Origin of the sequence: Pseudomonas aphyarum, from assembly GCF_028657055.1 — a bacterium.
Classification (GTDB): Bacteria; Pseudomonadota; Gammaproteobacteria; order Pseudomonadales; family Pseudomonadaceae; genus Aquipseudomonas; species Aquipseudomonas aphyarum.
In genome coordinates, this window is the sequence record NZ_JAMDGS010000019.1 from 1 (window position 1) to 57,342 (window position 57,342).

Below are 57,342 nucleotides of genomic sequence, written 5' to 3' on the forward strand. Positions count from 1 at the left end.
CAATTTGCTGAAGCGAGGCCCTCAGGCCACGACTCAGTACCCGAATTTCTTGACGACCATAGAGCGTTGGAACCACCTGATCCCATCCCGAACTCAGAAGTGAAACGATGCATCGCCGATGGTAGTGTGGGGTTTCCCCATGTGAGAGTAGGTCATCGTCAAGATTAAATTCCGAAACCCCAATTGCGAAAGCAGTTGGGGTTTTGTTTTGCCCGCAGGAAAGTGCCTGGAGAAATCTCCAGCCGTCGCGATCGCAACCATTGGGGAAATCCCTCTGAAATGACCGCTCCGTTTTTGGTATGGTGCAGCTCGTTTTTTAACGGACTGATGTCACGCCCAAGGATCGGCGCTCATTTTTTGTCAAAGAGTGGCTGCAGAAATGCCCGAACCCATCCCTATCAAAGATCACGAAAAAGAGACGCGACTGGTCAACAAACGCTTGATCGCCTGTGCCTTGTTCGTCTTCGCCGTCAGTTGCGCCTTGGTTGTGCGCCTGTACATCCTGCAAGTCGTCGAGTTCGACTACCACTCGACTATCTCCGAAAACAATCGTGTCCATGTCCTGCCGATCCCGCCGACTCGCGGCCTGATCTACGATCGCAACGGCGTATTGCTGGCCGACAACCGTCCCAGTTATAACCTGACGATCACAAGAGAACGCGCGACTGACGTCAACCAGGAGCTGGACGAAGTCATCAGTCTCCTGCATCTGCCCGCCGAAGACCGAACGGTCTTCGACAAGGCCATGAAGCAGTCGCGCCACCCGTTTACACCCGTAACGCTGTTCTATGAGCTGACCGAAGAACAGATCGCCGTGCTGGCAGTTAACGAATTCCGCCTGCCGGGCCTGGATGTCGAGCCGCAATTCGTTCGTAACTATCCACTGGGCGCACACTTCGCACACTCGATCGGCTACGTCGGCCGTATCAACGAGAAAGAATCCAAGACCCTCGACTCCGTCGAATACCGCGGCACCCAATCCATCGGCAAGACCGGTATCGAACGCTTTTACGAGCCACAACTGCACGGCCACGTCGGTTACGAGGAAGTAGAGACCAACGCTCAGGGCCGCGTACTGCGCGTGCTGAAACACACCGATCCGATACCCGGCAAAAACATCGTCCTCAGCCTCGATATCAAGCTCCAGGAAGCCGCCGAAGCCGCACTGGGCGACCGTCGCGGCTCGGTCGTTGCGCTGGACCCCTCGACCGGCGAAGTGCTGGCCATGGTCAGCAACCCGAGCTTCGACCCCAATCTGTTCGTGACCGGTATCAGCTCCAAGGAGTATTCCGCGCTACGTGATTCCATCGACCGTCCACTGTTCAACCGCGTGCTGCGCGGTCTGTATGCACCCGGCTCGACGATCAAACCGGAAGTGGCGATTGCCGGACTCGACGCCGGCGTGGTCACGCCTCAGACCCGCGTCTTCGATCCGGGCTATTACCAACTGCCGGACTTCGACCACAAGTACCGCAACTGGAACCACAGCGGCGACGGCTGGGTGGACATGGATGCAGCAATCATGCGTTCCAACGACACCTACTTCTACGACCTGGCGCACAAGCTCGGCATCGATCGCCTGCACGATTACATGGCGATGTTCGGCCTAGGCGAGAAAGTCTCGCTCGACATGTTCGAGGAGTCGCCAGGTCTGATGCCGTCCCAGGCCTGGAAGCGCGCTACGCGCCGGCAAGCCTGGTTCCCCGGTGAAACCGTGATCCTCGGCATCGGTCAGGGCTACATGCAGGTCACGCCGCTGCAACTGGCTCAAGCCACTGCACTGATTGCCAACAAGGGCATCTGGAATCGTCCGCACCTGGCCAAGACCGTCGACGGTGTGGCGCCGGTGGACGAACACCCGATGCCGAACATCCTGCTCAAGGATCCGCGTGACTGGGAGCAGGTCAACCACGGCATGCAGATGGTGATGCACGATGCCCGAGGCATTGCTCGTGCGGCGGCGGCCGGTGCGCAATACCGCATCGCCGGCAAGAGCGGTACGGCGCAAGTGGTGGCGATCAAGCAGGGTGAGCGCTACAACCGCGAGAAAACCCTCGAGCGCCATCGTGACAACGCCTTGTTCGTCGGTTTCGCCCCGGCCGAGCATCCGAAGATCGCGATCTCGGTGATGATCGAAAACGGCGAGGCCGGTGGCCGAGTCGCAGGTCCCGTGGTGCGGCAGATCATGGATGCCTGGCTACTCGACCAGGATGGTCACCTCAAGCCGCAATACGCGGCGCCGACCAAGGCGCCGGGCGACCCTCACGTGTAACCCGTTGCAGCTTCACAGCACAGGCTCACGCAAGCTGAGCATGTGCTGGAAGCTGTCGAGGAACACTGTTTCTGCCTGAGTCATTTTCTGCTCGCGATTCCACAGCAGCTGGATATCGAAATCCACCACCCCATCCTCCGGCGGCAAGCGCCACAACAAACCCTGTTCAACATCCCGTCGCACCAGGTGAATGGGCAGACAGCCAATCCCGAACCCTGCGCAGATCAGGCGGTAAATTTCTTCGAAACTGGTAGAGGAAGCGACGATCTTGCCGGTAAACCCCTGCTGGTCGCGAAACAGCGTCAACGGCGAAAGATTGCCGCCGAGCTGATCACTGGTAAAGCTGACAAAGTTCTCCGCCGCCAGTTGCTCCAGCGTCAGATTCTGCTGTCCGAACAGTCGATGCCGCTGCCCGCAAAAATACGCGTAGCGCTCACGAAACAGCACCCGTTGCTCCAATCGAGGCTGTGGCAAGCGACATAAACCGACGCCGACCGTAGCAGTCTTTTGCAGCAATGAACTGATGATGTTCGAGCTGCCCATCACCTCGACTTCCAGCTCGATTTTCGGGTGAGTTTCGTGGAAGTCCGCAAGAAACTCGTCGTAATGCCGCGCCTGCACGCCACTGACGGTCAGGATGCGGATCTTGCCCACGACATCGTCATGACGGTTTTCGACCACGGTGCCCAAACGTGAAATGTCGCCGTAGATATCCGCCGCAATCCGCAGAACTTCCTCCCCGGTTTCCGTCAGATCAAAACGCCGCCCGCTGCGCGCAATCAACACACAATCCAGTTGTTCCTCGAGACGTTTCAGCGCCTGACTGACCGCCGATTGGGTGATGTGCAATCGCGCAGCGGCGCGACTCATGCTGCCTTCTTGACCGATCACCAGATAGGTGCGCAGGAGGTTCCAGTCCAGCCGGTCATTGAGAAAACGCCGGCCCACCCAAGGATTAGCGGAAGAAGTCATGTAGTAGCCACGCTAATAGTAAAGATAAGTTTTTGAAAATTGACTAATCCTGTCACGGAAGCGATAAAGCCCACAAGCGCCACAGAGCGCGACCGTCAGCCGCCTCGACACCTGCCCAAAACTATAAATACACAGGGTTCTTGCATGCACACCACCGCTCAGCCGCGTCGCGCCGCGGCCGCTGCCTTCATTGGCACGACCATCGAGTTCTACGATTTCTACATCTACGCCACCGCCGCCGCACTGGTGCTCGGGCAGGTGTTCTTTCCCAGCAGCGACCCAGTGACCAGCACGCTCGCCGCGTTCGGCAGTTTCGCCGTCGGCTTCATCGCCCGCCCGATGGCGGGCATGGTGTTCGGTCATTTGGGCGATCGCCTTGGTCGCAAGAAAATGCTGCTGGTGACCATGGCGTTGATGGGCCTGGCCACGGCGGGTATCGGTTTGTTGCCGAGCTACGCCAGCGTCGGCATCTGGGCGCCGATCGGGTTGATCGTATTGCGCCTGATCCAGGGCATCTCCGTCGGCGGCGAGTGGGGCGGGGCAGTGTTGATGGCCAGCGAACATGCACCAGCCAAGCGCAAGACTTTCTATGCCTCGTTCGCCCAGCTCGGCAGTCCGGCGGGCTTACTGCTGGCGTTGATCGCGTTCCGTCTTGTGACGTCGCTGTCCCCGGAAGACTTCCTTGCCTGGGGTTGGCGTCTGCCGTTTCTCGCCAGCGGCGTGCTCATGATGGTCGGTCTGATGATCCGCTCCGGGGTGCATGAATCGCCGGAATTCGCCAAGGCCAAAGACAACAACGAGACCGCCAAATACCCGGTGAAAGACGTGATCCGTCAGTGCTGGCGACAGATCCTTTTCGCGGCCGCCGCCGTCACCATCGGCTCGGCCGGCTTCTTCTTCACCAACACCTTCATGATTACCTACGTCACCCAGTATCAGGGCATCCCGCGGGCGACCATTCTCGACTGCCTGTTTCTGGTGACGGTCATTCAATTGCTGTCGCAACCGGTGTCTGCGCTGCTCGCCGAACGCATCGGCGAAGGGCGGTTCCTGATGCTGGTCGCATTGCTGTGCATGGTCACGCCGTATCCGATGTTCCTGTTGGTCGGCACTCAAAACATTCTGTTGATGACCCTCGGCATCGCCGTCGCGGTGGTGATTCTCTCGGCCCTGTACGCGGTGATTGCCGGGTACATGACCCAGGCCTTCCCGGTGCACCTGCGTTACTCGGGCATTTCCATCGCCTACCAGTTGAGCTGCGCGTTGGCCGGCGGCACCACGCCGCTGATCGGCACGCTGCTGGCCAGCAAGTTTTCCGGGCAGTGGCTGCCATTGGCGGTGTTCTTCACGCTGCTGTCGGCCCTGTCTCTGATCGGTGTCTGTGGCCTCGCGCGTCTGCGGGCCAACCCGGTCGTCCTTCACACAAGCAAAGAGGTGTATTCGTGAGTAAACCCGCCCACATTGACCCGATCGAATGGCAAGCCCGTTGCGAGCTCGCCGCGTTGTACCGATTGATCGCGCACTTTCGCATGACCGACCTGATCGACACCCACATCACCCTGCGAATTCCGGGGCCTGAGCATCATTTCCTGATCAACCGCTACGGGGTGATTTTCGACCGCATGCGCGCCTCGGATCTGGTGCGCATCGATCAGGACGGACGCATCGTCGATCCTGAGTACGCCGGACATCGGGTCAACGCCGCCGGCTTCGTGATCCACTCCGCGATCCACATGGCACGGCCGGATCTGAACTGTGTGATCCATACTCACACCGCCGCCGGCATGGCCGTCGCCGCGCAGAAACAAGGCCTGCTGCCGATCAGTCAACACGCGCTGAAGTTCTACGGAAAACTGGCGTATCACACCTACGAAGGCATCGCGTTGTCGCTGGATGAGCGCGAGCGCTTGATCGCCGACCTTGGCCCGCACCGGGCGATGATCCTGCGCAATCACGGCTTGCTGGTCGGCGGTTCCGGCGTCGCCCAAGCGTTTCAGGAAATCCACTTTCTGGAGCGTGCCTGCCAGGCGCAAGTGCAGGCGCTGGCCGGCGGTTGCGAGCTGCATTACCCGTCGCCGGAAGTCTGCGCCCACACCGCCGAGCAGTTTGACCGCGACGAGCAGGACAACATCATCGATCTGGCCTGGGAGGCCGCCTTGACCCTGATCGAATCCCAGCGCGAGTCCTATCTGTCATGAACACCGTTGCACTGATGTCCCGCGACACGCTGTTGCTCAAACAATTGCAGGAAGCCTTTGCCCGCCGTGCGCCGCAGCTTTCGGCGGTGCTGGCCGACGATCCCCGGGCGGTGAATGCGCAGATCGCGGCGTGCTGGTTTCCGCTGCCGGACAGCCTCGCCGCGTTGCCCAATCTGCAAGTGGTTCACTCGGTCGCCGCCGGTATCGATCACCTGGAGCACGATCCCTCATGCCCGGATCTGCCAGTGTGCCGGGTGGTCGATCCGGGCCATCGCCAAGGCATGACTGAATACGTGCGCTGGGCGGTGATTCACTATCACCGCGGCTTCGATCAAGTGCTGGAACAACAGCGCCAACAGCATTGGGAGCGACCGCTGCAACGCCCGGCCCATGAGTTTCGGATCGGTGTAATGGGCCTCGGCTCGCTCGGCAGCGCGATTGCCCAAGACCTGGCCAGCGCCGGTTATGACGTGCGTGGCTGGGCGCGCAGCAAAAAGGATTTGCCGGGCGTGCAGACCTTCGCCGGTTGCGAAGCTTTCAACCCGTTTCTCGACGGCGTGGAGTTGCTGATCAACCTGTTGCCGCTCACTCACGAGACTCGCGGCATCCTCAATCGCCAGACTTTCGAGCACTTGGCCAATGGCGCGGCACTGGTCAACGTCGGGCGCGGTGGGCACCTGAACATCGAGGATCTGCAACAGGCACTGGCCCGTGGAAAACTGCGCGGGGCACTGCTCGATGTCTTCGAACAGGAACCGCTGCCTGCCAATCATCCGTTGTGGAAAACTCCAGGCGTGACCATCACCCCGCACATGGCCTCGGCGGCATCTCACGACTGCATCGCCGAGCAGATCGCCGAGAACTTCCGCCGTCTGAATGCCGGTGAGCCGTTGCTCAACAGCGCGGATCGACTGCTCGGTTACTGATCTGCCAGGCAGGCCTGCAAACGCTCGATGAACAGCGTCTCGGCGCGGCTCATGCGCTGGTCGCGGTTCCACAACAGATGAATGTCGACATCGGCAATCCCCTCGTGGGGCGGCAGGCGCCAGAGCAATCCGGCCTCGACGTCCGTCGCCACCACGTGCTCCGGTAAGCAGCCGATGCCGAACCCGGCGATCACCAGTCACCGCACTTCTTCCAGGCTCGGCGATGAGGCGACGATGCGTCCGCTGAAGCCCTGTTGATCGCGAAAAATCGTCAGCGGCGAGAGCATCCCGCCAATCTGGTCGCTGGTGAAACTGACGAAATTCTCCCGCTGCAAATCGCCTTCGCCGATGTCCTGTCGGCCAAACAGCGCGTGGTGCTTGCCACAGAAAAACGCATAGCGCTGACGCAAGAACAGGCGCTGTTCCAGACGCGGTTGCGGGCGGCGATTGAGGCTCAGGCCGAGCGTCGCGGTTTTCTCCTGAAGAGCGCTGACGATGTCCGAACTGCGCATCACATCCACCTCCAGATCCACCCGTGGATACTGCCGATGAAAGTCAGCGAGGAACTCATCGAAGCGCTCGGAAAAGATCCGGCTGATGATCAGCAGCCGCACCTTGCCGATCACTTCGTCGGCCGGTTGCTCCAACAGACTGCTGACTTGGGACATCTGCCCGTAGATCTCGCCGGCCAGTTCGAAGATCTGCGCGCCGACTTCGGTGAGGGCAAAGCGCGGGCCACGCCGGGCAATCAACTGGCGACCCAATTGCTCCTCCAGACGCTTGAGTGCCTGGTTCACCGCCGGTTGGGTCAGGTGCAGACGCGCGGCAGCACGGCTGATGCTCAGCTCCTGGCCGATCACCCGAAAGGTGCGCAGCAGGTTCCAGTCGAGGCGGTCGTTGAGCAGGCGTTGCACATCGCGTTCGGCCATGTCGGCTCTCGATTATAAGTTGAGGTAATACTCGGAATAATAAATAGAAAATTGACTAATCATAGCCCCGGGACGATAAATCACCCCACGACAGGCGCCGCCAGAGCGCCTCGGATTTACGTTTTCCTCCTGCCAAAAAAACAATCAAAGGAGCCCGACCCCATGAAGCCCCACGCTTCGAACCAGCCGCGCCGTGCGGCGGCCGCAGCCTTCATCGGCACCATGATCGAGTGGTACGACTTTTACATTTACGCCACCGCCGCCGCGCTGGTGTTCGGCGCGCTGTTCTTTCCCTCCGACGATCCGCTGTTCAGCACCATGGCCGCATTCGGCACCTTCGCCGTGGGCTTTTTCGCCCGGCCGTTGGGCGGGATCATTTTCGGTCATATCGGCGACCGAATCGGCCGCAAGAAATCGCTGATCATCACGCTGTTGATGATGGGCGTGGTCACGGTGTGCATCGGTCTGCTGCCGACCTATGCGCAGATCGGCGCAACAGCACCGGTGCTGCTGATTCTGCTGCGTATCGTCCAGGGCATCGCCGTCGGTGGCGAGTGGGGCGGGGCGGTGTTGATGGCCGGCGAGCATGCGCCGAAGGGCCGGCGCAATTTCTTCGCATCGTTCGCGCAACTGGGCAGCCCGGCGGGTTTGATCCTGTCGCTGCTGGCCTTCAGTGCCGTGACCCGTTTGCCGGAAGAAGACCTGATGAGCTGGGGCTGGCGCCTGCCGTTCCTCGCCAGTGCGCTGTTGCTGCTGGTGGGCCTGGCGATTCGCCTGGGCGTGAACGAGTCACCGGAATTCCTCGCCAGCCGCGAGCAGGCCAGCAAGCAAATCAAGAAAGAACAGGCGCCGGTCATGGAAGTCCTGCGCACCGCGTGGCGTCCGCTGTTGCTGTGCATCGGCGCCAACACGCTGGGCATCGCCGGGGTGTATTTCACCAACACCTTTATGATCGCCTACACCACTCAGCAACTGGCGCTGCCGCGTTCGCTGATTCTGGAATGCCTGTTCTTCGTTGCGCTTATCCAGTTCTGCATTCAGCCGCTGGCCGCGTGGACGGCGGAGAAGATCGGTGCGACGCGTTTCCTGTGTCTGGTGTCGCTGCTGGCGATGGCCTCGCCCTATCCGATGTTCGTGCTGGTCAGCTCGGCCCAGGCGCCGCTGATCATCCTCGGCATTGCGCTAGCGGTGGTGTGCATGGCGTCGTTCTATGCGGTGATCGCCGGGTACGTCAGCGGCATGTTCGAGACCCGCGTGCGCTACACCGCGATCTCGCTGGCCTATCAGATTTGCGGCGCGGTGGCCGGTGGGCTGACGCCGCTGATCGGCACGATGCTCGCTCACAAGTTCACCGGGCAGTGGTGGCCGATGGCGGTGTTCTACAGCCTGATCGCCGGCATTTCGCTGGTCTGCGTGCTGTCCCTTGCCCGTCGTCACGCCAGCGCCCATCGCGCGGAAATGGCCCGTGCCTAACCCGGAATTTCAGGAGAACCTCATGTTGAAAATCAATGGCGAACGCCTGTGGGCGAGCCTGATGGCCATGGCCGAAATCGGTGCGACAGCCCGAGGCGGCAGCTGCCGACTGGCATTGAGCGACGAAGACAAGGCCGGACGCGAACTGTTCGCCCACTGGTGCCGCGAAGCCGGCATGACCCTGAGTGTGGACGCCATCGGCAACCTGTTCGCCCGCCGCGCCGGCACCGATCCGGACGCCGCACCGGTGATGATGGGCAGCCACCTCGACACCCAGCCCGAAGGCGGGCGTTTCGACGGCGTCTACGGCGTGCTCGCCGGGCTGGAAGTGGTGCGTTGCCTCAACGACCTGAACATCCAGACTCGCAAACCGCTGGAAGTGGCGGTGTGGACCAACGAAGAAGGTGCGCGCTTCACCCCGGCCATGTTCGGCTCGGCGGTGTTCACCGGGATCATGGATCTGAACGCCGCGCTGGCGGTGCGCGATATCGATGGCATCAGCGTTGCCGAGGCCTTGCAGCGTACCGGTTACGCCGGTGAGCGTCCGTTGGGCGGCGCGGTGGATGCGTATTTTGAAGCGCACATCGAGCAAGGCCCGATCCTTGAAGACAACGCCAAAAGCATAGGCGTGGTCACGGGCGGTCAGGCGATCCGCTGGCTCGACGTGCGCGTGGAAGGCATGGCCGCCCACGCCGGCACCACGCCGATGCCGCTGCGCAAAGATGCGCTGTACGGCGTGGCGCGGATGATTCAGGCGATTGAAGGCCTGGCCGCGGATTTTGCCCCCGAAGGCCTGACCACGGTCGGCGAGTTGAGCGTCAACAAGTCCTCGCGCAACACCATTCCGGGGCTGGTGAATTTCACCGTCGATCTGCGTCATCACCGCGACGACGCCATTGCCGCCATGGAACAACAGGTCCGCGCCCGGTTGCAGGCCATCGCCGATGGCCGAGGCCTGAACCTGACGATCACCCCGCACTGGATCAGCCCGGCCACGCCGTTCGACGCCGAATGTGTGGCAGCCGTGCAAGAGTCCGTGGATGCGCTGGGCTACGCTCAGCAGTCGATTGTCAGCGGCGCCGGGCATGACGCGATTCATCTCGCGCGTTACTGCCCGACGGCGATGGTGTTCATCCCGTGCGTTGGCGGCCTGAGCCACAACGAAGCCGAAGATGTGTTGCCCGAAGACGTGAAGCAGGGCACCGATGTATTGCTCAACGCCGTGCTGGCCCGCGCCGGTCGAATCGAACAGGGAGTCTGAACCATGCGCAGTTTTTTCCACCCCGAACAATTGCTCCACCATCCACGCAGCTATTACTCCCGTGGGCAGATGCGTACGCCGCAGGAAGTCCCCGAACGCGCGCAACGTCTGGTGCAGGCCGCTCACGGTTTGGGTTTCAGCGTCGAGCAGCCGATCGATGCCGGCCTCGCGCCGTTGCTGGCGGTGCATGGCGCACCGTATCTGACGTTCCTTCAGGAAGCCCATGCACGCTGGAAGGAAATCCCGGAAGACTGGGGCGACGAGGTGATGTCGAACATCTTCGTCCGCGAGCCCAACGCCTTGCGCGGCATCCTCGCCCAGGCGGCGCGCTATCTGGCGGACGGCAGTTGCCCGGTCGGCGAGCAGACCTGGCGCTCGGCTTATTGGTCAGCGCAAAGCGCAGTGGCCGGGGCTCAGGCGTTGATCGATGGCGAGCCGGCGGCCTACGCGCTGTGCCGTCCGCCGGGGCATCACGCTCGGGCCGAAGCGGCGGGCGGTTTCTGCTACGTGAACAACGCGGCGGTGGCGGCGCAGGTGTTGCGCGACAAGTTTGAGAAAGTCGCGGTGCTCGACACTGACATGCACCATGGTCAGGGCATTCAGGAGATTTTCTACGACCGCGATGACGTGCTCTATGTCTCGGTGCATGGCGATCCGACCAACTTCTATCCGGGCGTCGCCGGGTTCGCCGACGAACGTGGCAGCGGCGCAGGGGAGGGCTTCAACCTCAACTTGCCGATGGCCCACGGTTCAAGCGAAGCGGACTTCCTCGGGCAACTGGACGTCGCATTGAACGCGGTGCGCGAGTTCGGCGCCGAGGTGCTGGTGCTGTCGTTGGGCTTCGATATCTATGAGCTGGACCCGCAAAGCAAAGTCGCCGTGACCCGTGAAGGTTTTGCAGCACTGGGCGAGCGGATTCGCAGCCTGGGCCTGCCATGCCTGATCGTGCAGGAGGGCGGTTATCACCTGGAAAGTCTCGAAGACAACGCCCGGGCGTTTTTCGTGAATGCCGAGGTGTGGCAACGCTGAGGCAATCCACCTGCTGGAACACAAGCGCCCTACGGTGCTTGCCATCGCCCTGACGTTAACGTAAACATTGGCGTCAGGGCGCTGATGTAAAAAAGCGCAAAGCGGACCGCTCCGGAGCGCTTGATGACTCTTATAAAAACAACCGATCCCAAGTCTCACCACGAAGCCCGGCTGGCCCGGGAAAAACTCCATCTCGAAGGGCAAGTCCCGGATGGCGTGTTGCGTGCGGAGATCGATGCTTCGTGGCGGCGCAGCCTGAGCCACGGCGTGCATTTCAATGGCAAACATGAGCTGGCACTGGAGTCGAGCGCCAGTCTCGATGTCTTGCTGGCGAGCAATCGCCTGCTGATCGATGCGGCGATACCGGCCATCGATTACCTCGCCGAGCGCCAAGGCAAGGAAGGCCTGATCATCCTCGCCAATTCCGACGCCACCATCCTTGCGGTCGAGGGACGTGCCGACCGGCTCAAGGGCAGCGGCCTGCAGGACATCACCCTCGGCGCCTGCTGGAGCGAAGCCGCCCGTGGCACCAACGCCCTCGGTACGGCGCTGGTCGAAGCGCGGCCCACCCTGATCGATTGCGGCGAACATTACCTCGACCGCCTCACCGATTTTTCCTGTACCTCGGTGCCGATCCATTGCCCACAAGGCGAAATCCTCGGCGTCCTCGACCTGACCCGCGAAGGCCCTCTCGGCCGCGTTCACGACAGCACCGCGCTGCTGAGCATGGCGGTCAGCCAGATCGAGAGTCGGGTGTTCAACAACAGTTTTCCCGATCAGATCGTCCTAGCCTTCCACAGCCGCCGGCAGTATCTGGAATCGCCGTGGCAAGGGCTGCTGGCGGTGAGTCTTGGCGGGCAGATTCTGGCGGTCAGCGCCCAGGCCTGTCAGTTGCTGCGGGCCGAGCGTTCGGCGTTGGTCGGGCGGCGTTGCGAAGAATTCCTCGGCGTCGATGGCGTGCAGTTGCTGACCCGTCTGCAACAGGGCGGTGTCGGCAGTGTGCAAACCGCGAAGGGCGAATTTTTCTACAAAAACCTGCGAGCCCCGGCGCGCTCGGTCAACCTCGGCGGGCCGCCGCGCAGCGTGGCGAAAACCGCCAAGGCGCAACCGGATCTGGAAGCACTGGCCGGCAACAACGCTCGCTATGCCCGCGCCTTGCGCATGGCCCGCCAAGGTCTGGCCAATGAACTCCCGGTGCTGTTGCTCGGTGAAACCGGCACCGGTAAAGAAGTGATCGCCCGCGCCCTGCACCTGGCCGGCAGCCGCAGCGACAAACCTTTTGTGGCTGTGAACTGCGCGGCGATTCCCGAAGGCCTGATTGAGTCGGAACTGTTCGGCTACCGCGAAGGCGCCTTCACCGGATCGCGCCGGGGCGGGATGATCGGGCGTCTGCAACAAGCCCACGGCGGCACGTTGTTTCTCGATGAAATCGGCGACATGCCGCTGGCCTTGCAGGCGCGTTTACTGCGGGTTTTGCAGGACCGCAAAGTCGCGCCGCTGGGTGCCGGGGAAGAACAGGACATCGACGTCGCACTGATCTGCGCCACCCACCGCGACCTCAAGCGTCAGGTCGAGGACAAGCAATTTCGCGAGGATCTGTTTTACCGGGTCAATGGCATCAGCGTGATGCTCCCGGCCCTGCGCGAGCGTGATGATTTCAGCGCGCTGGTCACTCGGCTGTTGGGCAAGCTAGATGCACCGAACGCCGTGCTGCACGACGACCTCAATCGCCTGCTCGGTGCTTATCACTGGCCGGGCAACATCCGCCAACTGGAAATGGTGCTGCGTACCGCGCTGGCGATGCGCGAGCCCGGTGAAACGGTGCTGACCCTCGATCACCTGCCCGACAGCATGCTCGACGAACTCTCCGCCACCGAGAAACCCCAGACCGGCAGCATTCGCGAGAACGAACTGGAGATGATCCGCCAGTCCCTCGACACCCATCAGGGCAATGTCTCGGCTGCGGCCGACGCCCTCGGCATCAGCCGCGCGACCCTGTACCGCAAACTCAAACAGTTGCGCTCATGATGCAGCGCCTGTTCGTGCGGCTGATCGACAGCCAGAATCCCGCCGCACTGCAAGCGGCGTTGCGCTGGCTGTACGGTTTCGTGCGGCCGCAGCGGCTGGCGATTGCCGGCCTGCTTGGTCTGTCGGTGTGCGCATCGTCGCTGGTGCTGGTGCAGCCGTGGCTGGTCAAGCTGCTGATCGACGATGGCTTGCTGGCGCGCAACTTCCCGATGCTGGTAATGATCGCGGTGCTGATGATCATCGCCGGGTTGCTCGGCACGGCGTTGTCGGGGATCAACCGCTATCTGCATACGCGCCTGTCCGGGCGGATTCTGTTTGCCCTGCGCGATGACCTTTACCGGCATTTGCAGAAGCTCTCGCCAAGCTTCTACGGGCAGCGGCGGATCGGCGATCTGATGTCGCGGCTCGACGGCGATGTGGCGGAGATCCAACGCTTCGCCGTGGACTCGTTGTTCTCGGCGGTGTCGAGTGTGATCGGTCTGGTGGTGGCGATCGCGATGCTGTTCACGCTGTCTTGGAAACTGTCGCTGCTGGCGCTGGTGCTGATCCCGCTCGACGTGCTGTGGCTGCGCTGGATGCGGCGCAAGGTCGAGCGCGATGTGCGGCAGTTGCGCGAGCGTTCGGCGGACATGTCGTCGTTCATGGTCGAGACGCTGCCAGTGATGAAATTCATTCAGTCCGCCGGCCAGCAGCAGCGTGAAGCACGGCGACTGGAAAGCCTCGGGCAGGGCTACATGAACCAGTTGCTGCGCCTGCAAGTCACCGAGTTTTTCACTCAGGCCGTGCCCGGCACATTGACGTCGCTGTCCCGCGCCTGTGCGTTTTTGATTGGCGGTTATTGGGTGGTGCAGGGCACCTGGCAACTCGGTGCGCTGATTGCGTTTTCCACTTATCTGGGGATGGCGGTCGGGCCGGTGCAAAGTTTGTTGGGATTGTACGTGGCGATCCAGCGCATGACCGTCAGCCTCGGCCGGGTCATGGAATTGCGCGGCGAAGAACCCACGGTGTTTTCACCGGTCACGCCGAAACCGTTTCCGTCTTCGGGCGAACTGCGTTTCGACGCGGTGCACTTCAGCCATCCGGGCCGCCCAAGCACGTTGAGCGGTATCGAGGCGACGATTCCCTACGGTTTGAAAGTCGCTTTGAGCGGCGGCTCCGGCGTTGGCAAATCGACGCTGATCGATCTGCTGCAACGGCATCACGATCCGCAGTCCGGGCGAGTGCTGCTCGGCGAAGTGGATCTGCGTGAACTGGAGCTGTTCGAGCTGCGTCGACGCATCGCCGTGGTCAGCCAGGACATCGTGCTGTTTCGCGGCAGTCTCGCCGACAACCTGGCTTACGCGGTGCCGGACGCCAGCCGCGAAGCCATCGCCGAAGTCGCACGGCTGGCGCAACTCGACAGCCTGATTGCGTCGTTGCCCGAAGGCCTCGACAGCCCGTTGGGCGAGCGCGGTCAGCAATTGTCCGGCGGGCAGAAACAGCGGATCGCGATCGCCCGGGCGCTGTTGCAGGATCCGTTGATTCTGGTGCTCGACGAAGCTACGTCGGCCGTCGACGAAGCCACCGAGCGCGAGGTGATCGAAGCCATCGACCGCTTGTTTGCCGGGCGCACGCGGATTTTGATCAGCCATCGTCCGTCGACTCTGGCCGATGCCGATCTGCGTTTCGAGTTGCTCGACGGTGTGCTCATTTCGAAAACGGTGCTGCATGAAGCCTGAGTTGCGAATCGGTGTGGTCGACAGCGGACACTCGGCGGCTCAACGGGTGCAGGTGATGGCCGGGCGGCGATTCTCGTTGCTGGAGGATGGTCTGGCCGAATCGGATTTGCGCGACGATCCTCTCGGGCACGGCAGCGCGGTGATCGAGGCGATCAGTCGTCGGGCACCGGCCGCACAAATCTGCGTGGCTCAGGTGTTCGATCAGCGTGGCGTCACCAGTGCCTTGCAGATCGCCTCGGCCATCGACTGGCTGGTGGCGCAGGACGTGCGGCTGATCAATCTGAGCCTCGGCCTGCGCCAGGATCGCAGCCTGTTGCGCGAAGCCTGCGCGGCGGCGGTGGCCCGTGGAGTGTTGCTGTGTGCGTCGAGCCCGGCGCAGGGCGCGGCGGTGTTTCCGGCGAGTTATTCGCAGGTGTTGCGGGTGACCGGCGATGCCCGTTGTACCGATGAGCAATGGTCGTGGCTCGACAGTGCGCAGGCGGATTTTGCCGCGTGTGTTCGCGGCACTTATCCGGGTCAGTCCGGGGCCAGTCTGGGGTGTGCCGCGTTGAGCGGGCATATTGCCGGTTATCTGCTTGAGCATCCCCAGGCGAGCAACGCTGAAGTGATCGATTGGCTAAAACAGCACGCTCGTTATCGCGGCCCTGAACGGCGTTTCGGTCCATGACTTCAATCCTGATTCTCGGTGCCGGGCCGGCCGGTGCGGCAGTCGCATTGGGGCTGCGACGCCTGGGTTACGCCGTGACGCTGGTCAGCGAATGGCGGCGGTTTGCGGCGCTCGAAGGCGTGTCGCAACGGGTGCTGGAGGCGTTGCGTGGGGCCGGGTTGAATCACGCTTTGGCGAATGCCACGTTGCCGTCCCAAAGGCAGGTTTCGTGGAACGGTCAGCAGCATGCGCAGAACATCGAGTTTCTGCTGGATCGCCCGACCTTTGATCGCGGCTTGCGTGAAGACTTGCGGGTGGCCGGGGCCGAGGTGATTGAAGGGCGAGTCCTGAATGTTCAGTCCTCGGCCGACGGCCATCAGGTAGAACTTGATGGCGGACAGAGGCTGACGGCGGATTTTCTGGTGGAAGCTCGGGGGCGACAGGCGCCAGCGTCCGGTAAAGGTCTGCGTGGGCCGGAGACGGTCAGCCTGCTCAATCGCTGGCAAGGCGCGCCGGGTGTGACTGCCAGTGCCGTGGAAAGCCTCAAGGACGGTTGGGCGTGGATGGCCCGACGGGACGATGGCCAATGTTATTGGCAATGGACGGTGGATGTGGCGAGTGCCGGGTTGCCGGGCAAGGCGCAGTTGCTCGATTACTGTCGCGCGCGGCGTCAGGCTTCGGGTTTTGCTCAAGCGTTCTTTGCCGGCGGGCAGGAATTGGAGTTGCAACTGCACGCTCGCAGCAGCACCGCGATTCTTGCGCCACAGGTCTGTGGTGATAACTGGATTCGCGTGGGCGATGCGGCGATGGCGGTGGACCCGCTTTCGGGCAACGGGGTTTTTCAGTCGCTGTCCTCGGCGTTGCAGGCACCGGTGGTGATCAACACGCTGTTGCGCAAACCCGAGCGGGCGGCGCTGGCGCAACGTTTTCACCGGCAGCGGGTCGAGCAGTTGTTCCTGCGTTTTGCGCGGATCGGCCGGGACTTTTATGCCGATGAACAGCGCTGGCTCGATCGGCCGTTCTGGCAGGTGCGGCGGCAGTGGCCCGATGCTGAAGTGGCTCATGCGCAAGCGGATTTTGCCGCGTTGCGGATCGAGCGGATGCCGGTGCTGCGTGACGGGTTTGTCGATGAGGCCGAGGTGGTGATTACGGCGGATCAGCCGTTGGGGATCTGGCATGTGCAAGGGGTGGAGCTGGCTCCGCTGGTGCGGCGGCTGCGCGATGAGCCGGCAGATCAGGTGTTGGCGGGATTGAGTGAAGAGCAGGGACGTGTGATCAGGGGATGGTTGTTGAGTCAGGGATATAGGCCCTCACCCTAACCCTCTCCCGGAGGGAGAGGGGACTGATCGGGGGATATTGAAGAATGACGCCGACTTGAACTTGCAGCATTGAATCCAAAATCAACTCGGTTTTTCAGGTCGATGTATAGCGAAAGACTCCTCGGTCGGCTCCCTCTCCCTCCGGGAGAGGGCTGGGGTGAGGGTGGGCTTTTGATTTTGATCTTCTATAGCTTGATCAACACCGACTTCAACTCGGTGTAATGCTCAATCGCCGCATACCCCATCTCGCGCCCGACGCCGGACATCTTGTAGCCGCCAAACGGCAGCGCCGGATCCAGTGCGCTGTGGCAGTTGACCCACACCGAACCGCACTTCATTCGCGGAATCATCCGGTGCACCGCCGCCAGATCATTCGACCAGATGCTCGCGCCCAATCCGTAAGGGCTGTCATTGGCCATGCGCAGCGCATCGGCCTCGTCATCGAACGGAATCGCCACCAGCACCGGCCCGAAGATCTCTTCCTGAACCAGTGAATGCCGCTGATCGACATCAACAATCACCGTCGGCTTGACGAAGAATCCCGGCCCGAACTGCTCACCGCCGCAGGCGATGGTCGCGCCGCTTTCGCGGCCCATTTCGATGTAGTTGAAGACCCGCTCTTGCTGGCGCGCGGAAATCAGCGGGCCCATATCGATGCTCGGGTCGAGGCCGTTGCCGAGTTTCATCGCGTTGGCGATGTCGCTGATATCGGCCACCACATTGTCGAAATGCTTGCGCTGCACATACAGCCTGGAGCCTGCGCAGCAGACCTGGCCCTGGTTGAAGAAAATCGCACTGGCAGCGCCCGCCGCCGCAGTTTTCAGGTCGGCGTCGGCCATGACGATGGTCGGTGATTTGCCGCCCAGTTCCAGGGTGACCCGGGTCATGGAGTCCATGGCGATCTTGCCGATCTGCTTGCCGACGGCAGTGGAGCCGGTGAAGGTCAGCTTATCGACCAGCGGATTGTGGGTCAGGGCGGAACCGGCCGTGATGCCGGTGCCGGTGACCACGTTGAACACACCTTCCGGATAACCCGCTTCCAGCACCAGCTCCGCCAGTTTCAGCGCGGTCAGCGGGGTTTCGTCGGCCGGTTTGAGCACCACGGTGCAACCGGTGGCCAGCGCCGGGCCGAGTTTCCAGCAGGCCAGTAACAGCGGGAAGTTCCAGGCGACGATGGCGCCGACCACGCCCACCGCCTCGCGACGGATGAAACTGTGGAACTGATCGCCGGGCATCAGCGGCAACGAAACGTCGACGCTGGAACCTTCGATCTTGGTCGCCCAGCCGGCCATGTAACGCAGGAAGTCGATGGCCAGTTGCACGTCCATTACCTGCGCCACCGCCGCGCTCTTGCCGTTGTTCAGGCATTCCAGTTGCGCCAGCAGTTCGGCGTCGCGCTGCATCAGGTCAGCGAGTTTCCACAACAGGTTCTGCCGCTCGCGCGGACGGGTGCGGCTCCAGGCCGAATCATCGAAGGCTTGCCGGGCGGCGAGCACCGCGCGATCGACATCTTCCGGGGTGGCGCGGGGTACCACGCACAGCACTTCACCGTTGGCCGGGTTGTGCAGCGGCATGGTCTGGCCGTCGGTGGCTTCGACCCAGTCGCCGCCGATCAGCATGCGTGGCGGGCGCTGGATGAAGGCCGAAGTGGCAGGGAGCAGATAGGGCAGGGGCATGGCGAAACCTCTTGTTGTTCGATGGGATCGAGAGGGGCTTTCGCAATGCTTGTGCCAAATGCTCGAAGGAGGCGCACAGCCCGGTTGCACGGGCGGAAGGAGGAAGAGTTTGAGTGGCAATGAGGGTGAATTTGTCTCAAAACGCGACACCCGTTGAGATGCAGGATACGCGTCCTACAAAGCAAACGCCGCTGTGACGGGGCTTGAGCAAAATCGGGCCGTTTCAGGTGTAGGAAAAGCCGCGCGTCTGACAGTTTTTACCGACTGGTGGAGGCACGAAGTACGAGCTAAGTTGCTTGGTGTATAGGGTTTTCCTGCCATGGATTTGGCGGGTCAGTGTCTTCACAGGGATGTCGATGAACAACTTAACCATTCGATGGCTAACCAATTTTACGATGGGCGTGGGGACCGGATTTCTGGTGACGGGGATTGCGGCGCTGTTGATCGGCGACCTGACCGATGTCGATACGATTCAGGCAGGTGCCTGGATGGCTTCAATCAGTTTTTTCGTAATCGTTACCTCATTCGGTGTTGCCATGATGGAGGGGAAATAATGGCGGCTTTAATTGTGGGGCTGTGGTGTATGGGTGTCAGTTTGCTGCTCGCGTATGGGTATCACCGGGATCGTCGAATTCAAGCGGCCCAGCGTGATTCCGCGGCATTGGCAGCCAAGGCCGGCGCCCACTGTGAATGCTCGATGGTTTGCAACCATTGTGGGCGTTACAAGGTTCACCCGGACAACTCCGTTCGCTAGGCGCAGGTCAACAACCAATACAAGAGCCTCGTCATTGGCGGGGCTTGTTTTCGTGTGGGTTCGGCCCCTCTCCTGGGAGTTTTTCATGGGGATGCTGCCAGCTCCGGGTCATCTGTCGCGCGACGCAATGTCGCTGACGCCGCAACAACTATGCTTGTCTCAGACTGCAACAGCTGTCGCGAAATTGGACGCTGGCGAACGCCGCCAGCACCGCCACTTCGCCTTGATCTTCACGTAACTGCTTGATTGAAAAGCTTATCGGCAAGCTGGCACGCTCCGTGTATTGCTCACGGCAGACGTTTCGCTTGCCTCCGTTCGTGCATCGCCCCGAACGGCAGAAACCATAAAAACGATAAGCCACAACAATAAGAAAGCACCGTGCGAGGTTCGACGTTGATGAAGAGAAAACTCCGATCAGGCATGAGCGCCAGCCTGCTGGCCGTGGCCGCTTGCGTGGCCCTGCATTCGCCGTACAGCCTGGCAGCCCGCGATGCCCAGACCATCCTCAAGGAAACCTGCCAGGGCTGTCACACCCCTGAAGCCGGCGACCAGTTGAGCCGCATCAGCCACCAGCGCAAGACCCCGGAAGGCTGGCTGATGAGCATCGCCCGGATGCAGACCATGCACGGTTTGCAGATCAGCGATGACGACCGTCGCACGCTGGTCAAATACCTCGCCGACACCCAGGGCCTGGCGCCCAGCGAAACCGATGGCGTGCGTTACGCGCTGGAGCGGCGGTTGAACACTGTCGAGCAGTTCGACGAGAAAACCGCGCAGATGTGCGGCCGCTGCCACTCCGGTGCGCGGATCGCCCTGCAACGGCGTCCGGCTCAGGAATGGGAACGTCTGGTGAATTTCCACCTCGGTCAATGGCCGTCGCTGGAATATCAAGCCATGTCCCGTGATCGTGACTGGTTCGATATCGCCCGCAAGGAAATGGTCCCGCTGCTGGCCAAGCGTTATCCGCTGGATAACCCGGCGTGGCAGGCCTGGGTCAAAACAGCACCGAAAGCCGAGGCGCTGGTGGGCGAGTGGAGCTTCATTGGCCACTTGCCGGGCAAGGGTGAACTGGCCGGCACCATGAGCGTCACCGCCGATGGCAGCGACACCTTCAAGGTCGCCGTCAAAGGTCAGTACGCCGACGGCAGCCCGTTCAACGGCGACGGCAGCGCAATTCTCTACAGCGGCTACGAATGGCGCGGCAACGTGACTGTCGATGGCGTGACCATGCGTCAGGTGTTCGCCGCACAAGGCAACGCCATGCAGGGCCGGATGTTCGAGGCCGAGCACGATGAGCGTGGTCTGGATTTTGTCGCTGCCAAACAGGGTTCGCAGCGCTTGCTGGCGGTGCAGCCGGGTTATGTGAAGGCCGGCAGCGAAACCGAAGTGACCCTGATCGGCAGCGGTTTGAGCGGCAAACCGAACTTCGGCAAAGGCGTGGACGTGGTCGAAGTGGTCGAGCAGAACGCCGACCGGATCAAGGTCAAAATCAAAGCGGCAGTCAATGCCCAGCCGGGCCTGCGCGCGGTCAGCGTCGGCAGCCTGAAAGGCCCGAACCTGTCGGTGTACAGCAAGATTGCCTCGGTCAAAGTGGTGCCGGAATTCTCGGTGGCACGGATCGGCGAGGGCGGCGGTTCGACGCCGAAAGTCCAGGGCCGCTTCGACGCCGAAGCCTGGGGCAAGGGCGCCGACGGCAAGCCGTATCGCATCGGCGTGTTCCCGGCGCAATGGAAAGTCGAAGCCTTCGACGAGCGCGCCAAAGAGGACGAGGACGTCAAGTTCGCCGGCACGATGCAGGCCGACGCGGGCGTGTTCACCCCGGGCGATGCCGGGCCGAATCCGGCGCGCAAGATGTCCACCAACAATGCCGGCAACCTCAAGGTGATCGCCGCCGTCGACGACGCGGGGAAATCCCTGACCGGCGAAGGCCACCTGATCGTCACCGTGCAACGCTGGAACAATCCACCCATTCCCTGATGTTGAAACGTGAGTTGAGCTGAGCGACAGCGATTCAGACACTTTTCGGAATGACCGCAAGTCCCCCGAGCGGGGCTTGCACAGGAGGTTTGCAATGGGCGCTATCTTGAATCTGGTCGAACGTAATCTGCACGAAGTGCACGTCGACGCCGACCGCATGCTGTTCCACATCCCCAGCAGTTCGCTGTTCGCCAGCGATGAACTGACCGGCACCATCATCGATGCGTTGCGCGGCCCCGGCTGCTCCTCGGAAGACCTGATCCAGCGCCTCGGCGCGCGGTTCAACGGCGAGGAAATCAACGAAACCCTGCGCGAGCTGATTTCGCTGGAACTGGTCAGCGACGGCTCGCCGCTGACCCCGGACATCGCGGTCAAACGCGTCGAGCGCACGGCGATCAACACCGTGGTGCTCAACGTCAACACCGGCTGCAACCTGAGCTGCACCTACTGCTACAAGGAAGACCTCGACAAGCCGTCCGCCGGCAAGAAGATGGACGTCGAAACCGCCATCGCGTCAGTGGAAATGCTGTTGCGTGAATCCCCCGACGAAGAACGTTTCACCGTGGTGTTTTTCGGCGGCGAGCCGCTGAGCAACCGCAAACTGATCGAATACATGGTCGATTACTGCGAGAAGCGGTTTGCCGAGGCCGGCAAGTTTGTCGAATTCGTGATGACCACCAACGCCACGCTGCTTACCGAAGAAACCGTGGACTACCTGAATGCCCACCGCTTCGGCTTGTCAGTGAGCATCGACGGGCCGAAAACAGTACACGACCGCAACCGCATCACCGTGGGCGGGCAGGGCACCTATGACGTGGTGCGGCGCAAGGCCGAAATGCTGCTGTCGCGCTACAACAGCCGTCCGGTCGGTGCGCGGGTGACCCTGACTACCGGCGTCACCGACGTCGAAACCATTTGGGATCACCTGTTCAACGAGTTGGGGTTTGCCGAAGTCGGATTTGCTCCGGTGACGTCCGGCGATATCAGCAGCTTCAACCTGACCACTGACGAATTGATCGAAGTGTTCGCCAGCATGAAACGCCTCGGCCGGCGTTATCTGGAGGCTGCGCTGGAGCACCGCAATATCGGTTTTTCCAACCTGCATCAGTTGATCACCGATATCCATGAAGGCCACAAAAAAGCCCTGCCGTGCGGTGCAGGATTGAAGATGCTGGCGGTCGATCACAAGGGCGAACTGAATCTGTGCCATCGCTTCACCGGCTCGTCGCTGCCGACCTTTGGCAACGTCCACAGCGGCGTTAAACAGGTCGAGCTGAACGACTTCCTGTCCCAGCGGCTGGATCGCACCAACACCGGTTGCCATGACTGTCAGATCCGCAACCTGTGCTCCGGCGGCTGCTACCACGAGAGCTATGCCCGCTACGGCGATCCGGCCCACCCGACTTATCACTACTGCGAACTGATGCGTGACTGGGTCGACTTCGGCATCGAGGCCTACACCCGGATCATGGCCAACAACCCTGCGTTCATCAGCAGCTACATCACTCCGCGCAAGGCTCACTGATATGAAACATCTCAAGGCAATCAATAACAAAGCGTTGAAGCTGGATCAGGCCGCGGACGAGAACCGCATCGAAGAAGTGGTGGCGATGAGCTCTGTCGCCGGCTGTGCCTCGACCACCGACCCAGGCTGGGAAATCGATGCCTTCGGCGGGGTGTCGTCGTTGTGCCAGCCGATGGAAGCTGACCTCTACGGCTGCTCCGATCCGTGCTGGTGGCCGGCCCAGGTGCCGGACATGATGAGCACCTACCCGGACTGGAACAAGGATGCCCAGGCGTCCAACGACAACTGGCGCAACCTCGGCACTGTCTTCCCGAAAGACAAGTGATCCATAAGAAGAAGGATTCCAGCATGCCTAGCCTCAACAAAGCCTGCGGCCTTGCCGCACTCGCGGTTCTGAGCGCCTGTTCGCTCCCGGTTCTGGCCGATGAAAACACCGCGCTGCAAGACGGTCACGAGTACATGTTGACCACCAACTACCCGAACAACCTGCACGTCATCGATCTGGCGACCGACAGTCTGTACAAGACCTGCAAGATGCCCGATGCCTTTGGCCCCGGCACCGTGCAGCTGTCGCCGGATCGCAAGACCGCGTACGTGCTGAACAACCATTACGCCGATGTCTACGGTGTCGAACTGGACAGCTGCAAGCAGGTATTCCACGCCAGCATCACCCAGCAGCCGGGGGAGAAAGCGCGGTCGATGTTCGCTTTCACCGTCAGCCATGACGGCAAGGAGCTGTACACCATCGCCAACCCGACCCAGATGCTCAACGACCGCTACGAGGTCAAACAACCGCGTCTGGACGTCTACGCTACCGACGCCGGAATGGACGCCAAACCGGTGCGCAGCTTCCCGGCGCCACGGCAGTTGACGATCATGCAGAGCGGCGATGACGGCACGCTCTATGTGGCCGGCGCCGATGTGTACAAGGTCGATGTGAAGAGCGGCAAGTTCGACGTGCTGATCCCCAGTCGGCACTGGAAACGCCCGAACTACAGCGCGCCGGACGTGCTTTACGTGTGGAACCAGCAGACTTATCGGCATGACTTTTCGCTGCTGTACACCGCCGCCAGGTTCAAGGACAAGAAGCAGGATCCGGCCACCGCTGAATACCTGTACGGCTTGTTCAGCGTCGATCTGAAAACCGGCAAGACCGAGACCACCGATTTCGGGCCGTTGACCGAGATCTACTTCAGCGGCATGCGCTCGCCGAAGGATCCGAACCTGATGTTCGGCGTGCTCAATCGTCTGGCCAAGTACAACATCAAGCAGAAAAAGCTGATTCAGGCGGCGACACTGGATCATTCCTACTACTGCATTTCGTTCAACAAGGAAGGGAGCAAGATCTATCTGGCCGGGACCTTCAACGACGTGGCGATCTTTGATGCCGAGACGATGAAACAGACCGGCAGCATCAAATTGCCGGGTGGGGATATGGCGATTACTACGGCGCAGATTTTTGTTCGGTAACGGGGATTGCCTGAGCTGCCGCTGCGGCGGCAGCTCAGGTACTGAAAATCAGGCCCCGGGCACCGGGCAGCTCATGTCACCTTCCTCACACTTCAAATACTGCTTGAGCGCCTCGGTTCGCGTCTTCGTCACCGATGCGATGCAATTGTTGTAGATCAACGGATAAACACTCCCGCCTGCCACGCCGGATGCCGAAAACTTGCACTCGGCATCACGAAAGCCAATCCACGCCCGTTGCGCGCTCACCAGCAGTTTTTTGCCATCAGGGTTGTCCTTCAACCGGGCGGTAATCTGCTGATAAACCGTGTTCAACTCCTTGTCCGCCGCCTTGTTTTCCTGCGCGGCGCACTGATTCATCGTCGCTTGATCGCTGGCATTGGCGCAGTCCACAGCAGCGTGAGCAACAGAAGTGAAAAGAAAGGGTGTCAGGGCCAGAAGCAGGCGTGGGGACATGAGTCATCTCGCTTTGATGAATGAACGTGCCGGGCAGTTTAGCGACTTCGTGGCGCTATCAGGGTTTGGGCTGTCTCGATGCGTTGAGCAAGCGCTCCGCTGTCGCGGCAATTTCCTCTCCGTCATGCAGTTTTTCCAGCCACCCGAACGGGATTCCCTGCACGCCGTAATGGGCGCCGGCCAACTGGCCGACGATGGCAGCCGTGGTGTCCGCATCATCGCCCAGATTCGCCGCTTGCAGGACGGCCGCGGCAAAGCTGTCGGTGTGCTGGAAGCACCATAACGCTGCTTCCAGTGATTCGACGCAGTAGCCACTGCCGCGAATGTCGCGCTCGGTCTTGTGCAGGTATTGGCCCCGGGCAATCGCCGCCACCTTGGGCTGACTGAACGCTGTTGGCGGCAGGGTGCGCAGTTGCGCTTTCGATGCGCCTTCCAGGGCCTTGCCGAGCAGTTCGGCAAACAGCTGGCAACATTCGATGGCCTCGGGCGCCGCGTGCGTGGTGCGTGAACTGTCGGCGGCGAATCGCCTGGTTTTCCGGGCATCGGGGAAATAAAACAGAACCACGGGCACCAGTCGCATCAACGAGCCATTGCCGGCACTGTGCGGGTCAGTAGAGCCGGCAAACGGCTCTCCGGTGTGTTGGTAGCGATCCAGCGCCTGACTCACGGTCATGCCGATATCGAAACATTCGCCGGTCGAACTCAGATAACCCCATTGCCACCAGTTCAGATAGCGGCCCATCTGGTCAGCGGCATCGAAGCCGTTTTTGTGCAGCAGACTTTCCGCCAGGCACAACGCCATCGAGGTGTCGTCGGTCCATTGACCGGGCTTCAGGCGAAACGGCCCGCCACCGACCATGTCGGTCAGGGGCTGGAAGCTGCCGCGCGACTGGAATTCGACGGTGGTTCCCACGGCATCGCCGCAGGCCAGGCCGAGCAGGGCGCCACGGTAACGTTCGGGGAGGGAGGGCTGCATGATGACGTCCTTGTGTCGTTCAGTTCGCTGCGAACGTTATCAGTTTCGCCGCGCTGATCCGTGCGCATTCTGACGAACCGGCGCCGCAAAATACTGCCGGATATTTCAATCAGACCCGACCGTTGCACTGGATTGATACAACTTCGGATTGGACATGTGGTCATACAAGCCTACTGTTCAAAACAGGAGGTGACGTATGAAACCAGTACCCAACAGCTTTGAACGTAAAATCATGCTCAGGTCGCCGCGCTCCCATGTCTGGCGCGCCCTGGTCGATGCCGAGGCATTTGGCCAGTGGTTCGGCGTTGCGCTGGAGGGCCGGCGGTTTATCGCGGGCGAATGGACGCAGGGGCAGGTGACGTACCCCGGTTATGAACATGTGCTCTGGAACGTGTTGGTGGAGCGGGTCGAGCCGCAGCAGCTGTTCTCCTTCCGCTGGCACCCGTACGCGGTGAACCCGAAAATCGACTATTCCCAGGAACCGACCACGCTGGTCAAATTCGAACTGCAGGACTACGAGAACGGCACGCTGCTGAAAGTCTCCGAGTCAGGTTTCGCGCACATTCCCGACGTGCGCCAGAAAGAGGCCTACTACATGGACAGTCGGGGCTGGGAGGAACAGTTGAGTCGACTTGAACACTTCCTCACGGAGAGCGACCGGGCCCGCGAGCGTGAAGGTGGCTGATTACAACCTGTTCATGCCGTGGCTGGAACGCTGGAAGCTGGCGCCGGACGGCGAGCCGATCATCACCCCGGGCAGCCGCCTGTTGCCGGTGCGTCAGGACGATGTGCCGGCAATGCTGAAAGTCGCGGTGGACGACGAAGAAAAGTACGGCAACCTGCTGATGACCTGGTGGGACGGCGATGGCGCCGCCCGGGTGCTTGCGTACCACGACGAAGGCCTGTTGCTGGAGCGGGCGATGGGCCAGCGTTCGTTGATGCATATGGCGCTCAACGGCGAGGACGACGAGTCCACGCGGATCATGTGCCGAGCGCTGGCGCGGCTGCACGCACCGCGACCGACGCCGCCACCGCCGTTGGTGGAACTGGCACCGTGGTTTGCATCATTAAGAATGGCCGCGACCCGATACGGCGGCCAATACGCCGAATGCCTGCAAACCGCCCAGGCCTTGCTCGCCGAACCGCAGGACGTAGTGGTGCTGCACGGCGACATGCACCACGACAATGTCCTCGATTTCGGCCCACGAGGCTGGCTGGCCATCGACCCCAAGCGGGTGCAGGGCGAGCGCGGTTATGACTACGCCAACCTGATCTGCAACCCGGAATTGCCGACGGCAACTGATCCCGAGCGTTTTCGGCGACAAGTCGACGTGATCTGCGAAGCAGCGGGAATCGAGCGAAAACGCCTGTTGCAATGGGTGCTCGCGTTCGCCGGACTGTCTGCCGCGTGGTTCATGGAGGATGACGAGCAAACCGCGGCAAAAGGACAGCTGCAAGTCGCGCAACTGGCGGCTTCTGCGCTCGATGCCTGACACGTCTAAGGGTTTTCGGAAGGCCCGCTATGGCGAATGTCTTACACGCGATGGTAGCTATTTCGACTATTGCCGATTGGATCCACAGCGTAATCTAGCCTCATCAACTGAAGCACAGGGAGTGTTTCAGGATCACGGATGATCGACCATTAGCAAGGATCGCTGCCGACAGGGAGTCGATAATGGTCTTGGGAAAAACCCGCTTCGGCGGGTTTTTTTTCGTCTGCAGAAAAGTGTCGCGTCCAAACAGAAACACCGCCGATCTGGCGGTGTTTCTGCATCTGCAGGTTTTACGAGGCGATCAACTGGCGCAACACGTAATGCAGGATCCCGCCGGACTTGAAGTACTCGACCTCGTTCAAGGTGTCGATGCGGCACAGCACTTCGATCTTCTCCTGACGTCCGTCTTCCCGGGTGATGACCAGGGTCAGGTTCATCCGTGGCGTCAGCTCGACACCGCTCAGCCCCTGAATATCCAGGGTTTCCTTGCCGGTGAGGTTCAGGCTCTTGCGGTTCTGATCGAGCTTGAACTGCAACGGCAGCACGCCCATGCCCACCAGGTTGGAACGGTGTATGCGCTCGAAGCTTTCGGCGATCACCGCTTTCACCCCCAGCAAGTTGGTGCCCTTGGCGGCCCAGTCGCGGCTGGAGCCGGTGCCGTATTCTTGGCCGGCAATCACCACCAGCGGCGTGCCCGAGGCTTGATAACGCATGGCCGCGTCGTAGATCGCCAGTTTCTCTCCGGTCGGAATGTAGATCGTGTTGCCACCTTCTTCGCCGCCGAGCATTTCGTTGCGGATACGGATGTTGGCGAAGGTGCCGCGCATCATCACTTCGTGGTTGCCCCGACGCGAGCCGTAGGAGTTGAAGTCCCGTGGCTCCACACCTTGCTCGCGCAGGTAGCGCCCGGCCGGGCTGTCAGCCTTGATGTTGCCGGCGGGGGAGATGTGGTCGGTGGTCACCGAATCGCCCAACAGTGCCAGCACTCGCGCACCTTTCACATCGGCGATCACCGGCAAAGGCCCGGAAATGTCATCGAAGAACGGCGGGTGCTGGATGTAGGTCGAATCCGCCTGCCAGACGTAGGTCGCGGCTTGCGGCACTTCGATGGCTTGCCACTGTTCGTCACCGGCGAACACCTCGGCGTATTCCTTGTGGAACATCGCGGTGTTGACCTGATTCACCGCGTCAGCGATTTCCTTGCTGCTCGGCCAGATGTCACGCAGGTACACCGGATTGCCCTGCTGGTCATTGCCCAGCGGCTCGCTGCTGATGTCGGTGCGCACACTGCCGGCCAGGGCGTAAGCGACCACCAGCGGCGGCGAGGCCAGCCAGTTGGTTTTCACCAATGGATGCACCCGGCCTTCGAAGTTGCGGTTGCCGGACAGCACCGAAGCCACGGTCAGGTCGGCTTTCTGAATGGCTTTTTCGATCGGCTCCGGCAGTGGTCCGGAGTTGCCGATGCAAGTGGTGCAACCATATCCGACCAGCGAAAAACCGAGCTGATCGAGATACTGCGTCAACCCGGCGGCCTTGTAGTAATCGGTGACCACTTTCGAACCCGGCGCCAGCGAACTCTTCACCCACGGCTTGCGGGCCAGGCCTTTTTCCACGGCTTTTTTCGCCAGCAGGCCGGCAGCCATCATCACGCTCGGGTTGGAGGTGTTGGTGCAGGAGGTAATCGCGGCAATCACCACGGCACCGTTTTTCAGGCGATAGGTGTGGCCGTCGTACTCGTAGTCCGTTTCGCCGACCAGATCGGCATTGCCTACCGCCACGCCACCGCCGCCTTCGCTTTCCAGACGCCCTTCGTCCTTGCTGACGGGTTTGAACTGCAAGTCGAGGAAGTCGCTGAACGCCTGGCCGACATTCGGCAGCGAGACGCGGTCCTGCGGGCGTTTCGGCCCGGCGAGGCTGGCTTCGACGCTGCCCATGTCCAGCGCCAGGCTGTCGGTGAACCCCGGTTCCTGACCGGGCAGGCGCCACAGGCCCTGAGCCTTGGTGTAGGCCTCGACCAGTTTCACCACTTCAGGTGGGCGGCCGGACAAGCGCAAGTAGTCGAGGGTCACGTCATCCACCGGGAAGAAGCCGCAGGTCGCGCCATATTCCGGGGCCATGTTGGCGATGGTCGCGCGGTCGGCCAGCGGCAGGTCGGCGAGGCCGTCGCCATAGAACTCGACGAATTTGCCGACCACGCCTTTCTTGCGCAGCATCTGGGTCACGGTCAGCACCAGGTCGGTGGCGGTGATGCCTTCCTTGAGCTTGCCGGTGAGTTTGAAACCGATCACCTCCGGAATCAGCATCGACACAGGTTGCCCGAGCATCGCGGCTTCCGCCTCGATCCCGCCGACGCCCCAGCCGAGTACGCCGAGGCCGTTGATCATGGTGGTGTGGGAGTCGGTGCCGACCAGCGTGTCGGGGAAGGCATAGGTGCGGTCGTCTTCATCCTTGGTCCACACGGTGCGGCCGAGGTATTCGAGGTTGACCTGGTGGCAGATCCCGGTGCCCGGCGGCACCACGCTGAAGTTGTCGAAGGCACTCTGGCCCCAGCGCAGGAAGGCGTAGCGTTCGCCGTTGCGCTGCATTTCGATGTCGACGTTCTGTTCGAAGGCGCTGGCGCTGGCGAACTTGTCGACCATTACCGAGTGGTCGATTACCAGATCCACCGGCGACAGCGGGTTGATTCGTTGCGGATCACCGCCGGCCTTGGCCATGGCGGCGCGCATCGCGGCCAGATCGACCACGGCGGGGACGCCGGTAAAGTCCTGCATCAGCACGCGGGCAGGGCGGTACTGGATTTCGCGGTCGGAGCGGCGCTCCTTGAGCCACGCGGCAATGGCCTTGAGGTCGGCGCCGGTGACGGTTTTTTCATCTTCCCAGCGCAGCAGATTTTCCAGCAGGACTTTCAGCGACATCGGCAGCTTGTCGAGATCGCCCAAGGTCTTGGCGGCATCCGGCAGGCTGAAATAGTGGTAAGTCTTGTCATCGACTTTCAAAGTTTTCAGAGAATTCAGACTATCAAGGGACGGCATTACGATCACTCCTTTGAATCCGCACGGCTACGGATAGAGGGGACGAATAGAGCTTTAAACCTAGCCCTGTTTTAGGTAGCTGGCTAATAACTGGACTCTATGGACAGAACCAAGGTTCCGACATGGGCTATCATGCGCCGGTTTTCGTGACAGGCTTTGCTTCAACGCAGGGTCTGGGCATCGCGCAGAGGATGAATGATCGCCCTCTGCCCAGGAGTAAGAATGAACACCCTATTCATGCATTGCCGGCCAGGCTTCGAAGGCGAAGTCTGCTCGGAGATTTCCGACCTTGCCGCCCAACTGAACGTGGCCGGCTACGCCAAGGCCAAACCGGCGACCGCTTGCGCCGAGTTCGTCTGCACCGAAGAGGACGGCGCCGAGCGCCTGATGCGCGGTCAGCGTTTCGCCGAGCTGATCTTCCCGCGCCAGTGGGCGCGCGGTTTTTTCATCGATCTGCCGGAAACCGACCGCATCAGCGTGATTCTCGCGCACATGGCTGAATTCCCGGTCTGTGGCAGCCTGTGGCTGGAAGTCGTCGACACCAACGACGGCAAGGAACTGTCGAACTTCTGCAAGAAATTCGAAGGCCCGCTGCGCAAGGCCCTGACCGGCGCTGGCAAACTGGTGGAAGACGCCAGCAAGCCGCGTCTGCTGCTGACGTTCAAGAGCGGTCGTGAGGTGTTCCTCGGTCTCGCCGATGCCGGTAACTCGGCGATGTGGCCGATGGGCATTCCGCGTCTGAAGTTCCCGCGCGAGGCGCCGAGCCGTTCGACCCTGAAGCTGGAAGAGGCTTGGCATCACTTCATCCCGCGCGATCAGTGGGAAGATCGCCTGCACAGCGACATGACCGGCGTCGACCTCGGCGCAGCGCCGGGCGGCTGGACCTGGCAACTGGTCAATCGCGGCATGCTGGTGACCGCCATCGACAACGGCCCGATGGCCGAAAGCCTGATGGACACCGGTCTGGTGCAGCACCTGATGGCCGACGGTTTCACCTTCAAACCCAAGCAACCGGTGGACTGGATGGTCTGCGACATCGTCGAGAAGCCGGCGCGCAACGCCGCGATGCTCGAAGAGTGGATCGGCGAGGGCCATTGCCGGGAAGCGGTGGTCAACCTCAAGTTGCCGATGAAGCAGCGTTACGCCGAAGTGAAGCGCTTGCTCGAGCGTATTGCCGACGGTTTCAAGGCCCGTGGGATCAAGGTCGACATCGGTTGCAAGCAGCTTTACCACGACCGTGAGGAAGTGACCTGCCATTTGCGCCGCCATGACGTGAAGAAAACCAAAGCCCGCTGAGCGCGCGACAGGTGACCGAACACCCGGCATTGGGCGACAATGCCGGCCAGTTTCAGGAGTGAATCATGAGTGAAATGATTGATACGCCGGTCGACGGCACCCTCGATGCCACGGGCCTCAACTGCCCGGAGCCGGTGATGATGCTGCACCAGCACATCCGTGACCTGGTGCCCGGCGGCCTGCTCAAGGTGATCGCCACCGACCCGTCGACCCGTCGCGACATCCCCAAGTTCTGCGTGTTTCTCGACCATGAACTGGTGGGGCAGCACGAAGAAGCCGGGACCTATCTGTACTGGATCCGCAAGAAGTCCGGTTGATCGGAAGGCAAAAAAAAGACCTGCAAGTGCAGGTCTTTTTTTTGGGCGGTCAGCCCATCGAGCGGCTGATGCGAATGCGTTTGCGTGCACTGCGCGTCAGGCGGATCGACAGCATCAGCGCCGCGCAGCTCAGGCCGACGATCAGGCCTTCCCACAGGCCGCTCGGGCCGCGTGGCTCGCCGAGCCAGTCGGTCAGGCCGAGGGCGTAACCCACCGGCAGGCCGATGCCCCAATAGGCGAACAGGGTCAGGATCATCGTCACGCGAGTGTCCTGATAACCGCGCAGGGCGCCGGCGGCGGTGACCTGGATCGCGTCGGAGAACTGGAACAGCGCCGAGTACACGATCAGCATCGCCGCGATGTGAATCACCATCGGATCCGACGTGTAGATCGCAGCAATGTGTTCGCGCATCAGCAGCATCATGCTCGCCGACAGGCAGGCGTATGCCAGCGCGGTGCCCATGCCGACACCCGCGGCGAAACGCGCTTCACGGGGTTCTTCACGGCCCAGGGCCTGACCGACCCGCACGGTCACGGCCATACCCAGCGAGTACGGAATCATGAACACCAGCGAGCTGACGTTCAGCGCGATCTGGTGTCCGGCCACCACAGTGGCGCCGAGGCTGCCGATCAGCAGCGCGATCACCGCGAAGATGCTCGACTCGGCAAACACCGCGATGCCGATCGGCAGACCGATGGCCAGCAAACGCTTGATCACCGCCCATTGCGGCCAGTCGAAACGGTTGAACAGCTCGCTCGACTTGTAGGCCGGCGCCCAGCGCTCATAACCGGCCAGACCCAGCGCCATCACCCACATCACGATCGCCGTGGCCCATCCGCAGCCGACGCCGCCCATGGCCGGTACGCCGAAGTGGCCATAAATGAACACGTAGTTGAGCGGAATGTTCAGCGCCAGGCCGCACAGGCCCAATACCATCGCCGGGCGGGTGCGCCCGAGGCCGTCACTGGTGCAGCGCAGCACATGGTAGAAGGCCACCGCTGGCAGGCCGCTGGCGATACCGTGCAGGTATTGCATGCACGGGCCGATCAGCTCCGGATCGACTTTCATCAAATGCAGGATCGGCTCGGCGCTGAACAGCATGCCGGTCGCCATCAGGCCCACCACCAGTGCCAGCCACAGGGCCTGACGCACGATCGGGCCGATTTCGCTGTGGGTGCCGGCGCCGAAGCGTTGGGCGACTTTCGGTGTGGTGGCCAGCAGGGTGCCGGTCATCAGCAGGAACACCGGCACCCAGATCGAGTTGCCCAGCGCCACGGCCGCGAGATCCTTGGGCCCTACGCGCCCGGCCATCACCGCATCGACGAAGCCCATGGCGGTGGTTGCCAGCTGCGCGATCATGATCGGCAGGGCCAGGCCGAGCAGATTCTTCAGCTCCAGGCGAACCCGGGCAGGGCGGTTGAGGGAAACGGCGGCAGGGCGGTCAGTCACGGAATTCACAGGCAAAGCGTCCACGGGGGTTGATGCGCAAGGCCGGGCATTCTACGCCGCTGACGTTATGGTCAGGAAAAATCCTCTGTTGCGTATTTGTAATCGCCGCGCCTGATCAAGCATCAAAGCCTGCTGGCTCATCGCAGTCCCAGCGCCTACACTGCCGATCCGCCCAAGGAGCCCCGCCATGCTGATTGTTGCCGACGAAAATATCCCGCTGCTCGATGCCTTTTTTGCCGGTTTCGGCGAGATCCGCCGGGTGCCGGGCCGTTCCATCGACCGGGCCACGGTCGAACAGGCCGATGTGTTGCTGGTGCGCTCGGTGACCAACGTCAACCGCGCACTGCTGGAAGGCAGCAAGGTGCGCTTTGTCGGCACCTGCACCATTGGCACCGATCATCTGGATCTCGATTACTTCAACGAGGCCGGCATCACCTGGTCCAGCGCGCCCGGCTGCAATGCCCGGGGCGTGGTCGATTACGTGCTCGGCAGCCTGATGACCCTGGCCGAAATCGAAGGCGTCGATTTGCGTGAACGCACCTACGGCGTGATCGGCGCCGGTGAAGTCGGCGGTCGCCTGATCAAGGTGCTGAAAGGTTTGGGCTGGAACGTGAAAGTCTGCGACCCGCCGCGTCAGGCGGCCGAGGGCGGCGACTATGTCAGCCTGGAGCAGATCATCGCTCAGTGCGACGTGATCAGCCTGCACACCCCGCTGACCCGCAGCGGCGACGGCGCGACCTGGCACCTGTTCGACGAGCAGCGTTTGCAGCAGCTCAAGCCCGGCGCCTGGTTGATCAACGCGGCTCGCGGTCCGGTTGTGGATAACACCGCGTTGCGCGAAGTACTGCTGGAGCGTGAAGACCTGCAAGCGGTGCTCGATGTCTGGGAAGCCGAGCCGCAAGTCGATGTGGCGCTGGCCGAACTCTGCGTACTGGCGACGCCGCACATCGCCGGTTACAGCCTCGACGGCAAACAGCGCGGCACGGCGCAGATCTATCAGGCCTACTGCGATTTCATCGGTGAGCCCGCCAGCATTCAGCTCGGCGATCTGCTGCCGGCGCCGTGGTTGTCGGAAGTTTCCCTGCATGCCGACAGCGATCCGGCCTGGGCGCTGGCGATGTTGTGCCGTGGCGTGTACGACCCGCGCCGGGACGACGCGGATTTCCGTCGCACGTTGCTGGGCAGTGTCGGTGAGCAACGTGCCGCGTTTGATCTGCTGCGCAAACAGTATCCGTCGCGACGCGAGATCGAAGGTTTGAAAGTGCGGATCGACGGTGATTCGCCGGCCCTGCGCCAGATCGTGACCGCGCTGGGCGCTGTAGCCGTATAAACAGCGGGCAGAAAAAACCCGGCCTGCAAGGGCCGGGTCAGGAAGACGGTGGCGATATCACTTTTGTTCGGCAGGCTTGACCAATCGCTGCTCCAGTTTGCGGCAGGCGTCCTGGATCATGTCTTCAGTGATCTCGATTTCACGCCCGTTTTCGTCGATGATCGAGCAACCCAGAGGTTGGCCGGGCTTGGTGCGGATCACTTCAATCTTGTCTTCGCTGCTGTTTTGCAAGGACATGGCCTGTCTCCTCATCAGGTTGTGTGCCTAGATTAAAACCGTCAGGTGACCGGGCTGTGACAACTCCCTGCGGTCGGTCCGGAACGGCATCTCCACTCAAACAGAAATGACCGTCTGTCTCAACCCGGACCTTAGACCAATAGCATCTAGGGGGTAGTCTTGCCGGTCATATTTAACCTGACTCATTGTGATTTACAGAGTTCCACCCCATTGAATGTCCAGGCTGGCCCCATTAATCAGCACACGACGTGAACCTGAATGATCCCGATGCTTTCCTCGCGCCACCGCCGGGCCTTGCGCCTGACCAGTCATTTCCTTGCTCCCTATCGCTGGCCGGCCTTCGGCGCACTGCTTGCGCTGATCGTCACGGCGGGCATCACCCTGTCGATGGGGCAGGGCATCAAGCTGCTGGTCGATCAAGGGTTCATGACTCAATCGCCGCACCTGCTCAACCAATCCATCGGCCTGTTCATGCTGTTGGTGTTCGGCCTGGCGGTCGGCACCTTTGCGCGGTTTTATCTGGTGTCCTGGATCGGTGAGCGTGTGGTGGCGGACATCCGCCGGCAGGTGTTCAACCATCTGGTGTACCTGCATCCCGGGTTCTACGAGGACAACCGCAGCTCGGAAATCCAGTCGCGGCTGACCGCTGACACCACACTGCTGCAATCGGTGATCGGCTCGTCGCTGTCGCTGTTCCTGCGTAATCTGCTGATGGTCATCGGCGGTGTGGTGTTGTTGTTCATCACCAACCCCAAACTCACCAGCATCGTAGTGATCGCGCTGCCATTGGTGATTGCGCCGATCCTGATTTTCGGCCGTCGCGTGCGTAACCTCTCCCGGCTGAGTCAGGACCGGATCGCCGACATTGGCAGCTACGTCTCGGAAACCCTCGGCCAGATCAAGACCGTGCAGGCCTACAACCATCAGGTGCAGGATGAACAGCGTTTCGCCAGCACCGTCGAGCAGGCGTTCGAGACCGCGCGCAAACGAATTTTCCAGCGGGCCTGGCTGATCACGCTGGTGATCGTGCTGGTGCTCGGCGCCGTCGCGGTGATGTTGTGGGTCGGCGGCATGGACGTGATTGCGGGGCGGATTTCTGCGGGTGAACTGGCGGCGTTCGTGTTCTACAGCCTGATCGTCGGCAGTGCGTTCGGCACGTTGAGTGAAGTGATCGGCGAATTGCAGCGAGCAGCCGGCGCCGCCGAGCGCATCGCCGAATTGCTGCGTTCGGAGAACATCATTCAGCCACCGACCACGGGATTGGTGACGCTGCCGGAGCGAATCAAGGGCGAGCTGGAATTGCAGGAGGTGCGTTTTTCCTACCCTTCGCGTCCCGAAAGCCTTGCTGTCGATGGCTTGAGTCTGACGATCAACGCTGGCGAAACCCTCGCGCTCGTGGGCCCCTCCGGCGCGGGCAAGTCCACGGTGTATGACTTGTTGCTGCGTTTCTACGATCCCCGGGAAGGACAGATCCTGATCGACGGCGTGCCGCTGACGAGCCTTGATCCGCTGGACCTGCGTCGCTGCTTCGCGTTGGTCTCGCAAACTCCGGCGCTGTTCTTCGGCAGTGTCGAAGAGAACATTCGCTACGGCTGCCCGACCGCCACGCTGGAGCAGGTGCGGGAAGCCGCGAAAATCGCTCACGCCCATGATTTCATCGAACAGATGCCCGACGGTTACCAGACCCACCTGGGCGACGGCGGCCTCGGCCTGTCTGGTGGACAACGCCAGCGCCTGGCCATCGCTCGGGCGCTGCTGGTCGACGCGCCGATCCTGCTGCTCGACGAAGCCACCAGCGCCCTCGACGCCCAGAGCGAACATCTGATCCAGCAAGCGCTGCCGAGCCTGATGCAAAACCGCACCACGCTGGTCATCGCCCATCGCCTGGCCACGGTGAAAAACGCCGACCGGATCGCGGTGATGGATCAGGGCAAACTGGTTGCGATCGGCACGCATCAGGAGTTGATTGCGAGTAATCCGTTGTATGCGCGGTTGGCGGCGTTGCAGTTCAGTGATGGTCATCAAGCTTCGACCGACCAAGTAACCGACTAAGTAATCGACCTAGTAATCGACCCAGTAGAACGCCATAAAAAATGCCCGCATCGAAAGATGCGGGCATTTTTGTTTACGTCGATCTGTCAGCCAGGCACTACACGATCACTGATCGTCGAAATACCGCTCATGCCAATCCACCAGCGGTTGCGGCGAGTTGAGTTTCTGGCCGTAGATCACCGAGTAGGACAGCACGTTCTGCACGTACTGGCGGGTTTCGTCGAACGGGATGCTTTCCACCCACACGTCGAAGCTCAGGTGATCGGCGCCACGCAGCCACTGGCGCACGCGGCCGGGGCCGGCGTTGTACGCGGCGGAGGCGAGCACGCGGTTGCCGTTGAACTGGCTGTGCACCTGGCTCAGGTAAGCGGCGCCGAGCTGGATGTTTTTGTCCGGATCGAGCACCTGCTGTGGCGAGGCCAATGGAATGCTGAACTTGCGCGCGGTTTCCTTGGCGGTGCCGGGCATCAGTTGCATCAGGCCGCTGGCGCCGACGCTGGAACGGGCGTCGTCCATGAACGCACTTTCCTGACGGGTGATGGCGAACACCCAGCTTGAATGCAGGCCGCGTACCTTGGCTTCGCGCACCAGAGTGTCGCGGTGGGCCATCGGGAAACGGATGTCCAGATCATCCCAGTACTGCGCCTGACTGATGGTGCGGATGGCCGGGAAATACCATTTCAGATCGTAGGCCAGTTTCGCCTGGGCGACCATTTCGTCGCGACTGAAATGCCGGCTGACGTGATACCACTCGCGGCGGCCGTCGACGATCTGCCCACGGGCGTGGAACTCCAGCGCACGACGCACGCCAGGGGTGTTGCGCACCTTGTTGATCAGCGCCTGACTGAGCACCAGCGGTTTGTTGTTCAGCGAATATGGCGATTGCGAGCGGTCGGCGGCGAGGAAGCCGTAAAAATCACGCTCCCGCGACAAATTCTTGTACAGCGTCTGCGCTTCCGGGTTCTGCGGTTGCGCCAGTTCCAGACTGCGGGCCTGCCAGTAGCGCCAGCGGTTGGTGGTGGCCAGATCCTGCGGCAGACGGCGGGTCAGTTGGTAGGCGTCGTCCCAGCGCGCCAGACGCAACAGCAGACGCAGGCGCCATTCGGACACGGTGTTGTCGCGCAGTTCCGGATCGTACTTGGTCATCACGTCCAGCGCGCGGCTGTCGAAGCGACGGGCGAGGGTCAGGCCGATTTCCCGGGCGATCGCGACTTTTTCATCTCGGGAGAAATGCATGCTGCTGGCATAACCGTCGAGCAGGGCCATGGCCTTGTCCGGGTCCTGCCGCGCGAGGCGGCGCAGGCCGAGGCTGACCACGTCGGACATCGGTTCATCGGCCGGCGTGAAACGTGACGGCTGGTTGAGCAGTTCCGGTTTCTGCGCCACGTCCACCAGCAGGCGACCGCGCGGGGCGAGGGTGGTCAGGCCGTTGACCAGACTGTTGGCCAATGGGTAGTTGCGGTGCTGGGCGGCGAGTTTGGCGCGTTCCCAGCGTTTCTGTTCGGTCAACTGACCTTCGGCGGCCCACATGCCGAACAGCGCATCACAGGCGGCGGGCTGGGATTTGCCGGTCAGCCACAGCTTCTCGGCGTTGGCATAGCCCTCGGCCTTCTTGTTGTGGCTGATCTGGTACTGCGCGTTCAGGCAGTCCAGTTCGGTGAAATTCAGTTTGGGGTCGTAATACTTGACGAACGTCGCCCAGTCGCCGCGATCGGCCAGCCAGCGCAGCCAACGCAACTTCATCCAGTTGGCCTGGGGCAGGTCACCGTGCTCGGCGAGGAATTTTTCGATCTCCGCGTTGCTGGCGGTTTTCAGCCGGGCGGTCAGCTCGTCATAAGCCAGGTATGGCTCCAGCGGATAATCGGCGAGGGCCTGGCTGTAACGGAAATACGGGCCGGTGTCGCCCTTGGCCAGGGCGCGCTTGGCTTCATCGTAATACTGGCGTTGGGTGGACAGGTCCACCGCCTGGGCGGATTGAACGGCAGCGGCGGAAAGCAGCAAACATGACAAAACACTGAAGAGGCGACTGCGCATGAGACATCCGGGCAGAGAAATCATGACAAGTGCCGGCCCAAAACCCGCACTGAATTGTCTGTAGCTTAGCCTTTTGCCAGCAGGGGGCGAAAGCTTTGCCGGCCTTGTAGCGCAAGTTCGCAACAATTGTTGTGCAGAGTGCGTCAGCGGCGAAATTGCCGGCCTGCTCGGGCCCCGATTCAGGTAGAATGCGCGCCCGGTTTTTGGAGAAGCTCATGACCCTGCTCAAATTCAGCGATGTGTCCCTTGCATTCGGCGCGATGCCGTTGTTGGACAAGGTGTCCTGGCAGATCGCCCGTGGTGAGCGGGTGTGCATCATCGGCCGCAACGGCACTGGCAAATCCAGCATGATGAAACTGGTCAAGGGCGACCAGAAGCCTGATGACGGCTCGGTGTGGCGTGCCCCCGGTCTGAAAATCGGTGAATTGCCACAGGAATTGCCGGTGGCCGACGAGCGGACTGTGTTCGACGTGGTTGCCGAAGGCCTCGACGGCGTTGGCGCCTTGCTTGCCGAATACCATCACCTGAGCCAGAACATCGTCACCGATGCCGATCTGGACAAGCTGATGCACGTCCAGCACGACCTCGAAGCCCGCGATGGCTGGCGCTTGCAGACTCTGGTCGACAGCACCCTGAGCCGCCTGCAACTGCCGGCCGACAAGACCCTCGCCGAACTGTCCGGCGGCTGGCGTCGTCGCGTCCTGCTGGCGCAGGCGCTGGTGTCCGAGCCGGATCTGCTGCTGCTCGACGAACCGACCAACCACCTGGACATCGGTGCGATTGCCTGGCTTGAAGAAGCGCTGAAGGATTTCCAGGGGGCTGTGCTGTTCATCACGCACGACCGTTCCTTCCTGCAAAACCTCGCCACCCGCATCCTCGAACTGGATCGCGGTGGCCTGATCGACTGGAACGGCGACTACGCCAGTTTCCTCGTCCATAAAGAAGCCGCACTGGCCGCCGAAGAAACCGCCAACGCGCTGTTCGACAAGCGTCTGGCCCAGGAAGAAGTGTGGATTCGCCAGGGCATCAAGGCCCGTCGCACCCGTAACGAAGGCCGCGTACGTGCGCTGAAAGCATTGCGCGTGGAGCGCAGCGAGCGTCGCGAACGCACCGGCAAGGCCAACATCCAGCTGGAAACAGCGGAGAAGTCCGGCAAGCAGGTGATGGTGCTGGATAATGTGAGCTTCGCGCATCCGGGCGGTCCGTTCCTGATCCGTGATTTCTCCATGGTGCTGCAACGCGGCGACCGGATCGGCCTGCTCGGCGCCAACGGTACCGGGAAGACCACCCTGCTGAAACTGATGCTCAGCGGTCTGCAACCGACCAGCGGCAAGGTGGAAGAGGGCACCAAGATCGACGTGGCCTACTTTGACCAGTTGCGCCATCAACTGGATCTGGAAAAGACCGTGATCGACAACGTCGCCGAAGGTCGCGACTTCATCGATATCGACGGCCAGAGCCGCCACGTGCTGAGCTACCTCGGCGACTTCCTGTTCAGCCCGCAGCGTGCCCGCACGCCGGTGAAGGCATTGTCCGGTGGCGAGCGTGCGCGACTGCTATTGGCCAAACTGTTCAGCAAACCGGCGAACCTGCTGGTACTCGACGAACCGACCAACGACCTCGACGTGGAAACCCTCGAGCTGCTCGAAGAAGTGTTGCTGACCTTCAACGGCACTGTGCTGATGGTCAGTCACGACCGGGCATTCCTCGACAACGTGGTCACCAGCACTCTGGTCTTCGAAGGTGAAGGCAAGGTGCGCGAATACGTTGGCGGCTATCAGGACTGGATCCGTCAGGGCGGTTCGCCGCGTCTGCTGGGCGTGACCGAAAGCAAATCCGGCAAGGCCGACCTGAACTCGGCGGTGGTCACTGCCGAGCCGGCTCCGGTTGCCGCGCCTGTTTCTGCGCCCCCGGCTGCGAAGAAGAAGCTGAGCTACAAGCTCCAGCGCGAGCTGGAAGCGCTGCCGGGCGACATCGACGCCAAAGAGCAGCAGATTGCTGCTGTCGAGGCTGAAATGGCTGAGGCCGGCTTCTATCAGCGTCCGCCGGCCGAGACGGCCAAGGTGATTGCTTCTCTGGAGCAGTTGCAGGCTGAGCTGGATGCGCTGGTGGAGCGTTGGGCCGAGCTGGACGCCTGATTGTTTCAAGGCATGAAAAAGCCCGGCGTCCAGTGATGGGCGCCGGGCTTTTTTAGCTTTTCACAAGTGAATGGGATCAGCGTTTGATCAGGTGCACCGCCAGTACATCGCACTTTGCGCCGTGCAGCACATCATTGGCGGTCGAGCCCAGCAACAGCGCCAGACCATGCCGGCCATGGCTGCCGACCACGATCAGGTCGCATTCCTGTTCCTTGGCGAAATGGTGGATTTCCTGACGCGGCTGGCCGTAGGTCAGGTGGCAGTTGGCGCCTTCGAGCTCGGTGTACTTGTGCTTCAGGCGTTCGAGGCGTTCCTTGGCCTGATCGAACTGCTGTTGTTGCAGTTGTGACAGATCCATCGGCACGTCACCGCCGAAGGCCATGGCCATCGGTTCAACGATATGCACCAGCGACAGCTTGGCGCCATTGCTCACCGACAGCTCTCGGGCGCGGTGGATCACAGGGTCGCACTCTTCGGTCAGATCTACGGCGACCAGGATATGGTGGTAGGGCATGAGGTGCTCCTCGTGAGGGATCAATATTGTTAAGTATGGCTGGTTTCAAGCGCATTGGTTCCAAAGTGACGCAATGGGCTCATGACAAAACGGGAGTAGAGATATGACGGTCTGGCTGGTGGTGTCAATCCTGCTGGTGGTGTTGAGTCCCCTGGCGTGGTTGCGTCCGTCCCGTGCACAGAGTGGCCGGATAGCCTTGCGCACGGAGGCCCGGCGCATCGGGCTCGCCATGCAGCTGGCGCCTCAGGAGTGGCCGCACTGGATGTCTCAGGAGCCGCCTAACCCGTGCGCGCAATACCATCGGCCACGGCGCGGCAAGCAGCCGGCGTGCTGGACGTATTGGCAGAAATCCCCGGGGGTTTGGGTGAATCAGTGGCAGGAAGTCTGTGAGGATCCACTGCTGCTGAATCATTTCGAAAAATTGCCGGGCAACGTTTTCAAGGTCGAGGCGGATAAGCAGATGATCGCCCTCTATTGGGGCGAGAAGGGTGATGCGTCGGTTTTGCTGGACATTGATGCCACGCTGAAAGCACTGGCATGACTTGCGGACATTTCGCGCTGCAACGGTGCGAAACGTCTGGCAGACGCGCAATAAAAAGCCCGACATGATTCATCGGGCGGGGTTGGCCAGGCAGGCCGGAAATTCTTTTTGGCGTTGAACCGGAGTCATCCGGTCAGCAAATCTGCGACTGTTTTCCTTCGTAGTCCAGCCAGCGTAGCCTGTTAAACAAGGCTTGCGGTGAATTAGGGCGACTTTTCTAACTATTAATCTTATGAATGCCCTCACATGCAAGCGTGTGTGGCCGGGCTGCGTCTTACAGAAATGACCGCAAAGTCGCATTTCAACCCGTATTTAGGGCGATTGACAATTGTCGGAAATTCCGTGAAGGTGGCGTACCCAAATCAAACGGGCGTATGAATTGAGCGTTTGTATTGCAGACTGCTCCTACAGAATCCCGACTATCGCGTTGGCGGGTGTGCCGGGTGGATGAGTGTCAGCATCGACGAAAAAACGTCCTGCCGAGCCATTTGCCTGCGTCCGACGTGTACTGTTCAGCTTCCATATCGTGGAGATCAGTTGATGATTTACGAAGGTAAAGCCATCACGGTTAAAGCTCTTGAAAGTGGCATCGTCGAATTGAAATTCGACCTCAAGGGTGAGTCCGTCAACAAGTTCAACCGTCTTACCCTGAACGAACTGCGTCAGGCCGTAGACACCATCAAGGCAGATGCTTCGATCAAGGGCGTGATCGTCAGCAGTGGCAAGGACGTGTTCATCGTCGGCGCCGACATCACCGAATTTGTCGACAACTTCAAGCTGCCGGATGCCGAGCTGGTTGCTGGCAATCTCGAAGCCAACAAGATCTTCAGCGATTTCGAAGACCTCAACGTTCCGACCGTCGCCGCGATCAATGGCATCGCCCTGGGTGGTGGTCTGGAAATGTGCCTGGCAGCGGACTACCGCGTCATGTCGACCAAGGCCAAGATCGGTCTGCCGGAAGTCAAACTGGGCATCTACCCGGGCTTCGGCGGCACCGTGCGTCTGCCGCGCCTGATCGGTGCCGACAACGCCATCGAGTGGATTGCCGCCGGCAAGGAAAACCGTCCTGAAGACGCGCTGAAAGTCGGCGCCGTCGATGCCGTGGTTGCTCCTGAAAAACTGCAGGATGCCGCTCTTGAGCTGATCAAGCGCGCCGTCTCCGGCGAGTTCGACTACAAGGCCAAGCGCCAGCCGAAGCTGGAAAAGCTCAAGCTGAACGCGATTGAACAAATGATGGCTTTCGAAACCGCCAAAGGTTTCGTGGCTGGCCAGGCTGGCCCGAACTACCCGGCCCCGGTCGAAGCGATCAAGACCATCCAGAAAGCCGCGAACTTCGGTCGTGACAAGGCGCTGGAAGTCGAAGCCGCAGGTTTCGTGAAACTGGCCAAGACTTCTGCCGCGCAGAGCTTGATCGGTCTGTTCCTGAATGATCAGGAACTGAAGAAAAAGGCCAAGGCCTACGACGAAATCGCCAAGGACGTGAAGCAGGCTGCCGTACTGGGCGCCGGCATCATGGGTGGCGGTATCGCCTATCAGTCGGCTTCCAAAGGTACGCCGATCCTGATGAAGGACATCAACGAGCACGGCATCGAGCAAGGTCTGGCTGAAGCCGCCAAGCTGCTGGTCGGTCGCGTTGATAAAGGCCGCATGACCGCCGCGAAAATGGCTGAAGTGCTCAACGGCATTCGTCCGACCCTGTCCTACGGTGATTTCGGTCACGTCGACCTGGTCGTTGAAGCCGTGGTCGAGAACCCGAAGGTCAAGCAAGCCGTTCTGGCGGAAGTCGAAGACAAGGTCAAAGAGGACACCATCCTCGCGTCCAACACCTCGACCATTTCCATCAGCCTGCTGGCCAAGGCCCTCAAGCGTCCGGAAAACTTCGTCGGCATGCACTTCTTCAACCCGGTGCACATGATGCCGCTGGTGGAAGTGATCCGTGGCGAGAAGTCCAGCGAGCTGGCGATTGCCACCACCGTTGCCTACGCCAAGAAAATGGGCAAGAACCCGATCGTCGTCAACGACTGCCCGGGCTTCCTGGTCAACCGCGTACTGTTCCCGTACTTCGGCGGTTTCGCCAAGCTGGTCAGCGCCGGTGTGGACTTCGTCCGTATCGACAAGATCATGGAAAAATTCGGCTGGCCGATGGGCCCGGCCTACCTGATGGACGTGGTCGGCATCGACACCGGCCACCACGGTCGTGACGTAATGGCTGAAGGCTTCCCGGACCGCATGAAGGACGATCGTCGTTCTGCCATCGACGTGCTTTACGAAGCCAAGCGTCTCGGTCAGAAGAACGGCAAGGGCTTCTATGCCTACGAGGCCGACAAGAAAGGCAAGCAGAAGAAAGTCGCCGATCCGTCGGTACTGGAAGTGCTCAAGCCGATCGTCTACGAGCAGCGCGAAGTCACTGACGAAGACATCATCAACTGGATGATGATCCCGCTGTGCCTGGAAACCGTGCGTTGCCTGGAAGACGGCATCGTCGAAACCGCCGCCGAAGCCGACATGGGTCTGGTCTACGGTATTGGTTTCCCTCCATTCCGTGGCGGTGCGCTGCGCTACATCGACTCGATCGGTGTTGCCGAGTTCGTTGCCCTGGCCGACCAGTACGCTGATTTGGGCGCGCTGTACCACCCGACCGCGAAGCTGCGCGAAATGGCCAAGAACGGCCAGAGCTTCTTCGGTTAAGCGCCCCCAACTAGAGTGAGAGTGAACTTATGAGCTTGAATCCTAGAGACGTCGTGATTGTCGACTTCGGTCGTACTCCGATGGGCCGCTCCAAGGGCGGCATGCACCGCAACACCCGCGCCGAAGACATGTCGGCGCACCTGATCAGCAAACTGCTGGAGCGTAACACCAAGGTCGATCCTGCCGAAGTCGAGGACGTGATCTGGGGCTGTGTGAACCAGACCCTGGAGCAAGGCTGGAACATCGCGCGCATGGCGTCGCTGATGACCCAGATCCCTCACACCTCGGCCGGCCAGACCGTCAGCCGTCTGTGTGGCTCGTCGATGAGCGCGCTGCACACTGCTGCGCAAGCGATCATGACCGGCAACGGTGACGTGTTCGTGGTTGGCGGCGTCGAGCATATGGGTCACGTGAGCATGATGCACGGTGTCGATCCGAACCCGCACATGTCTCTGTACGCGGCGAAAGCCTCGGGCATGATGGGCCTGACCGCTGAAATGCTGGGCAAAATGCACGGCATCACTCGCGAACAGCAGGACGCCTTTGGCGTGCGTTCCCACCAGTTGGCCCACAAGGCGACTGTGGAAGGCAAGTTCAAGGACGAAATCATCCCGATGCAGGGTTACGACGAGAACGGTTTCCTGAAAACCTTCGACTACGACGAAACCATTCGTCCGGAAACCACCCTGGAAAGTCTGGCGGCTCTGAAGCCGGCGTTCAATCCAAAGGGCGGCACCGTGACTGCCGGTACTTCGTCGCAGATCACCGATGGTGCTTCGTGCATGATCGTGATGTCGGCGCAGCGCGCACAGGACCTGGGCATCCAGCCTCTGGCGGTGATTCGCTCGATGGCGGTAGCGGGTGTGGACCCGGCCATCATGGGCTATGGTCCGGTACCGGCTACTCAGAAAGCACTGAAACGTGCCGGCCTGGGTATCAACGATATCGACTTCTTCGAGCTCAACGAAGCGTTCGCCGCACAGGCCCTGCCAGTGCTGAAAGACCTTAAAGTGCTCGACAAGATGAATGAGAAGGTTAACCTGCACGGCGGCGCGATCGCCCTGGGTCACCCGTTCGGTTGCTCCGGTGCCCGTATTTCCGGCACCTTGCTGAACGTGATGAAGCAGAATGGCGGCACCTTCGGGGTGGCCACCATGTGCATTGGCCTCGGCCAAGGCATCTCCACCGTCTTCGAACGCGTTTAAGCGTCTCGTCGATGGAAGCCGGGGCCAAGTGCCCCGGTTTTTGTTTTTGCGGATTTATTTTTGTTTTTATTTTGAAAAAATTTGAGTGAGGGCCGAAGCATGCCGATACAACCTGGGCTCTACCAACATTACAAAGGTCCGCAGTACCGCGTATTCAGTGTTGCGCGGCATTCCGAGACCGAAGAAGAAGTGGTCTTTTACCAAGCCCTGTATGGCGATTACGGCTTTTGGGTGCGTCCCTTGAGCATGTTCCTGGAGTCCGTCGAGGTTGACGGGGAGCAGGTCCCACGCTTTGCTTTGGTGCAAGCCGAACCGAGCCTTTTTTCGAAGCCGTAAGGCGAGTGCGCGCAAAACCCTGCGCTTGACCTCACCTTGTAGCCACTATATATAGCGGTGCCGCGTCAGGCGCCAACCGCCTTTCACTTCTAGAATTCAGGAATTTTCTGATCCATGGGCAAATCGCTGGTCATTGTGGAATCCCCGGCTAAGGCCAAGACCATCAACAAGTATCTGGGCAACCAATACGTGGTGAAGTCGAGTATCGGCCATATCCGAGACCTGCCCACCAGCGGTTCGGCTAGCGCCAGCAAGGAGCCAGCCGCCAAGCGCGGCAAGGCTGCTGCGGGCGAAGCGCCAGCGCTGTCGCCGAAAGAGAAGGCGCGCAAGCAGCTGGTCTCGCGCATGGGTGTCGATCCCGAGCATGGCTGGAAAGCCAAGTACGAGATCCTCCCGGGCAAGGAAAAGGTCATCGAAGAGCTGCGCCGGCTCGCCAAGGATGCTGACACCATCTATCTCGCAACCGACTTGGATCGCGAGGGGGAAGCCATTGCCTGGCACCTGCGCGAAGCCATCGGTGGTGACGACAGCCGCTACAAGCGCGTGGTGTTCAACGAAATCACCAAGAAGGCGATTCAGGAAGCCTTCTCGGAGCCGGGCGAACTCGACATCGATCGAGTGAACGCGCAGCAGGCCCGTCGTTTCCTCGACCGCGTCGTCGGCTACATGGTCTCGCCGCTGCTGTGGGCGAAGATCGCTCGTGGCCTGTCTGCCGGTCGCGTGCAATCGGTTGCCGTGAAACTGGTGGTAGAGCGTGAGCGTGAGATTCGTGCGTTCAACCCGGAAGAGTACTGGGAAGTGCACGCCGACCTCGGCACCGCCAAAGGTTCGACCGTGCGTTTCGAAGTGGCTCGCGAGAAAGGCGAGGCCTTCAAGCCGCTGAACGAAGCCCAGGCTACGGCCGCGCTGGAGAAGCTAAAATCCTCCAGCTACAGCATCGTCAAGCGTGAAGACAAACCGACCAGCAGCAAGCCGTCGGCACCGTTCATCACCTCCACGCTGCAACAGGCCGCGAGCAACCGCCTGGGCTTCGGTGTGAAGAAAACCATGATGATGGCCCAGCGTCTCTACGAAGCCGGCTACATCACTTATATGCGTACCGACTCGACCAACCTCTCGGCTGATGCCGTGGCGATGGCGCGAGATTACATCGAGACCGAGTTCGGCAAGAAGTACCTGCCGGAATCGCCGAACGTCTACAGCAGCAAGGAAGGCGCACAAGAGGCTCACGAAGCGATTCGTCCTTCCGACGCCAACACCACGCCAGCCAAGCTGGCCGGCATGGAGCGCGACGCTGAGCGCCTCTACGAGCTGATCTGGCGCCAGTTCCTGGCTTGCCAGATGCTGCCGGCGCAATACCTGTCGACCACTGTCAGCGTCGCTGCCGGCGACTTCGAGCTGCGCGCCAAGGGCCGCATCCTGAAGTTCGACGGTTACACCCGCGTGCTGCCGCAAATCACCAAGCCTGGCGACGATGATGTTTTGCCGGACATGGCGCAGGGCGACGTGATGAAGCTGATCAAGCTCGATCCGTCCCAGCACTTCACCAAGCCGCCGGCCCGTTATTCGGAAGCCAGCCTGGTGAAGGAAATGGAAAAGCGCGGCATCGGCCGTCCTTCGACTTACGCAGCGATCATCTCGACCATTCAGGATCGCGGCTACGTGACCCTGCACAACCGTCGTTTCTATTCCGAAAAGATGGGCGACATCGTCACCGAGCGTCTGTCGGAAAGCTTTTCGAATCTCATGGACTACGGCTTCACCGCCGGCATGGAAGAGAATCTCGATGACGTGGCCCAGGGTGAACGCGACTGGAAAAACGTGCTGGACGAGTTCTACGGCGACTTCAAGAAAAAACTCGAAGTGGCGGAGAATCCGGAAGCCGGCATGCGTGCCAATCAGCCGGTAATGACCGACATTCCGTGCACCACCTGCGGCCGTCCAATGCAGATCCGTACTGCATCGACCGGTGTATTCCTCGGCTGCTCGGGTTACAGCCTGCCGCCGAAAGAGCGCTGCAAGGCCACCGTCAACCTGGTGCCGGGCGATGAAATCGCGGCGGACGACGAGGGCGAGTCGGAATCCCTGGTACTGCGCGGCAAGCATCGCTGCCCCATCTGCAGCACGGCGATGGACGCCTACCTGCTCGACGAGAAGCGCAAGCTGCACATCTGCGGTAACAACCCGGATTGCGCCGGCTACGAAATCGAAGAAGGCAGCTATCGCATCAAGGGCTACGAAGGTCCGAGCCTGGAATGCGACAAGTGCGGCAGCGAGATGCAGCTCAAGACCGGCCGTTTCGGCAAGTTCTTCGGTTGCACCAACCCGACGTGCAAGAACACCCGCAAGCTGCTGAAGAGCGGTGATGCGGCGCCGCCGAAGATGGATCCGGTGAAGATGCCTGAGCTGAAATGCGAAAAGGTCAACGACACCTACATCCTGCGCGACGGTGCATCCGGTCTGTTCCTGGCCGCCAGCCAGTTCCCGAAAAACCGCGAGACCCGTGCTCCGCTGGTGATCGAGATTCTGCCGCACAAGGACGAGATCGATCCGAAGTACCACTTCCTGTGTGAAGCGCCGCAGAAGGATCCGGATGGCCTGCCAGCCGTGATCCGCTACAGCCGCAAGACCAAGGAGCAGTACGTTCAGACCGAAGTCGACGGCAAGCCGACAGGCTGGAAAGCGTTCTTTGACGGTGGCAAGTGGACGGTTGAAGACAAGCGTCCGGCGAAAGCCAAGGCTTGAGCAATCGCTGATCTGAAGGTGCCCTGACTGGGCATCTTCAACACAAAAGGCCGCATGACAACCTTCGGGTTTTCATGCGGCCTTTTTGTTTAATGCTTGCGGTCGGATCGGCTGATCCATGACACTGTCCGGCCTGTGTGAAGCAATTATTTCGTTGTGGAGAGTGCCGACATGGCCCACGAGCTCTATACCCGTACCAATCAGAAGATCTATTTCGCGGGTTTGTCGCTGGAAGCGCTGGCCAGGGTCGAAGAGGGGCGGGCGATGAATTCGCTGGCGCTGATTCAGGCCGGGCGCGAATCCGCACTGTTTCATCTCTACGGTGCGTTGTTGGGGCTGTGTCATGAAATCGCCGGCTTCTATCGTCTGCCACAAGCCAATGCGTCGCGGGCGGAAACCCTGTTGACCCGCGAAGTGCTGGAGTCGATTGCCATTCCTGAGCTGGCGGAGATGATCGAGCTGGCGGGCAATCGGGAGACCTGGCTGGCTAAATTGCTGGCCGCGCACTCGGCGCTGTTTCAGCCACCGCGGGTGCCACACAAGCCGAAGGGCGATGTGACGCAGCCGTTGATTCTGGCCGTGAATCTGGATGAAGAAGAGGCGGTTGAAGAGCTGAGCCGCGAAGAGCTCGAGAGCTGGCGGCAGAACCTCAAGGGGCTGGCGATCCGTTTCCGTGAAGGCTTGAACGAGTGCTGAGGGGCTGTGGACTGGCGGCGACGAGAGGCGTGCTGCTGGTCAAGATCCCGAGCGAAGCCTGAATGATGTCTATATAATCCCTGCCTTTCGTGGAGAACAGACCTATATGCCAACGTCCTTTCTAGAAATTGTCGAGCTACCAGACGGCCGAATCGAACTGCGCAGGGCCGAGGACGAGGGTTCTCTGGTGACTCTGGATTTCTCCGAGGATGCCAAGGCGTTTCTGCAGGGTCAGCACGTTGAAATTGCCAAAGCCATGTTGAGCGTCGGCGTGCAAATGGCGGGGCGTATGGTTGAAGGCGAATTCGATAAGGATGAGGGGCCGCGGGTTCTTCATTGATCCGCTGTCTGTCAGTTACTGCTCCAGATCGGCTTCTCTATCCCTGGAGAAGCCCTGCGCTTTACATGGCGCGCATTGTTGCTGAATCACCTCAAACGAATGTTCAGGCTTTGAGCGTCCCCGGTGCGGGCGGCGCTGATCAGCTGTTGCCGTGACCCTGCGCTCAGTGGGTTCAGCCACGTGACGACCGTGTGGCTACGGCCCAGGCGTAGTGCTTCGCAGGCCAGTTGCTGAGCGCTTTGGGCGCCGCGCGGTTGTAACAGCAGGATGCGTTCGCGATTCAATCCTGCGTCGCGTAGCCAGGTCTGGGTCAGGCTGGCAGGCGGTGCAATCAGGGTCAGCCAGCGTGCGTCCTGATCCTCGCTCAATTCGCGAAGAATCGGTGCCAGCAAGTTCAGGCAGTTCCCGGCCGCGCCGCGCAGTGACAGCTCGCTGAACGCTTCAGGTTCGGTATTCCACGGACGCTCGACGACATCCTTGAGCATGGGGGCGAGCGGTTGCGCCAAAAACGCTTCGAACAACGGCAGTTGTGTTTGCTGAGGTGCGTGTGGGAACTGCATAAAGCCTCCTTTAGCGGCGGATGACGCCGACACTCAAGCCTTCGATGACCAGTTCCTGGTCTTTCAGGTTGACTTCGATAGGGGCGAACTCGGGGTTTTCGGCAATCAGCCAGACTTTGCTGCCGTCACGCTTGAAGCGTTTGACGGTGACTTCGTCGCCGATCCGCGCAACCACGATCTGACCGTTGCGGGCCTCGCGGGTGGTGTGAACCGCCAGCAGGTCGCCGTCGAAAATACCGATGTCCTTCATACTCATGCCGTGGACGCGCAACAGGTAGTCGGCGCGCGGATGAAAGAAGGCCGGATTGATATTGCAGGACTCTTCGATGTGCTGCTGGGCGAGAATCGGCGCGCCGGCAGCCACTCGACCGATGATCGGCAGGGTGGATTCGTCGACCTTGGCTTCGAAGCCAGGGATGCGAATGCCGCGAGAGGCACCGGGAGTCATCTCGATCGCGCCTTTGCGGGCAAGCGCTTTGAGATGCTCTTCGGCCGCGTTGGGCGATTTGAAACCCAGTTCCTGAGCGATTTCCGCACGGGTCGGCGGGTAGCCGTTGTCTTCGAGGCAGCGTTTGATAAAGGCCAGAATCTCGGCTTGGCGTGGCGTCAGCTTAAGCATATTGATCGCTCTGTCTTTTTATACAGTGACTGGGATTATATACAGTGAAGCGGTCTTGGCAATGATCGTTTTTTGCCATGCCGCCGGACGGTCAGTGACGACGCTGATTAATGTGGCGTCCTTGTTGTGGTTAAATAACTGACCGACCATTCCCAAAACGAACTGGCAGGCTTGACAAGGCATAGGCTGAAACGTATGTTTCAAACAAGTGTTTGTCAGGCGGAGTAGCCATGGCCCAGTCGGAAACCGTTGAACGCATTCTTGATGCTGCAGAACAGCTGTTCGCGGAAAAAGGTTTCGCTGAAACCTCATTGCGTCTGATCACCAGCAAGGCAGGGGTCAACCTCGCTGCGGTGAACTATCACTTCGGCTCGAAGAAGGCGCTGATCCAGGCGGTTTTCTCGCGCTTCCTCGGTCCGTTCTGCATCAGCCTCGACAAAGAGCTGGAGCGCCGCCAGGCCAAGCCAGAGAACAAACCTTCGCTCGAAGAGCTGCTGGAAATTCTCGTCGAGCAGGCGCTGGTGGTACAACCACGCAGCGGCAACGATCTGTCGATCTTCATGCGCCTGCTCGGTCTGGCATTCAGTCAGAGCCAGGGCCACCTGCGTCGTTATCTGGAAGACATGTACGGCAAGGTATTCCGTCGCTACATGTTGCTGGTGAACGAAGCCGCCCCGCGCATTCCTCCGATCGAACTGTTCTGGCGCGTGCACTTCATGCTCGGTGCCGCAGCATTCAGCATGTCGGGAATCAAGGCTCTGCGTGCGATCGCCGAGACCGATTTCGGTGTCAACACCTCCATCGAACAGGTGATGCGTCTGATGGTGCCGTTCCTGGCAGCCGGTATGCGTGCCGAAACCGGCGTCACTGACACGGCCATGGCCACCGCGCAGTTGCGACCACGCAGCAAATCCGCACCGGCACCTGCCAAGGTTTAACCGTCCATGGGTGGGCGCGGCAGCTGACATCCGCTAAGCTAGCCGCCCATGTCGACTCTCGTTCTGAACCCGTTTCTCATTGAAATCACCGACCCGCCGGGCAATACCCCGGGCGGTGATTTCGTGTGCGACGGGTTTTTCGTTTTCAAGGAATCTCTATGACTGCTGGCCTGCAAGGCTCGTTGATGGTGGACGTCGCCGGTACCTGGCTGACGGCCGAAGATCGCCAATTGTTGCGCCAGCCCGAAGTGGGTGGCCTGATCATCTTTGCCCGCAACATCGAGCATCCGCGCCAGGTGCGCGAGCTGAGCGCGGCGATCCGTGCCATTCGTCCTGACTTGCTGCTGGCGGTGGATCAGGAGGGCGGTCGCGTTCAGCGTCTGCGTCAGGGCTTCGTCCGTTTGCCAGCCATGCGCGCCATCGCTGACAACCCGAACGCCGAGTATCTGGCCGAGCAATGCGGCTGGATCATGGCCACCGAAGTGCTGGCGGTCGGACTCGACCTGAGCTTCGCGCCGGTGCTGGATCTGGATTACCAGCGCAGCGCCGTCGTCGGCACGCGCTCGTTTGAAGGTGACCCGGAGCGCGCCGCGCTACTCGCCGGTGCTTTCATCAAAGGCATGAACAACGCCGGCATGGCCGCCACCGGCAAGCATTTCCCTGGCCATGGCTGGGCGGAAGCCGACTCCCACGTCGCAATCCCCAACGACGAGCGCAGTCTTGAAGAGATCCGCGCCAACGACCTGGTGCCGTTCGCCAAGCTGAGCAAGCAACTGGCCGCCGTCATGCCTGCCCACGTGATTTATCCGCAAGTCGATGCACAGCCCGCCGGTTTCTCCCGGCGCTGGTTGCAGGACATCCTGCGCGGCGAGCTGCAGTTCGACGGCGTGATCTTCAGCGATGACCTGTCGATGGCCGGCGCACATGTGGTTGGCGATGCCGCCAGCCGTATCGAAGCCGCACTCAGCGCCGGTTGCGACATGGGCCTGGTGTGCAACGACCGAGCAGCCGCCGAACTGGCCCTGAGCGCCGCGCAACGCATGAAGGTCAAGCCGTCGCCGCGCATCGCGCGCATGCGCGGTCAGGCGTTCGCCAACACCGAATACCGTCAGGATCCGCGCTGGCTGACCGCTGTCGGCGCGCTCAAAGACGCTCAACTGATCGATTAAGGATTTTTCGCTATGACGGTTTACGCAATCATCGGCGGCACCGGCCTGACCCAGCTGGAAGGCCTGAGCATTCGTCAGTCGCTGGCGGTGGATACGCCTTATGGCGCGCCATCGGCCGAAGTTCAGATTGGCGAGTATGCCGGCAAGGAAGTGCTGTTCCTCGCTCGTCACGGTCACCCGCATCGCTTTCCGCCGCACAAGGTCAACTACCGCGCCAACTTGTGGGCGTTGAAGCAGGCCGGGGCTGAAGCGATCATCGCGGTCAACGCCGTGGGTGGGATTCATCCTGCAATGGGCACCGGACATTTCTGCGTGCCGCATCAGATCGTGGACTACACCAGCGGTCGCGAGCACACCTATTTCGCCGATGATCTGGAACATGTCACACACATCGACTTCAGCTTTCCCTACAGCGAACCGCTGCGTCAGCAACTGATTGCTGCGTTGGCCGCCGAAGGTTGCGAGTACAGCGATCAGGGCGTTTACGCCTGCACCCAGGGCCCGCGACTGGAAACCGTGGCCGAGATCGTGCGTCTGGAGCGTGACGGTTGCGACATCGTCGGCATGACCGGCATGCCGGAAGCGGCGCTGGCTCGTGAGCTGGATCTGGATTACGCCTGTCTGTCGCTGGTGGTGAACCCGGCGGCGGGCAAAACCACTGAAGTGATCACCATGGCCGAGATCGAGCAGGCGTTGCACGATGGCATGGGCAAGGTGAAATCGACGTTGGTGCGCGTACTCAAGGGCTGAGTCTGGCTCCGCAATGACGTGAATGAACAGGCGCTGAAAATCTCAGCGCTTTTCAAACTTGTCCGGCAACGGCGCAAACAGCGCCTCGATATCGTCACTCTGCAGCTTCCAGTCCCCGGCCTTGCGCCCATCCAGCACGCCGGCCGCCAGGTCGGATTTTTCCTTCTGCAAGTGCTGAATCTTCTCTTCGACCGTGCCCCGGGCAATCATCTTGTAGACGAACACCGGCTTTTCCTGACCAATGCGATACGCGCGGTCGGTTGCCTGATTTTCGGTCGCCGGATTCCACCACGGATCGTAGTGAATCACCGTATCCGCTTCCGTCAGGTTCAGACCCACACCGCCAGCCTTCAGGCTGATGAGAAAGATCTGACGCTTGCCGCTCTGGAATTCCTTCACCGGTGTACGCCGATCACGGGTCTGTCCCGTCAACAGCGCATAGGCGACATTGCGTTTTTTCAGCTCGTCCTCGATCAGTGACAGCATCGAAGTGAACTGCGAGAACAGCAGAATCCGCCGACCTTCCTCAAACAATTCCTCAAGCATTTCCATCAGGCTGTCGAGCTTGCCCGACGTGCTACCACGGGCGGGCAGGGTGGCGTCGTTGACCAGACGCAAATCGCAGCAGACCTGACGCAGCTTGAGCAGCGCCTCGAGAATGATGATCTGACTGCGCGCCACGCCTTTGCGGGTGATCTCGTCGCGAACCTTCTTGTCCATCGCCAGACGCATGGTTTCGTACACGTCGCGCTGCGCTTCGTTGAGCTCGACCCAGTGGATGATCTCTGTTTTCGGTGGCAACTCAGTCGCGACCTGCTCCTTGGTGCGGCGTAGCAGGAACGGTTTGATCCGGCCGTTGAGGTGTTGAAGTCTGACTTCGCTCGCGCGCTTTTCGATCGGCACACGGTAATCGGCGTTGAAGCTTTTTACGTCGCCGAGCCAGCCGGGCAGCAGGAAGTGAAACAGCGACCACAGTTCGCCCAGGTGATTTTCCAGCGGCGTCCCGCTGAGGCACAGGCGCTGACGAGCATTGAGTTCACGGGCAGCCTGGGCGGCTTTGCTGTTCGGGTTCTTGATGTACTGCGCCTCATCCAGCACCAGTACATGCAGCGGCTGCTGGGCCAGACGTTCGACATCCTTGGGCAGCAGCGCATAAGTGGTGAGGATCAGGTCGTATTCGGCCAGATGCTCGAAATGCTTTTTACGACTGGCGCCGTACAGCGCGACAACCTTGAGCTGTGGCGTGAAGTGCGCCGCTTCGTCCAGCCAGTTGGGAATCAGGCTGGTAGGCATCACCACCATGCACGGCCGATCCAGGCGTCCAGCGTTCTTCTCGCTGAGAATATGCGCCAGTGTCTGTAGGGTTTTACCCAGGCCCATGTCGTCCGCGAGAATCCCGCCGACCTCAAGTTGCCGCAGCGACTGCATCCAGCTCAAGCCTTCGAGCTGATAAGGACGCAGCGTTGCATTCAGTCCCTTCGGTGCTTTGGCGCTGTAGTCGCGGATGTCGCGTAGGCGCTGGGCGAAGCTGCGAATCTGCTCGCCACCCTCCCAGAGCAGGGGAATGCCTTCCAGCGAATTCAGGCGCGTGGCGTCGGCCTTGCTCAGGCGCAGGGTGGTCTCGCCCGGTTCCTGCAAATAAAACTCGCCAAGGGTCGCCAGTACCGGTTTCAGCCGGCCGAGGGGCAGGGCGACCTGCAGTGGCCCGTGCTCGCTGTTGCGTTGCGGGATGTTCACCAGAATCAGCTCATCATCGCGACGGCGGGCGAGACGTTCCGGGTTGAGGATTTCCGTGTGCGAGCGCATCAGATTGAGCAGGATCGGCAGCAGGCTCAGACGCTCGCCGTTGACGATGATCCCCAGCTCCAGATCGAACCAGTCGCGCTCCGGCGTCTGCTCGACGGTGGCGTACCAGTCGTCGACGGCGGTCAGGTCGAAACCGAACTCATCGTCGACCAGCAGCTCCCAGCCTTGGGTGCGTAGCTTCGGCAGATCGTTGAGGGTGAAGGTCAGCCAGGCGCTGTCGTTGACCATCTCATAAAGTTCGCCGGCGCTTTCCGGCAGAGCCTTGCTCTGGCGGGTGGCGATGCGGAAACCGAGAATTCGCAGCTGCTCGCGGTAGCTTTGTTCGACGTCCGGGTGGCGTTTGACTCGCAGGGTCTGGGCTTCCTGACGAATCAGGATGTCGCTGTTTTTCTGCCCGCTGACGTATTCGTCGAGGTAACTGAAGGACAGCGCCGCGCGATGCTGGATGTAACGCTGCATCTTGCCGTTGCGCGGTTCGAACGCGCTGAACTCGACACTCGCCAGCCACAGGCGCGGCACCGGTTGCACGTTGTCCACCAGCACTTGCGGTGGCGCCTTCGGGCTGCGGTTTTCCAGCACGGCCTGGAGTTTTTCCAGCAGTTCGGCGTCTTTGGCAGCGGCGGGGTATTCGAGGGTTTCCTGCACTTGCAGCAGCACCGCCGCGCAGTGCTTGCAGTTGCTGTGCACCGGGCAGGTGCACGTGGCGTCGACCATCAACAGTGTGCCTTTGGCTGACTCGCGCAAGTGAATCGTCTGACGGTAGACGTTGCCACCAGAGCCTTCGCAGCTGGCGGTAATGGTCGCATCGCCGACCTGCACGAATCGCACCCGGTTTTCCAGCGCGTAGCGGCGGCCGCGCTCCAGGCTTTGTTCCTTGAATCGGCTGACCCAGGAGGAGGCCAGCGGTTTACTCAGTGGCGGGGACATAAGGACTTCGATCAGTCCGGAACGACTTCAGGCGCTTCCCGAGGCGCGGGCGCCGTCAGTGAAGTGATCTTGATCAGCAGGGCCAGGTGGCCGTTATCGAGGTAGTTGAGTTGGCCATTCTTGGTGTGGCTGTCCTGTTTCAGGCGCTCGCTGGCGGTGACCATGCCGTTGGCGTCGATCTGGTTGACCCAGAAGTCGGCGTTCACGTCGGTGAAGCGACCGAGCTTCATTTCAATCGTGCCTTCGATCGGGAACTGGCCGAACTGCTCCTGACCTTCGCTGACTGCGACCTTGGCTGGCGTCTCGCCAAGGGTCTGCTGCCAGGCTTTATGCATCAGCACGCTGTACTCGCCGCTGGCGGTAAGTTTGGTCACAACATCGTTCAGCGCCGGGGTGCGTTTACTGTCATCGCCCAAACGTTGGGCGCCGGCCGCCCAGTCTTCCGGTGCGGCACGGCTGACGATTGCCGGCACGGCGTTCTGGCGTACCAGAATCATTTCGACCTGATACAGGTCATCGGCAAACGC

General features: G+C 61.0%; 46 protein-coding genes, 1 rRNA gene and 1 pseudogene (1 of these 48 only partly in view). 34 read left to right on the forward strand and 14 right to left on the reverse strand.

Annotated features, from left to right (window positions below):
- Positions 1-48 precede the first annotated feature (48 nt).
- Together rrf and mrdA are read left to right on the forward strand one after the other, a co-directional pair.
- Positions 49-164, forward strand: a 5S ribosomal RNA gene (gene rrf, locus M5G18_RS26735).
- A gap of 215 nt (positions 165-379) precedes the next feature.
- Positions 380-2,272 carry a penicillin-binding protein 2 gene (mrdA, locus tag M5G18_RS26740; protein ID WP_085608182.1) on the forward strand — a complete coding sequence of 631 codons (1,893 nt, stop codon included), beginning with the start codon at positions 380-382 and terminating at the stop codon, positions 2,270-2,272.
- 12 nt (positions 2,273-2,284) lie between these two features.
- On the opposite strand, the gene M5G18_RS26745 is transcribed toward mrdA, so the two are convergent.
- On the reverse strand, positions 2,285-3,244 hold the full coding sequence (locus M5G18_RS26745; protein ID WP_207983503.1) for a LysR family transcriptional regulator: 960 nt from the start codon (positions 3,242-3,244) through the stop codon (positions 2,285-2,287).
- 144 nt (positions 3,245-3,388) lie between these two features.
- Between M5G18_RS26745 and M5G18_RS26750 the strand changes: the two genes are divergently transcribed.
- Genes M5G18_RS26750 through M5G18_RS26760 form a run of 3 tightly spaced genes read left to right on the forward strand, consistent with a single transcriptional unit; the run spans position 3,389 to position 6,368 of the window.
- Positions 3,389-4,690: an MFS transporter gene (locus M5G18_RS26750; protein WP_007953124.1), complete on the forward strand. Its 1,302-nt coding sequence runs from the start codon at positions 3,389-3,391 to the stop codon at positions 4,688-4,690.
- Positions 4,687-5,442 carry a class II aldolase/adducin family protein gene (locus M5G18_RS26755; RefSeq protein WP_096822115.1) on the forward strand — a complete coding sequence of 252 codons (756 nt, stop codon included), beginning with the start codon at positions 4,687-4,689 and terminating at the stop codon, positions 5,440-5,442. Before M5G18_RS26750 ends, M5G18_RS26755 begins: the two co-directional genes overlap by 4 nt.
- Complete coding sequence (locus M5G18_RS26760; RefSeq protein ID WP_273900335.1) at positions 5,439-6,368, forward strand: 2-hydroxyacid dehydrogenase; 930 nt, start codon at positions 5,439-5,441, stop codon at positions 6,366-6,368. Before M5G18_RS26755 ends, M5G18_RS26760 begins: the two co-directional genes overlap by 4 nt.
- Here M5G18_RS26760 and M5G18_RS26765 read toward each other — a convergent pair.
- Positions 6,362-7,297 (reverse strand): annotated as a pseudogene (locus M5G18_RS26765) (LysR family transcriptional regulator). The gene M5G18_RS26760 and the pseudogene M5G18_RS26765 overlap by 7 nt on opposite strands.
- A gap of 162 nt (positions 7,298-7,459) precedes the next feature.
- On the opposite strand from M5G18_RS26765, the gene M5G18_RS26770 reads away from it, so the two are divergent.
- From M5G18_RS26770 to qhpG, 7 genes are all read left to right on the forward strand, one after another.
- Entirely contained in the window at positions 7,460-8,770 is a 1,311-nt protein-coding gene (locus M5G18_RS26770; protein ID WP_273900334.1) for an MFS transporter, read from the forward strand.
- A gap of 22 nt (positions 8,771-8,792) precedes the next feature.
- Positions 8,793-10,031 carry a Zn-dependent hydrolase gene (locus M5G18_RS26775; RefSeq protein ID WP_273900333.1) on the forward strand — a complete coding sequence of 413 codons (1,239 nt, stop codon included), beginning with the start codon at positions 8,793-8,795 and terminating at the stop codon, positions 10,029-10,031.
- Between the two features lie 3 nt (positions 10,032-10,034).
- Positions 10,035-11,060, forward strand: a complete 1,026-nt coding sequence (locus M5G18_RS26780) for a histone deacetylase family protein (RefSeq protein ID WP_273900332.1) — start codon at positions 10,035-10,037, stop codon at positions 11,058-11,060.
- A gap of 123 nt (positions 11,061-11,183) precedes the next feature.
- Positions 11,184-13,088, forward strand: a complete 1,905-nt coding sequence (locus M5G18_RS26785) for a sigma-54-dependent Fis family transcriptional regulator (protein WP_273900331.1) — start codon at positions 11,184-11,186, stop codon at positions 13,086-13,088.
- Positions 13,088-14,806 (forward strand): ABC transporter ATP-binding protein, encoded by a 1,719-nt coding sequence (locus M5G18_RS26790; RefSeq protein ID WP_273900341.1) that lies wholly within the window; start codon positions 13,088-13,090, stop codon positions 14,804-14,806. Before M5G18_RS26785 ends, M5G18_RS26790 begins: the two co-directional genes overlap by 1 nt.
- A complete protein-coding gene (gene qhpE / locus M5G18_RS26795; RefSeq protein ID WP_273900330.1) occupies positions 14,796-15,473 on the forward strand; it encodes a subtilisin-like serine protease QhpE in 678 nt (225 codons plus the stop codon). Before M5G18_RS26790 ends, qhpE begins: the two co-directional genes overlap by 11 nt.
- Positions 15,470-16,771, forward strand: a complete 1,302-nt coding sequence (gene qhpG / locus M5G18_RS26800) for a flavin-dependent monooxygenase QhpG (RefSeq protein WP_273900329.1) — start codon at positions 15,470-15,472, stop codon at positions 16,769-16,771. Before qhpE ends, qhpG begins: the two co-directional genes overlap by 4 nt.
- A gap of 185 nt (positions 16,772-16,956) precedes the next feature.
- Here the strand turns inward: qhpG and M5G18_RS26805 are convergent, their stop codons facing one another.
- Positions 16,957-18,447: an aldehyde dehydrogenase family protein gene (locus M5G18_RS26805; RefSeq protein WP_273900327.1), complete on the reverse strand. Its 1,491-nt coding sequence runs from the start codon at positions 18,445-18,447 to the stop codon at positions 16,957-16,959.
- 356 nt (positions 18,448-18,803) lie between these two features.
- Here M5G18_RS26805 and M5G18_RS26810 point away from each other — a divergent pair, with 356 nt between their 5' ends.
- The 5 genes from M5G18_RS26810 to peaD all read left to right on the forward strand — a co-directional run bounded on the left by M5G18_RS26810 (position 18,804) and on the right by peaD (position 24,173).
- Entirely contained in the window at positions 18,804-19,001 is a 198-nt protein-coding gene (locus M5G18_RS26810; RefSeq protein WP_273900325.1) for a hypothetical protein, read from the forward strand.
- 596 nt (positions 19,002-19,597) lie between these two features.
- On the forward strand, positions 19,598-21,178 hold the full coding sequence (gene peaA / locus M5G18_RS26815; RefSeq protein WP_273900324.1) for a quinohemoprotein amine dehydrogenase subunit alpha: 1,581 nt from the start codon (positions 19,598-19,600) through the stop codon (positions 21,176-21,178).
- 94 nt (positions 21,179-21,272) lie between these two features.
- Positions 21,273-22,703, forward strand: a complete 1,431-nt coding sequence (gene peaB / locus M5G18_RS26820) for a quinohemoprotein amine dehydrogenase maturation protein (protein ID WP_273900322.1) — start codon at positions 21,273-21,275, stop codon at positions 22,701-22,703.
- A 1-nt stretch (position 22,704) separates the two neighbouring features.
- Entirely contained in the window at positions 22,705-23,028 is a 324-nt protein-coding gene (qhpC, locus tag M5G18_RS26825; RefSeq protein ID WP_008016081.1) for a quinohemoprotein amine dehydrogenase subunit gamma, read from the forward strand.
- Between the two features lie 23 nt (positions 23,029-23,051).
- Positions 23,052-24,173: a quinohemoprotein amine dehydrogenase subunit beta gene (gene peaD / locus M5G18_RS26830; protein ID WP_273900319.1), complete on the forward strand. Its 1,122-nt coding sequence runs from the start codon at positions 23,052-23,054 to the stop codon at positions 24,171-24,173.
- Positions 24,174-24,221: 48 nt separating this feature from the next.
- Here the strand turns inward: peaD and M5G18_RS26835 are convergent, their stop codons facing one another.
- Together M5G18_RS26835 and M5G18_RS26840 are read right to left on the reverse strand one after the other, a co-directional pair.
- On the reverse strand, positions 24,222-24,626 hold the full coding sequence (locus M5G18_RS26835; RefSeq protein ID WP_007953090.1) for a lysozyme inhibitor LprI family protein: 405 nt from the start codon (positions 24,624-24,626) through the stop codon (positions 24,222-24,224).
- Positions 24,627-24,684: 58 nt separating this feature from the next.
- Positions 24,685-25,602 carry an ADP-ribosylglycohydrolase family protein gene (locus M5G18_RS26840; RefSeq protein ID WP_273900318.1) on the reverse strand — a complete coding sequence of 306 codons (918 nt, stop codon included), beginning with the start codon at positions 25,600-25,602 and terminating at the stop codon, positions 24,685-24,687.
- A 196-nt stretch (positions 25,603-25,798) separates the two neighbouring features.
- Between M5G18_RS26840 and M5G18_RS26845 the strand changes: the two genes are divergently transcribed.
- Both M5G18_RS26845 and M5G18_RS26850 read left to right on the forward strand, forming a co-directional pair.
- Positions 25,799-26,287 (forward strand): SRPBCC family protein, encoded by a 489-nt coding sequence (locus M5G18_RS26845; protein ID WP_007953087.1) that lies wholly within the window; start codon positions 25,799-25,801, stop codon positions 26,285-26,287.
- Positions 26,288-26,300: 13 nt separating this feature from the next.
- Positions 26,301-27,095 (forward strand): aminoglycoside phosphotransferase family protein, encoded by a 795-nt coding sequence (locus tag M5G18_RS26850; RefSeq protein ID WP_420793323.1) that lies wholly within the window; start codon positions 26,301-26,303, stop codon positions 27,093-27,095.
- 290 nt (positions 27,096-27,385) lie between these two features.
- On the opposite strand, the gene acnA is transcribed toward M5G18_RS26850, so the two are convergent.
- Positions 27,386-30,127, reverse strand: coding sequence for an aconitate hydratase AcnA (gene acnA, locus M5G18_RS26855; RefSeq protein WP_273900316.1), 2,742 nt, complete (start codon positions 30,125-30,127; stop codon positions 27,386-27,388).
- A 222-nt stretch (positions 30,128-30,349) separates the two neighbouring features.
- Here acnA and rlmM point away from each other — a divergent pair, with 222 nt between their 5' ends.
- Both rlmM and tusA read left to right on the forward strand, forming a co-directional pair.
- Positions 30,350-31,423: a 23S rRNA (cytidine(2498)-2'-O)-methyltransferase RlmM gene (gene rlmM, locus M5G18_RS26860; RefSeq protein WP_102688096.1), complete on the forward strand. Its 1,074-nt coding sequence runs from the start codon at positions 30,350-30,352 to the stop codon at positions 31,421-31,423.
- Positions 31,424-31,488: 65 nt separating this feature from the next.
- Positions 31,489-31,740, forward strand: coding sequence for a sulfurtransferase TusA (tusA, locus tag M5G18_RS26865; RefSeq protein ID WP_007953079.1), 252 nt, complete (start codon positions 31,489-31,491; stop codon positions 31,738-31,740).
- Between the two features lie 49 nt (positions 31,741-31,789).
- Here tusA and M5G18_RS26870 read toward each other — a convergent pair whose 3' ends face one another.
- Entirely contained in the window at positions 31,790-33,199 is a 1,410-nt protein-coding gene (locus M5G18_RS26870) for an MATE family efflux transporter (protein ID WP_273900315.1), read from the reverse strand.
- Positions 33,200-33,377: 178 nt separating this feature from the next.
- Here M5G18_RS26870 and pdxB point away from each other — a divergent pair, with 178 nt between their 5' ends.
- Positions 33,378-34,520 carry a 4-phosphoerythronate dehydrogenase PdxB gene (gene pdxB, locus M5G18_RS26875; RefSeq protein WP_273900314.1) on the forward strand — a complete coding sequence of 381 codons (1,143 nt, stop codon included), beginning with the start codon at positions 33,378-33,380 and terminating at the stop codon, positions 34,518-34,520.
- A gap of 57 nt (positions 34,521-34,577) precedes the next feature.
- On the opposite strand, the gene M5G18_RS26880 is transcribed toward pdxB, so the two are convergent.
- A complete protein-coding gene (locus M5G18_RS26880; protein WP_273900313.1) occupies positions 34,578-34,757 on the reverse strand; it encodes a PA1571 family protein in 180 nt (59 codons plus the stop codon).
- A gap of 258 nt (positions 34,758-35,015) precedes the next feature.
- On the opposite strand from M5G18_RS26880, the gene M5G18_RS26885 reads away from it, so the two are divergent.
- Positions 35,016-36,809 (forward strand): ABC transporter transmembrane domain-containing protein, encoded by a 1,794-nt coding sequence (locus M5G18_RS26885; RefSeq protein WP_273900312.1) that lies wholly within the window; start codon positions 35,016-35,018, stop codon positions 36,807-36,809.
- Positions 36,810-36,914: 105 nt separating this feature from the next.
- On the opposite strand, the gene M5G18_RS26890 is transcribed toward M5G18_RS26885, so the two are convergent.
- On the reverse strand, positions 36,915-38,843 hold the full coding sequence (locus M5G18_RS26890) for a transglycosylase SLT domain-containing protein (RefSeq protein WP_007953066.1): 1,929 nt from the start codon (positions 38,841-38,843) through the stop codon (positions 36,915-36,917).
- A 215-nt stretch (positions 38,844-39,058) separates the two neighbouring features.
- Here M5G18_RS26890 and M5G18_RS26895 point away from each other — a divergent pair, with 215 nt between their 5' ends.
- On the forward strand, positions 39,059-40,981 hold the full coding sequence (locus M5G18_RS26895; protein WP_273900311.1) for an ATP-binding cassette domain-containing protein: 1,923 nt from the start codon (positions 39,059-39,061) through the stop codon (positions 40,979-40,981).
- Between the two features lie 76 nt (positions 40,982-41,057).
- On the opposite strand, the gene M5G18_RS26900 is transcribed toward M5G18_RS26895, so the two are convergent.
- Positions 41,058-41,495, reverse strand: a complete 438-nt coding sequence (locus tag M5G18_RS26900; RefSeq protein WP_273900310.1) for a universal stress protein — start codon at positions 41,493-41,495, stop codon at positions 41,058-41,060.
- Positions 41,496-41,598: 103 nt separating this feature from the next.
- Between M5G18_RS26900 and M5G18_RS26905 the strand changes: the two genes are divergently transcribed.
- The 7 genes from M5G18_RS26905 to M5G18_RS26935 all read left to right on the forward strand — a co-directional run bounded on the left by M5G18_RS26905 (position 41,599) and on the right by M5G18_RS26935 (position 50,046).
- Entirely contained in the window at positions 41,599-42,036 is a 438-nt protein-coding gene (locus tag M5G18_RS26905) for a hypothetical protein (protein ID WP_085748340.1), read from the forward strand.
- A gap of 540 nt (positions 42,037-42,576) precedes the next feature.
- The gene (gene fadB, locus M5G18_RS26910; RefSeq protein ID WP_007953061.1) at positions 42,577-44,724 is read left to right on the forward strand and encodes a fatty acid oxidation complex subunit alpha FadB; all 2,148 of its coding nucleotides are present in this window, start codon (positions 42,577-42,579) and stop codon (positions 44,722-44,724) included.
- Positions 44,725-44,753: 29 nt separating this feature from the next.
- Positions 44,754-45,929, forward strand: coding sequence for an acetyl-CoA C-acyltransferase FadA (gene fadA, locus M5G18_RS26915; RefSeq protein WP_007953060.1), 1,176 nt, complete (start codon positions 44,754-44,756; stop codon positions 45,927-45,929).
- Positions 45,930-46,028: 99 nt separating this feature from the next.
- The gene (locus M5G18_RS26920) at positions 46,029-46,265 is read left to right on the forward strand and encodes a DUF1653 domain-containing protein (RefSeq protein WP_007953059.1); all 237 of its coding nucleotides are present in this window, start codon (positions 46,029-46,031) and stop codon (positions 46,263-46,265) included.
- 114 nt (positions 46,266-46,379) lie between these two features.
- Positions 46,380-49,010, forward strand: coding sequence for a type I DNA topoisomerase (gene topA, locus M5G18_RS26925; protein ID WP_007953057.1), 2,631 nt, complete (start codon positions 46,380-46,382; stop codon positions 49,008-49,010).
- Between the two features lie 171 nt (positions 49,011-49,181).
- Positions 49,182-49,706 (forward strand): DUF6586 family protein, encoded by a 525-nt coding sequence (locus M5G18_RS26930; RefSeq protein ID WP_273900309.1) that lies wholly within the window; start codon positions 49,182-49,184, stop codon positions 49,704-49,706.
- 106 nt (positions 49,707-49,812) lie between these two features.
- Entirely contained in the window at positions 49,813-50,046 is a 234-nt protein-coding gene (locus M5G18_RS26935) for a hypothetical protein (RefSeq protein WP_007953047.1), read from the forward strand.
- An 86-nt stretch (positions 50,047-50,132) separates the two neighbouring features.
- Here the strand turns inward: M5G18_RS26935 and sulA are convergent, their stop codons facing one another.
- Together sulA and lexA are read right to left on the reverse strand one after the other, a co-directional pair.
- Positions 50,133-50,606, reverse strand: a complete 474-nt coding sequence (gene sulA / locus M5G18_RS26940; RefSeq protein WP_273900308.1) for an SOS-induced cell division inhibitor SulA — start codon at positions 50,604-50,606, stop codon at positions 50,133-50,135.
- 10 nt (positions 50,607-50,616) lie between these two features.
- The gene (gene lexA / locus M5G18_RS26945) at positions 50,617-51,225 is read right to left on the reverse strand and encodes a transcriptional repressor LexA (RefSeq protein ID WP_007953044.1); all 609 of its coding nucleotides are present in this window, start codon (positions 51,223-51,225) and stop codon (positions 50,617-50,619) included.
- Between the two features lie 230 nt (positions 51,226-51,455).
- On the opposite strand from lexA, the gene M5G18_RS26950 reads away from it, so the two are divergent.
- The 3 genes from M5G18_RS26950 (at position 51,456) to M5G18_RS26960 (ending at position 54,082) form a co-directional block, all read left to right on the forward strand.
- On the forward strand, positions 51,456-52,163 hold the full coding sequence (locus M5G18_RS26950) for a TetR/AcrR family transcriptional regulator (protein WP_007953037.1): 708 nt from the start codon (positions 51,456-51,458) through the stop codon (positions 52,161-52,163).
- A gap of 158 nt (positions 52,164-52,321) precedes the next feature.
- Entirely contained in the window at positions 52,322-53,332 is a 1,011-nt protein-coding gene (gene nagZ / locus M5G18_RS26955; protein ID WP_273900307.1) for a beta-N-acetylhexosaminidase, read from the forward strand.
- A 12-nt stretch (positions 53,333-53,344) separates the two neighbouring features.
- Positions 53,345-54,082, forward strand: coding sequence for an S-methyl-5'-thioinosine phosphorylase (locus tag M5G18_RS26960; RefSeq protein WP_273900306.1), 738 nt, complete (start codon positions 53,345-53,347; stop codon positions 54,080-54,082).
- 42 nt (positions 54,083-54,124) lie between these two features.
- Here the strand turns inward: M5G18_RS26960 and M5G18_RS26965 are convergent, their stop codons facing one another.
- Together M5G18_RS26965 and M5G18_RS26970 are read right to left on the reverse strand one after the other, a co-directional pair.
- A complete protein-coding gene (locus tag M5G18_RS26965; protein WP_273900305.1) occupies positions 54,125-56,815 on the reverse strand; it encodes a DEAD/DEAH box helicase in 2,691 nt (896 codons plus the stop codon).
- Between the two features lie 11 nt (positions 56,816-56,826).
- A protein-coding gene (locus tag M5G18_RS26970) for a CsiV family protein (RefSeq protein ID WP_007953029.1) crosses the window boundary here: on the reverse strand, positions 56,827-57,342 show its 3' portion. 51 nt of this gene lie beyond the right edge of the window; the window shows 516 of its 567 coding nt (coding positions 52-567); its start codon lies beyond the right edge, outside the window; it ends in the stop codon at positions 56,827-56,829.

Bases quoted from the DNA above. Each gene is read 5' to 3' on its own strand.
- mrdA (WP_085608182.1), top strand. From the start codon at position 380: ATGCCCGAACCCATCCCTATCAAAGATCACGAAAAAGAGACGCGACTG.
- M5G18_RS26745 (WP_207983503.1), bottom strand. From the start codon at position 3,244: ATGACTTCTTCCGCTAATCCTTGGGTGGGCCGGCGTTTTCTCAATGAC.
- M5G18_RS26750 (WP_007953124.1), top strand. From the start codon at position 3,389: ATGCACACCACCGCTCAGCCGCGTCGCGCCGCGGCCGCTGCCTTCATT.
- M5G18_RS26760 (WP_273900335.1), top strand. From the start codon at position 5,439: ATGAACACCGTTGCACTGATGTCCCGCGACACGCTGTTGCTCAAACAA.
- M5G18_RS26770 (WP_273900334.1), top strand. From the start codon at position 7,460: ATGAAGCCCCACGCTTCGAACCAGCCGCGCCGTGCGGCGGCCGCAGCC.
- M5G18_RS26775 (WP_273900333.1), top strand. From the start codon at position 8,793: ATGTTGAAAATCAATGGCGAACGCCTGTGGGCGAGCCTGATGGCCATG.
- M5G18_RS26780 (WP_273900332.1), top strand. From the start codon at position 10,035: ATGCGCAGTTTTTTCCACCCCGAACAATTGCTCCACCATCCACGCAGC.
- M5G18_RS26785 (WP_273900331.1), top strand. From the start codon at position 11,184: ATGACTCTTATAAAAACAACCGATCCCAAGTCTCACCACGAAGCCCGG.
- M5G18_RS26790 (WP_273900341.1), top strand. From the start codon at position 13,088: ATGCAGCGCCTGTTCGTGCGGCTGATCGACAGCCAGAATCCCGCCGCA.
- qhpE (WP_273900330.1), top strand. From the start codon at position 14,796: ATGAAGCCTGAGTTGCGAATCGGTGTGGTCGACAGCGGACACTCGGCG.
- qhpG (WP_273900329.1), top strand. From the start codon at position 15,470: ATGACTTCAATCCTGATTCTCGGTGCCGGGCCGGCCGGTGCGGCAGTC.
- M5G18_RS26805 (WP_273900327.1), bottom strand. From the start codon at position 18,447: ATGCCCCTGCCCTATCTGCTCCCTGCCACTTCGGCCTTCATCCAGCGC.
- M5G18_RS26810 (WP_273900325.1), top strand. From the start codon at position 18,804: ATGAACAACTTAACCATTCGATGGCTAACCAATTTTACGATGGGCGTG.
- peaA (WP_273900324.1), top strand. From the start codon at position 19,598: ATGAAGAGAAAACTCCGATCAGGCATGAGCGCCAGCCTGCTGGCCGTG.
- peaB (WP_273900322.1), top strand. From the start codon at position 21,273: ATGGGCGCTATCTTGAATCTGGTCGAACGTAATCTGCACGAAGTGCAC.
- qhpC (WP_008016081.1), top strand. From the start codon at position 22,705: ATGAAACATCTCAAGGCAATCAATAACAAAGCGTTGAAGCTGGATCAG.
- peaD (WP_273900319.1), top strand. From the start codon at position 23,052: ATGCCTAGCCTCAACAAAGCCTGCGGCCTTGCCGCACTCGCGGTTCTG.
- M5G18_RS26835 (WP_007953090.1), bottom strand. From the start codon at position 24,626: ATGTCCCCACGCCTGCTTCTGGCCCTGACACCCTTTCTTTTCACTTCT.
- M5G18_RS26840 (WP_273900318.1), bottom strand. From the start codon at position 25,602: ATGCAGCCCTCCCTCCCCGAACGTTACCGTGGCGCCCTGCTCGGCCTG.
- M5G18_RS26845 (WP_007953087.1), top strand. From the start codon at position 25,799: ATGAAACCAGTACCCAACAGCTTTGAACGTAAAATCATGCTCAGGTCG.
- M5G18_RS26850 (WP_420793323.1), top strand. From the start codon at position 26,301: ATGCCGTGGCTGGAACGCTGGAAGCTGGCGCCGGACGGCGAGCCGATC.
- acnA (WP_273900316.1), bottom strand. From the start codon at position 30,127: ATGCCGTCCCTTGATAGTCTGAATTCTCTGAAAACTTTGAAAGTCGAT.
- rlmM (WP_102688096.1), top strand. From the start codon at position 30,350: ATGAACACCCTATTCATGCATTGCCGGCCAGGCTTCGAAGGCGAAGTC.
- tusA (WP_007953079.1), top strand. From the start codon at position 31,489: ATGAGTGAAATGATTGATACGCCGGTCGACGGCACCCTCGATGCCACG.
- pdxB (WP_273900314.1), top strand. From the start codon at position 33,378: ATGCTGATTGTTGCCGACGAAAATATCCCGCTGCTCGATGCCTTTTTT.
- M5G18_RS26880 (WP_273900313.1), bottom strand. From the start codon at position 34,757: ATGTCCTTGCAAAACAGCAGCGAAGACAAGATTGAAGTGATCCGCACC.
- M5G18_RS26885 (WP_273900312.1), top strand. From the start codon at position 35,016: ATGATCCCGATGCTTTCCTCGCGCCACCGCCGGGCCTTGCGCCTGACC.
- M5G18_RS26890 (WP_007953066.1), bottom strand. From the start codon at position 38,843: ATGCGCAGTCGCCTCTTCAGTGTTTTGTCATGTTTGCTGCTTTCCGCC.
- M5G18_RS26895 (WP_273900311.1), top strand. From the start codon at position 39,059: ATGACCCTGCTCAAATTCAGCGATGTGTCCCTTGCATTCGGCGCGATG.
- M5G18_RS26900 (WP_273900310.1), bottom strand. From the start codon at position 41,495: ATGCCCTACCACCATATCCTGGTCGCCGTAGATCTGACCGAAGAGTGC.
- M5G18_RS26905 (WP_085748340.1), top strand. From the start codon at position 41,599: ATGACGGTCTGGCTGGTGGTGTCAATCCTGCTGGTGGTGTTGAGTCCC.
- fadB (WP_007953061.1), top strand. From the start codon at position 42,577: ATGATTTACGAAGGTAAAGCCATCACGGTTAAAGCTCTTGAAAGTGGC.
- fadA (WP_007953060.1), top strand. From the start codon at position 44,754: ATGAGCTTGAATCCTAGAGACGTCGTGATTGTCGACTTCGGTCGTACT.
- M5G18_RS26920 (WP_007953059.1), top strand. From the start codon at position 46,029: ATGCCGATACAACCTGGGCTCTACCAACATTACAAAGGTCCGCAGTAC.
- topA (WP_007953057.1), top strand. From the start codon at position 46,380: ATGGGCAAATCGCTGGTCATTGTGGAATCCCCGGCTAAGGCCAAGACC.
- M5G18_RS26930 (WP_273900309.1), top strand. From the start codon at position 49,182: ATGGCCCACGAGCTCTATACCCGTACCAATCAGAAGATCTATTTCGCG.
- M5G18_RS26935 (WP_007953047.1), top strand. From the start codon at position 49,813: ATGCCAACGTCCTTTCTAGAAATTGTCGAGCTACCAGACGGCCGAATC.
- sulA (WP_273900308.1), bottom strand. From the start codon at position 50,606: ATGCAGTTCCCACACGCACCTCAGCAAACACAACTGCCGTTGTTCGAA.
- lexA (WP_007953044.1), bottom strand. From the start codon at position 51,225: ATGCTTAAGCTGACGCCACGCCAAGCCGAGATTCTGGCCTTTATCAAA.
- M5G18_RS26950 (WP_007953037.1), top strand. From the start codon at position 51,456: ATGGCCCAGTCGGAAACCGTTGAACGCATTCTTGATGCTGCAGAACAG.
- nagZ (WP_273900307.1), top strand. From the start codon at position 52,322: ATGACTGCTGGCCTGCAAGGCTCGTTGATGGTGGACGTCGCCGGTACC.
- M5G18_RS26960 (WP_273900306.1), top strand. From the start codon at position 53,345: ATGACGGTTTACGCAATCATCGGCGGCACCGGCCTGACCCAGCTGGAA.
- M5G18_RS26965 (WP_273900305.1), bottom strand. From the start codon at position 56,815: ATGTCCCCGCCACTGAGTAAACCGCTGGCCTCCTCCTGGGTCAGCCGA.